Source organism: Tritonibacter mobilis (assembly GCF_001681715.1).
In the GTDB taxonomy this organism is placed as follows: domain Bacteria; phylum Pseudomonadota; class Alphaproteobacteria; order Rhodobacterales; family Rhodobacteraceae; genus Epibacterium; species Epibacterium mobile.
Genome location: NZ_LNWY01000016.1, coordinates 1 through 57671 on the forward strand (window position 1 = coordinate 1; position 57671 = coordinate 57671).

Annotated in this window: 54 protein-coding genes (1 of these 54 running past the window's edge); 27 read left to right on the plus strand and 27 right to left on the minus strand. The window is 61.2% G+C overall.

Annotation, left to right across the window (positions count from 1 at the left end; genetic code table 11):
• The first annotated feature begins 44 nt into the window (after positions 1-44).
• The 3 genes from UB90_RS23270 (at position 45) to UB90_RS15490 (ending at position 4085) form a co-directional block, all read left to right on the plus strand.
• Positions 45-653: a calcium-binding protein gene (locus tag UB90_RS23270; RefSeq protein ID WP_065326362.1), complete on the plus strand. Its 609-nt coding sequence runs from the start codon at positions 45-47 to the stop codon at positions 651-653.
• Entirely contained in the window at positions 544-2886 is a 2343-nt protein-coding gene (locus UB90_RS23275) for a Hint domain-containing protein (RefSeq protein WP_074712517.1), read from the plus strand. The genes UB90_RS23270 and UB90_RS23275 overlap by 110 nt, the downstream gene beginning before the upstream one ends.
• 137 nt (positions 2887-3023) lie before the next feature.
• Positions 3024-4085: a bifunctional transcriptional activator/DNA repair enzyme AdaA gene (locus UB90_RS15490; RefSeq protein WP_065326369.1), complete on the plus strand. Its 1062-nt coding sequence runs from the start codon at positions 3024-3026 to the stop codon at positions 4083-4085.
• A 148-nt stretch (positions 4086-4233) separates the two neighbouring features.
• On the opposite strand, the gene UB90_RS15495 is transcribed toward UB90_RS15490, so the two are convergent.
• The 3 genes from UB90_RS15495 to UB90_RS15505 all read right to left on the minus strand — a co-directional run bounded on the left by UB90_RS15495 (position 4234) and on the right by UB90_RS15505 (position 6367).
• On the minus strand, positions 4234-4611 hold the full coding sequence (locus tag UB90_RS15495) for a hypothetical protein (RefSeq protein ID WP_065326360.1): 378 nt from the start codon (positions 4609-4611) through the stop codon (positions 4234-4236).
• A 47-nt stretch (positions 4612-4658) separates the two neighbouring features.
• Positions 4659-5420, minus strand: coding sequence for a DUF6478 family protein (locus UB90_RS15500; RefSeq protein WP_065321169.1), 762 nt, complete (start codon positions 5418-5420; stop codon positions 4659-4661).
• Positions 5421-5566: 146 nt separating this feature from the next.
• Positions 5567-6367, minus strand: coding sequence for a hypothetical protein (locus tag UB90_RS15505; protein WP_065326359.1), 801 nt, complete (start codon positions 6365-6367; stop codon positions 5567-5569).
• Positions 6368-6675: 308 nt separating this feature from the next.
• Between UB90_RS15505 and UB90_RS15510 the strand changes: the two genes are divergently transcribed.
• From UB90_RS15510 to UB90_RS15525, 4 genes are all read left to right on the plus strand, one after another.
• Positions 6676-9729, plus strand: a complete 3054-nt coding sequence (locus tag UB90_RS15510; protein ID WP_065326358.1) for an ABC transporter transmembrane domain-containing protein — start codon at positions 6676-6678, stop codon at positions 9727-9729.
• A 66-nt stretch (positions 9730-9795) separates the two neighbouring features.
• Complete coding sequence (locus tag UB90_RS15515; RefSeq protein ID WP_065326357.1) at positions 9796-10677, plus strand: CPBP family intramembrane glutamic endopeptidase; 882 nt, start codon at positions 9796-9798, stop codon at positions 10675-10677.
• A 62-nt stretch (positions 10678-10739) separates the two neighbouring features.
• Positions 10740-11702 (plus strand): acetyl-CoA carboxylase, carboxyltransferase subunit beta, encoded by a 963-nt coding sequence (accD, locus tag UB90_RS15520; RefSeq protein WP_009178105.1) that lies wholly within the window; start codon positions 10740-10742, stop codon positions 11700-11702.
• A 149-nt stretch (positions 11703-11851) separates the two neighbouring features.
• Positions 11852-13123 (plus strand): bifunctional folylpolyglutamate synthase/dihydrofolate synthase, encoded by a 1272-nt coding sequence (locus UB90_RS15525; RefSeq protein ID WP_065326356.1) that lies wholly within the window; start codon positions 11852-11854, stop codon positions 13121-13123.
• A 6-nt stretch (positions 13124-13129) separates the two neighbouring features.
• Here UB90_RS15525 and UB90_RS15530 read toward each other — a convergent pair whose 3' ends face one another.
• Positions 13130-13882, minus strand: coding sequence for a DeoR/GlpR family DNA-binding transcription regulator (locus UB90_RS15530; RefSeq protein ID WP_065326355.1), 753 nt, complete (start codon positions 13880-13882; stop codon positions 13130-13132).
• Between the two features lie 128 nt (positions 13883-14010).
• A complete protein-coding gene (zapE, locus tag UB90_RS15535) occupies positions 14011-15084 on the minus strand; it encodes a cell division protein ZapE (RefSeq protein ID WP_065332040.1) in 1074 nt (357 codons plus the stop codon).
• A gap of 159 nt (positions 15085-15243) precedes the next feature.
• Here zapE and UB90_RS15540 point away from each other — a divergent pair, with 159 nt between their 5' ends.
• Positions 15244-16482, plus strand: coding sequence for an MFS transporter (locus tag UB90_RS15540; protein WP_005620102.1), 1239 nt, complete (start codon positions 15244-15246; stop codon positions 16480-16482).
• A gap of 2 nt (positions 16483-16484) precedes the next feature.
• On the opposite strand, the gene UB90_RS15545 is transcribed toward UB90_RS15540, so the two are convergent.
• The 11 genes from UB90_RS15545 to UB90_RS15600 form a co-directional block, all read right to left on the minus strand.
• Complete coding sequence (locus UB90_RS15545) at positions 16485-17417, minus strand: alpha/beta fold hydrolase (RefSeq protein WP_065326354.1); 933 nt, start codon at positions 17415-17417, stop codon at positions 16485-16487.
• Positions 17414-18331 (minus strand): ornithine cyclodeaminase family protein, encoded by a 918-nt coding sequence (locus UB90_RS15550; RefSeq protein ID WP_065326353.1) that lies wholly within the window; start codon positions 18329-18331, stop codon positions 17414-17416. Before UB90_RS15550 ends, UB90_RS15545 begins: the two co-directional genes overlap by 4 nt.
• Entirely contained in the window at positions 18328-18948 is a 621-nt protein-coding gene (locus tag UB90_RS15555) for an HAD family hydrolase (protein WP_065326352.1), read from the minus strand. The genes UB90_RS15550 and UB90_RS15555 overlap by 4 nt, the downstream gene beginning before the upstream one ends.
• A 15-nt stretch (positions 18949-18963) precedes the next feature.
• Entirely contained in the window at positions 18964-19929 is a 966-nt protein-coding gene (locus UB90_RS15560; RefSeq protein WP_204161380.1) for a DMT family transporter, read from the minus strand.
• 480 nt (positions 19930-20409) lie between these two features.
• Positions 20410-21432 carry a P1 family peptidase gene (locus UB90_RS15570; protein WP_065326351.1) on the minus strand — a complete coding sequence of 341 codons (1023 nt, stop codon included), beginning with the start codon at positions 21430-21432 and terminating at the stop codon, positions 20410-20412.
• 141 nt (positions 21433-21573) lie between these two features.
• Positions 21574-21993: an alternative ribosome rescue aminoacyl-tRNA hydrolase ArfB gene (arfB, locus tag UB90_RS15575; protein ID WP_039983379.1), complete on the minus strand. Its 420-nt coding sequence runs from the start codon at positions 21991-21993 to the stop codon at positions 21574-21576.
• A gap of 503 nt (positions 21994-22496) precedes the next feature.
• Entirely contained in the window at positions 22497-23129 is a 633-nt protein-coding gene (locus UB90_RS15580) for a queuosine precursor transporter (RefSeq protein ID WP_065326350.1), read from the minus strand.
• 132 nt (positions 23130-23261) lie between these two features.
• Positions 23262-24191, minus strand: coding sequence for an esterase-like activity of phytase family protein (locus UB90_RS15585; protein WP_065326349.1), 930 nt, complete (start codon positions 24189-24191; stop codon positions 23262-23264).
• On the minus strand, positions 24164-25087 hold the full coding sequence (mepA, locus tag UB90_RS15590) for a penicillin-insensitive murein endopeptidase (RefSeq protein WP_065332039.1): 924 nt from the start codon (positions 25085-25087) through the stop codon (positions 24164-24166). The genes UB90_RS15585 and mepA overlap by 28 nt, the downstream gene beginning before the upstream one ends.
• On the minus strand, positions 25084-26469 hold the full coding sequence (locus UB90_RS15595) for an MFS transporter (protein ID WP_065326347.1): 1386 nt from the start codon (positions 26467-26469) through the stop codon (positions 25084-25086). Before UB90_RS15595 ends, mepA begins: the two co-directional genes overlap by 4 nt.
• A gap of 50 nt (positions 26470-26519) precedes the next feature.
• The gene (locus UB90_RS15600; protein ID WP_065326346.1) at positions 26520-27098 is read right to left on the minus strand and encodes an acyl-CoA thioesterase; all 579 of its coding nucleotides are present in this window, start codon (positions 27096-27098) and stop codon (positions 26520-26522) included.
• Between the two features lie 133 nt (positions 27099-27231).
• Here UB90_RS15600 and UB90_RS15605 point away from each other — a divergent pair, with 133 nt between their 5' ends.
• The 6 genes from UB90_RS15605 (at position 27232) to amaB (ending at position 33711) form a co-directional block, all read left to right on the plus strand.
• A complete protein-coding gene (locus UB90_RS15605; RefSeq protein ID WP_005653999.1) occupies positions 27232-27519 on the plus strand; it encodes a YggT family protein in 288 nt (95 codons plus the stop codon).
• 106 nt (positions 27520-27625) lie between these two features.
• The gene (recQ, locus tag UB90_RS15610) at positions 27626-29665 is read left to right on the plus strand and encodes a DNA helicase RecQ (protein WP_065326345.1); all 2040 of its coding nucleotides are present in this window, start codon (positions 27626-27628) and stop codon (positions 29663-29665) included.
• A 102-nt stretch (positions 29666-29767) separates the two neighbouring features.
• On the plus strand, positions 29768-30523 hold the full coding sequence (locus tag UB90_RS15615; protein ID WP_065326344.1) for a YaaA family protein: 756 nt from the start codon (positions 29768-29770) through the stop codon (positions 30521-30523).
• A 3-nt stretch (positions 30524-30526) separates the two neighbouring features.
• A complete protein-coding gene (locus UB90_RS15620) occupies positions 30527-30955 on the plus strand; it encodes an Lrp/AsnC family transcriptional regulator (RefSeq protein WP_065326343.1) in 429 nt (142 codons plus the stop codon).
• A 117-nt stretch (positions 30956-31072) separates the two neighbouring features.
• Complete coding sequence (locus UB90_RS15625; protein ID WP_065326342.1) at positions 31073-32194, plus strand: saccharopine dehydrogenase family protein; 1122 nt, start codon at positions 31073-31075, stop codon at positions 32192-32194.
• 8 nt (positions 32195-32202) lie between these two features.
• Positions 32203-33711, plus strand: a complete 1509-nt coding sequence (gene amaB / locus UB90_RS15630; RefSeq protein ID WP_065326366.1) for an L-piperidine-6-carboxylate dehydrogenase — start codon at positions 32203-32205, stop codon at positions 33709-33711.
• Between the two features lie 106 nt (positions 33712-33817).
• Here the strand turns inward: amaB and UB90_RS15635 are convergent, their stop codons facing one another.
• The 3 genes from UB90_RS15635 to UB90_RS15645 all read right to left on the minus strand — a co-directional run bounded on the left by UB90_RS15635 (position 33818) and on the right by UB90_RS15645 (position 36570).
• Positions 33818-35371: a DUF427 domain-containing protein gene (locus tag UB90_RS15635; protein ID WP_065326341.1), complete on the minus strand. Its 1554-nt coding sequence runs from the start codon at positions 35369-35371 to the stop codon at positions 33818-33820.
• 232 nt (positions 35372-35603) lie between these two features.
• Positions 35604-36305, minus strand: coding sequence for a winged helix-turn-helix domain-containing protein (locus tag UB90_RS15640; RefSeq protein ID WP_005624316.1), 702 nt, complete (start codon positions 36303-36305; stop codon positions 35604-35606).
• Positions 36277-36570 (minus strand): hypothetical protein, encoded by a 294-nt coding sequence (locus tag UB90_RS15645; RefSeq protein WP_005624313.1) that lies wholly within the window; start codon positions 36568-36570, stop codon positions 36277-36279. The genes UB90_RS15640 and UB90_RS15645 overlap by 29 nt, the downstream gene beginning before the upstream one ends.
• A gap of 167 nt (positions 36571-36737) precedes the next feature.
• Here UB90_RS15645 and UB90_RS15650 point away from each other — a divergent pair, with 167 nt between their 5' ends.
• The 5 genes from UB90_RS15650 to UB90_RS15670 all read left to right on the plus strand — a co-directional run bounded on the left by UB90_RS15650 (position 36738) and on the right by UB90_RS15670 (position 42264).
• On the plus strand, positions 36738-37205 hold the full coding sequence (locus UB90_RS15650; RefSeq protein ID WP_065321151.1) for a hypothetical protein: 468 nt from the start codon (positions 36738-36740) through the stop codon (positions 37203-37205).
• Between the two features lie 104 nt (positions 37206-37309).
• Positions 37310-37927 carry a ribonuclease HII gene (locus UB90_RS15655; protein WP_065326340.1) on the plus strand — a complete coding sequence of 206 codons (618 nt, stop codon included), beginning with the start codon at positions 37310-37312 and terminating at the stop codon, positions 37925-37927.
• A 108-nt stretch (positions 37928-38035) separates the two neighbouring features.
• Positions 38036-39142, plus strand: coding sequence for a site-specific DNA-methyltransferase (locus tag UB90_RS15660; protein WP_039983375.1), 1107 nt, complete (start codon positions 38036-38038; stop codon positions 39140-39142).
• A 199-nt stretch (positions 39143-39341) separates the two neighbouring features.
• Entirely contained in the window at positions 39342-40736 is a 1395-nt protein-coding gene (locus tag UB90_RS15665) for an adenylate/guanylate cyclase domain-containing protein (protein ID WP_065326339.1), read from the plus strand.
• Between the two features lie 61 nt (positions 40737-40797).
• Positions 40798-42264, plus strand: a complete 1467-nt coding sequence (locus tag UB90_RS15670) for a globin-coupled sensor protein (RefSeq protein ID WP_065326338.1) — start codon at positions 40798-40800, stop codon at positions 42262-42264.
• Positions 42265-42296: 32 nt separating this feature from the next.
• Here UB90_RS15670 and UB90_RS15675 read toward each other — a convergent pair whose 3' ends face one another.
• Together UB90_RS15675 and mutY are read right to left on the minus strand one after the other, a co-directional pair.
• Positions 42297-43439 carry an alkane 1-monooxygenase gene (locus tag UB90_RS15675; protein ID WP_065326337.1) on the minus strand — a complete coding sequence of 381 codons (1143 nt, stop codon included), beginning with the start codon at positions 43437-43439 and terminating at the stop codon, positions 42297-42299.
• A gap of 80 nt (positions 43440-43519) precedes the next feature.
• Entirely contained in the window at positions 43520-44581 is a 1062-nt protein-coding gene (gene mutY, locus UB90_RS15680; protein WP_065326336.1) for an A/G-specific adenine glycosylase, read from the minus strand.
• A gap of 84 nt (positions 44582-44665) precedes the next feature.
• Between mutY and UB90_RS15685 the strand changes: the two genes are divergently transcribed.
• Together UB90_RS15685 and UB90_RS15690 are read left to right on the plus strand one after the other, a co-directional pair.
• On the plus strand, positions 44666-45193 hold the full coding sequence (locus UB90_RS15685; protein ID WP_065326335.1) for a DUF721 domain-containing protein: 528 nt from the start codon (positions 44666-44668) through the stop codon (positions 45191-45193).
• Positions 45190-45882: a DsbA family protein gene (locus UB90_RS15690; RefSeq protein WP_005675137.1), complete on the plus strand. Its 693-nt coding sequence runs from the start codon at positions 45190-45192 to the stop codon at positions 45880-45882. Before UB90_RS15685 ends, UB90_RS15690 begins: the two co-directional genes overlap by 4 nt.
• 36 nt (positions 45883-45918) lie before the next feature.
• On the opposite strand, the gene lpxK is transcribed toward UB90_RS15690, so the two are convergent.
• The 5 genes from lpxK to UB90_RS15715 form a co-directional block, all read right to left on the minus strand.
• Complete coding sequence (lpxK, locus tag UB90_RS15695; protein ID WP_065326334.1) at positions 45919-46920, minus strand: tetraacyldisaccharide 4'-kinase; 1002 nt, start codon at positions 46918-46920, stop codon at positions 45919-45921.
• Entirely contained in the window at positions 46907-48103 is a 1197-nt protein-coding gene (locus UB90_RS15700) for a 3-deoxy-D-manno-octulosonic acid transferase (protein ID WP_065326333.1), read from the minus strand. Before UB90_RS15700 ends, lpxK begins: the two co-directional genes overlap by 14 nt.
• Entirely contained in the window at positions 48103-48903 is an 801-nt protein-coding gene (locus UB90_RS15705) for a 3'(2'),5'-bisphosphate nucleotidase CysQ (RefSeq protein ID WP_065326332.1), read from the minus strand. The genes UB90_RS15700 and UB90_RS15705 overlap by 1 nt, the downstream gene beginning before the upstream one ends.
• Positions 48890-50236, minus strand: a complete 1347-nt coding sequence (locus tag UB90_RS15710; RefSeq protein ID WP_065326331.1) for a TldD/PmbA family protein — start codon at positions 50234-50236, stop codon at positions 48890-48892. Before UB90_RS15710 ends, UB90_RS15705 begins: the two co-directional genes overlap by 14 nt.
• A gap of 141 nt (positions 50237-50377) precedes the next feature.
• On the minus strand, positions 50378-51892 hold the full coding sequence (locus tag UB90_RS15715) for a DUF2125 domain-containing protein (RefSeq protein WP_065326330.1): 1515 nt from the start codon (positions 51890-51892) through the stop codon (positions 50378-50380).
• Between the two features lie 134 nt (positions 51893-52026).
• On the opposite strand from UB90_RS15715, the gene UB90_RS15720 reads away from it, so the two are divergent.
• Together UB90_RS15720 and UB90_RS15725 are read left to right on the plus strand one after the other, a co-directional pair.
• On the plus strand, positions 52027-52776 hold the full coding sequence (locus tag UB90_RS15720) for an SDR family oxidoreductase (RefSeq protein WP_065326329.1): 750 nt from the start codon (positions 52027-52029) through the stop codon (positions 52774-52776).
• A complete protein-coding gene (locus UB90_RS15725) occupies positions 52773-53402 on the plus strand; it encodes an enoyl-CoA hydratase/isomerase family protein (protein ID WP_065326328.1) in 630 nt (209 codons plus the stop codon). The genes UB90_RS15720 and UB90_RS15725 overlap by 4 nt, the downstream gene beginning before the upstream one ends.
• On the opposite strand, the gene UB90_RS15730 is transcribed toward UB90_RS15725, so the two are convergent.
• On the minus strand, positions 53390-54268 hold the full coding sequence (locus UB90_RS15730) for a MurR/RpiR family transcriptional regulator (RefSeq protein ID WP_065326327.1): 879 nt from the start codon (positions 54266-54268) through the stop codon (positions 53390-53392). The genes UB90_RS15725 and UB90_RS15730 overlap by 13 nt on opposite strands.
• 134 nt (positions 54269-54402) lie before the next feature.
• Here UB90_RS15730 and UB90_RS15735 point away from each other — a divergent pair, with 134 nt between their 5' ends.
• The 4 genes in view from UB90_RS15735 to UB90_RS15750 are tightly spaced (at most 56 nt apart) and all read left to right on the plus strand, a layout consistent with a single transcriptional unit that may run on beyond the window.
• Positions 54403-55434, plus strand: a complete 1032-nt coding sequence (locus UB90_RS15735) for a polyamine ABC transporter substrate-binding protein (RefSeq protein WP_065326326.1) — start codon at positions 54403-54405, stop codon at positions 55432-55434.
• 56 nt (positions 55435-55490) lie between these two features.
• Entirely contained in the window at positions 55491-56576 is a 1086-nt protein-coding gene (locus UB90_RS15740) for an ABC transporter ATP-binding protein (RefSeq protein WP_065326325.1), read from the plus strand.
• Entirely contained in the window at positions 56576-57466 is an 891-nt protein-coding gene (locus UB90_RS15745; protein ID WP_065326324.1) for an ABC transporter permease, read from the plus strand. The genes UB90_RS15740 and UB90_RS15745 overlap by 1 nt, the downstream gene beginning before the upstream one ends.
• Positions 57466-57671, plus strand: partial view of an ABC transporter permease gene (locus UB90_RS15750; protein WP_009177829.1) — the 5' end (the start) only. The gene runs 646 nt beyond the window's last position; 206 of the gene's 852 nt are visible here — the first part of the coding sequence; the start codon lies at positions 57466-57468; the stop codon falls past the right edge of the window. Before UB90_RS15745 ends, UB90_RS15750 begins: the two co-directional genes overlap by 1 nt.

Here is a 57671-nt window from a genome sequence, read left to right on the forward strand (position 1 = left end):
ATTTGTCAACATGACCTAGACTGGGCCGGGGGTCGGACACCCTTGTGCTCGCAGATGGTTCCGGCGCGGATGCGGTGCAGGGCTTTGACATGACCGATAGCGGCGACGGCACGACGGTCGACCAGCTTGATGTCTCTGATCTCACCGATGCTGATGGCAATCCTGTCAATGTGTTTGATGTGACGGTCGCCGACACCAATGGCGATGGCACCGGTGATGCGATCCTGCAATTCCCCAATGGCGAGAGCCTCACGCTCGCAGGGGTGAGCCCGAGTTCGGTGAACAATCAGGCCGCGCTGATGTCGATGGGCATTCCGGGCCCTGACTACATCGTTGAGGGCACCAGCGGCGATGATCTGATCGATGTGAACTACACGGGCGACCCTGGTGGTGACATGGTCGATGCGGATGACAATGCCGAGGGCGATGATGACGATTCCATCGTCGCAGGGGACGGCCACGACACCATCATGTCAGGCAGCGGGGTGGATACTGTCGATGCCGGCGAAGGCGACGACGTCGTCGACGGTGGTTCTGGCAACGATGTCATCAGCGGTGGCGCGGGTAACGACTCCCTTATGGGGGGGCAGCGGATACGACACCATTCATGGTGGCGATGGCAACGACACGCTCGATGGCGGAGGAAACAATGATTTCCTCTATGGCGATGCCGGAGACGATCTCATCCGTACGGGGTCGGGGAACGGCTCTGTCTATGGGGGTGACGGCAACGACACCCTAGAAGGTAATGACAATGGTCAAGCCATGTCAGGCGGCGCCGGGAATGATTTTATCGATGGCGGCGGCGGTGTGGATCACCTCTATGGCGACGATGGTGACGACACGATCCATGGCGGTGACGGTGGCGATTCACTTTACGGTGGTGCTGGCAGTGACGTGATTGTTGGTGGCGAAGGCGCAGATCGGATTATTGGTCTGGAAGGCGATGACAATATCGAAGCCGGCGCTGGTGATTACATTGATGCGGGTCATGGCGATGATGTCATCACCATCGACAGCTCGCTCTCCTCCAATGGAACGATCACTGTCATTGGCGGCGAGTATGTAGAAGAAGACGTCAATGACGCCACCAATAACCCGAATGGCCGGATCGGAGACGTTCTGGACCTGCGCGGGCTGTCGGGTGTCACGATCACCTATGACGAGACCGACTCCACCTGGAATGGCGTCACCTCCGAGAGCGGAACCGCGACCTATGAAAATGACGCAGGCGAGACGGTTACCATCAACTTCTCGCAAATCGAGACAGTCTATTCGGACAACGATATCGTCGAAGGCACCGGCGGCAACGATATGATCAACGCCGTCTACACCGGCGATCCGGACGGCGACATGGTCGACGCAAGCGATAATGCGGCTGGAAACGATGACGATTCCATCCGCGCCGGGGATGGCGATGATACCGTTTGGGCTGGCGCTGGCAGTGACACGGTTGATGGCGGATCTGGCAAGGATTCCATTCTTGGTCAGGATGGAGATGACACACTCAGTGGCGGTGCCGGGCAGGATACCCTTGATGGGGGCAGCGGTGACGATGTGCTCAGCGGTGGCGATGACGCGGATTATATGTCTGGCGGGATCGGCAATGACACGCTGTCGGGAGATGCCGGTAATGACACGCTCTATGGGCAGAGCGGAAATGACAGCCTCAGCGGCGGCGATGATGACGACAGGCTGGATGGGGGCGTTGGAGAAGACACTCTTTACGGGGATTCCGGCCACGACAGCTTGCTTGGGCAGGGCGATGACGATGCGCTCTTTGGTGGGGATGGCAATGACACCCTCTCCGGGGGCGACGGCAATGATGCGCTGTTTGGTGGGGCCGGGAATGACCTGATGATCGGCGGCAGCGGGGACGACCAGTTCTCCGCAGGTACCGGCAATGACACGATTTATGACTTTGGCACTGGCAACAGTGGCTCGATCAATGATGGTGACAACACCAACAATGATTTTGTCGATCTGACGCATATTTACAATCAGACCACCTATGATCAGGCCGTTGCCGATGGGTTGATCGACCCGACAGTGATCCGAAACCCCTTGCAATGGATGCGCGCGGATCAGGCCGACGATGGTGTGCTGAATTCCTCCCATATGGGTGGCGATACGCTGACCATTCGAAATGGCGGAACTGCGGTTTCGGCAGATAAGCTCAACGCGGAAACCACCGGCGTTATCTGCTTTACCAAGGGTACGATGATCATGACGATCACTGGCGAGCGCCCTATTGAGGAGCTAAAAACTGGTGATCTGGTGCTCACCTCTGATGCAGGGTTTCAGCCGCTCAGATGGATTGGCAACCGTCGCCTCTCAGCGGCGCAGCTGGCAGAAAGCCCTAATCTGCGCCCCATCCGTATCCGTCGCGGTGCTCTTGGCTCGGATCTGCCAACGCGCGATCTGATCCTGTCGCCACAACATCGCGTGCTGATTGCAACCCCGGCGGTTGAACGGATGTTTGGCACCTCGGAAATTCTGGTGGCGGTCAAACACCTGACGGAACTCGAAGGCATCGACGTGATCGACGACGCCCCCGGCGTGGATTACTGGCATTTCCTGATGGACCGCCATCAGGTGGTGTTCTCCAACGGGGCCAGGACAGAAACGCTTTATACGGGCAGCGAGGCGCTAAAGGCCGTCGGGCCAGACGGGCGGCTGGAAATCCTGGCGTTGTTCCCGGAACTGCGCACCGAGACGGCCATCGACCCCTCGGCCGGGTTCTCGCCAGCGCGCATGATCGCAAGTGCGGCGCGGGGTCGTCGTCTGGCGCAGCGCATCGCTCAGAACAAACAGTTCCACGGTGCTGAATCCGCTCAGTCGCAAATCTGGGATTATGAGGAGACGCAGGTGACGCGGGCCGGTTGATATCAGGAGTGAGGTGCATGGTCCGGCCTTGCTGGAGCAGGCGCGGACAGTGCATCTTTTGCGAGGGTGCGGGAATTTTATATAAACGCCCGAATTTCGGCGGCAGGCTCTCGGGGCGGCGTTAAAGTAGCGCCATGATGATGTTTGACCTGCCTGATTCCCAGACCCTCTACGCCGCGCTTGTCGCGCGTGATGCCTCCTATGATGGGCGTGCCTATGTGGGGGTGTCGTCAACAGGGATTTTTTGTCGCCTGACCTGCCCCGCGCGCAAGCCGAAGTTTGAGAACTGCCAGTTCTTTCCCACACCCGGGGCCTGCATCGAGGCAGGCTTTCGCGCCTGCAAACGCTGCCACCCTCTGAGTGCGGCAGCGGGCAACGACCCGATGGTGCGCCGCCTGTTGGAGGCCCTGGAGGCACGTCCCACCTACCGCTGGCGGGAAGAGGACGTCGCGCGCATGGGAGCGGACCCTTCAACCATACGCCGCGCGTTCAAACGTCAGTTTGGCATGACCTTCCTTGAAATGGCGCGGCAACGCCGCCTGCGCGAGGGCTTTACCACGCTCCGTGCTGGCGAGGCCGTCATCTCGGCGCAACTGGAGGCAGGGTTTGACAGCCCCAGCGCATTTCGTGCGGCTTTCGCTCGGCTGGTGGGGATCGCCCCCGGCGCATTTCGCAAAGATGCGCAGCTTTTGGCGGATTGGATCGATACGCCGCTCGGTGCCATGGTGGCGGTGGCGTGCCAGCATAAACTGCATCTTCTGGAGTTTGCCGACCGAAAGGCCCTGCCGCGCGAGGTGGCAAAACTGCAAAAACGCCAGCCCGGCGGCATCGGTTTTGGCAGGCCAGCGGTGATCGATCAGGCCGCAGAGGAGCTTCAGGCCTATTTCGCGGGAAAGGCCGCGCGGTTTGAGACGCCACTGGCCTATCACGGCACCGCATTTGAGAGCGAAGTCTGGCACGCGCTGCGCGAAATCCCGGCAGGTGAGACCCGCAGCTACGGCGAATTGGCCCGCAGTCTGGGCCGTCCCGGCTCCAGCCGTGCGGTGGCGCGCGCCAATGGATCAAATCAGATCGCTGTGATGATCCCCTGTCACCGGGTGCTTGGTGCCGATGGGACGTTGACGGGATATGGTGGCGGGTTGTGGCGCAAACAGCGGCTGATTGAGATCGAGCGCGAACTAAGCGTGGCTTCGGCCTGACGGCGCATTTTCCCGACATCAGAGGTGTTTCCGGCCTGATCGGCCGGACCCGCGCGCGCCGGGCCTTTGGCCCGGCGCGCGCCCCTCGGCGGGCCCGTCAGGGCCCGCAAACCCTCATAAAAAGACGCAAGCCTTTTGCGGGATGCGCTCAGGTGGTCTCCAGACAGTGGCGGCGAAAGGCGCGTTTGAGCATATCAAGCTCGGCCCGCAGCAGTTCCACTTCCGCCCGCAGATCATCTGCCAGCGGCTCACCTGCGATCAGGGTAAAATCACCCAGTTTCACATTGGCGTCTGCGTCAATGATCACAAAGCTCTGCACCCCTTCGCTCACCGCTTCGATGGGGACAGGTATTGTCAGCGCCCAACAGCCCGGCGCCTCTGCTTCCTTGAGCGTGACCCCGGTTACTTTGCGGTCCAGATAGCGCACGATGATCTGAGGGCGCGCGCCCGAGGTCGGTGCGTTTTCAATCCGGCCTTCCCATGTGCCGGAGCGAAAACGGATTTTCTGGAGGGTCAGGGCGCTCATGCAGGGTCTCCCATAGGTGATCGCGGGCGATGTCGTCACAGGTGTCGTCAGAGGTTGGCGCGGCGGAATCGCGCAAAGGTCAGATCACGCAGCACCACTTGGTTCATATCGGGCGCTTCAAAGATCAGATCGATCCATGCTTTTTCGATACGTTTTTCATTCAGCCGCGAATAGGCCAGATCATATTCCACCGAAAACCGCGTCTCGCCCGGCGGCAGCTCACGGACCAATTGCTCGGTGTTGGGGCCATGTTTGATGTTGAGGCGGGCAAAGATCTCGATCGGCTTTTCGCTCTCAACGATGCAGTCGAGCCGCACCAGATGTTGTCGGGTCAACCCAATGGCGGCCTCTGTGGGCAGGTCGATCACCAATGACAGAAAAGAACCGTCGAATTTGAACACATCCATCCGCAGGCCATAGGGCGCAAGATCCTCTTCGCGCGCGTTGCGCAGTTGGCGCAGGGTCAGCTCAGAGATGGCACAGTCGTGAAACATCTGGATTTCACTGCCAAGGCGGGTTTTGCTCGGCACCGAGGATACACCCGCAACCGGCAGCGGGCCACGCCATAGCTCCGGGCGCCATGACCAGTCGGTGCCATGGGGGCGCGGAAAATAGGAGGATCCGATCATCGGCAAGGCCAGACGACTGTCCGCCGTATGGATCAGCTGGTCGAGGTGCATACGCAGCTTGCGGGCGTCATTGCGCTGCTGACGCAGACGGGCCAGCGGTGTTGTCGCAGCAGCACGGGCCGCAGCGCGCCAGCGCCGCATCGCTCCCGTGTTCAGCACTCGTTCCAGAAGTTTGCCCATCCTGCCCTCGGGTCGCGCGGTTTCGCCTGTTCTGCCGGGGCGTTCTGCCCGGATTTGTCCCTCATATTAACGAATTAGACGGCGGGGACAAAGGTGTTTCTCGGCGCAAATGCCACGCCGCCTCGAACCTCTCTGGCCCATAGGTCTTATTGTTGTCGGGCAGGTGTTGCACGCGCCAAGGCAGTGCCGCCACGGGTGCGCGGGCGGGCGGTTTCCTGCGGTGCGGCCGCGCCGGGAGCCGCCGGAGGGGTGGTGGTTTCGGCCAGCAATGTGGCGTTGCGGGTGGCGCGCATGAACTCACGGATCAGCCGCGCACCACGTTCGCCAAGATAGCCACTGCCCTCAGGGGCATAAAGCGCAACCGACACCATATGACCATGCACAAGGAAGGCACCGCGCCAATGGGTGCCACTGGCGCCCTCGGCAGAGTGACCATCCATATATAGTTTGATCAGCGGCATGTCGTCGTCGCCGCGAATTTCCAGCACGCGTGCGGGATTGCGCGCGGCGGTAAAGGCCGTGCGCAGCGCATCCGCCGATGGGGCAGGGGTATCGGCTGTGACCGCGCCAACCGTGGCCGTCAGCATCGCACCATCGCCAGAGCGGAACCGGCCAAAGCTGCTCATCCGTTCACACCGCGCCAAAAGCGCAAAGCCCCCGCTGCCGGTGTGCTGTTCCATCTGCGCGTCAAAGCAAAATCCGCTGGGGGCGGCCAAAATCAACTGACCATCGCCAAACACAGCCGTCAGCGCCCGGCCCCGGCTGCTACTGGGGCGCGACAGATCCTCACCCGGCGGTGCAAATGCGAGCCGGTTGCCTTCCATGCATCCCGCCAACAACAGCGGTGCGAGCATCATCAGACCCAATTGGCGCAATGATGGCCCGCGCGTCACCCTGCGACGCAAACGTCCAAGAGAAGGTGTGATATCGGTCGGTGTTCGGGTCAATCTCTGCTCTCGCCCACAGGTTGCCTGTGTTCTCGGCACCTCATTGAGCGCCGAATTTTCCTATCCAAAAGGTGTAGACGCAGCCATCTGTCGGAACAAGGCCTAACAAAGAGTGAATGCGCCTGCCTTGAACTGTGGCGAATTCACGCTTACCTGACGCCCCTTCGCGGGGTGCAGCGGCAGATTGGGCAGGGTGTGACGTTATAAAAGTGGCCTGCCTGCCAGCATGGGCAGTCTGCTCCTGAGTTTAACCCCGTGTGGTCCGTTCGCCGATATGCAGCGCCCGCACCCCGAGTAAGGACAAGGCGGTGGAGCCGAGCCTGTTTTCCTTTATCTGGCGCCATTCAAAACGGCAGCAGCTTGGCTTGCTGGTGCTGACCTTGCTGACGTTTCCGTTCCTCTATGCCACGCTGGAGCTGCCCAAACGGATCGTCAACGACGCCATCGGCTCGCCCAGCGAATGGATCGACCTCTGGGGCTGGCGGCTCACGTCAGAGCATTACCTCCTCGTGCTGTGCTTTGCCTTCCTCGGCGCGGTGCTGGCGTCCGGCATGATGAAAATGCGGCTCAACACGCTCAAAGGTATCCTGTCCGAACGTCTCCTGCGCCGCCTGCGCTTTCAGATGATCGCGCGGATGATGCGCTTTCCGTCGAGCCATTTTCGCACCACCAGTCAGGGCGAGATGGTCTCGCTCATCACCTCCGAGTCAGAGCCGATGGGCGGTCTGATGGGCGATGCGGTGGCGCAGCCGGTGTTTCAGGCAGGGCAGATGCTGACGATCGTGTCCTTCCTGTTCATCCAGAGCGTCTGGTTCGGGCTCGCGTCGGTGGCGCTCATTCCGCTACAGGCATGGCTCATCCCGATGCTGCAACGGCAGATCAACCTGTTGAACAAGGACCGCATTGCCGAGGTGCGCGCGCTTTCGGCAGAGATCGGCGAGACCGCAGCGGGCCTGCAGGATCTGCGCAGCAACGGGGGCTGGCGCTATCGTCTTGCGCAGGTCTCTGACCGTCTCGGGCGGCTCTTTGAAATTCGTCGCCGGATCTACATGAAAAAATTCTTCATGAAGTTCCTCAACAACCTGATCGGCCATCTGACTCCATTTTTCTTTTATTCCGTGGGCGGTGTGCTGGCGATCCGAGGTGAGATCACCGTAGGGGCCTTGGTGGCGGCCCTCGCGGCCTACAAAGACCTCTCCGCCCCGTGGAAAGAACTGCTGACCTATTACAATCAGGTGCAGGATATGTCGCTGCGCTGGCAGATCATGGTGGAGAAATTCGCACCTCCCGGCATGATCGACGAGACCCTGTTTGAAGGCGTGCCGCATCAGGTGCCACATCTGCGCGGCGATATCGAACTGCGCGATGTCACCGTGCGCGACGCTGAGGGCAAGCCGGTGCTCGATGGGCTGACGCTCACCATTCCCGCAGGCGCGCAGGTCGCGATCCAAAGCAGCTCTGCCGCCGAACGCGAGGCGCTGGCGCAGCTTTTGACCCGCGAGGTGCTGCCCACCCGTGGCGAGGTGATTGTCGCGGGTTATTCGCTGTCCAAACTGCATCAGGGCGTGATTGCCAGCCGCATCGGCTATGCGTTCAACGCGCCCTATCTCTTTGACGGCACCCTTGGGGACAACGTGCTGATGCCGCTGCGCAATCAGCCCCGCGCCACTGCGGCGGAACGGCAATTGTTGCAACGGGCCGAGGCGCTGCGGGCGGGCAACAGTGCCGATCCAGTGGACGCGGATTGGGTCAATCCCGACCTCGCGGGCCTGCGCTCGGAACATGATCTGCGCGACTGGTGGTTCCAGCTCGTCGAGGCCATGGGCATCGACGGGCAGCTTTTTCACCGCACGTTGCATGCCCGCCTGCAGGATCACCACCGCGCGCTAGAGGCGCAGATTACTGCGCTCAGACCCCGCATTGAGGCCCGGCTAGAGGAACAGGGCCTGCGCGATGTGGTCTATCGTTTCCTGCCCGATAGCTACAATCCGGCGCTGCCGCTGGCGGAAAACATGATGTTCGCCTTTCCGGTCGAACCGGTGCCTACGACGCTCTTTACCGATCCCGATGGCCCCTTCCAGCGGGTCTTGCGTGCCGAAGGGCTGGAGTCGCAGACCCGTGACATCAGCCTTGCGCTGCTCGACACGTTGCAGCGCACCTTTGGGCGTGGCCAGACCTCGCACCCGCTGTTTCGCCGCCTCAATCTCGACGAGGATCTCTACGCCGAGATTGTCAAAGCCGCCGATCGCTACCGCGAGGGGCGCGGCGTGGATCAAAAAGACCGCGCGCTTCTGTGTACCCTGCCGTTCCTGCTGACCGAAGAACAGATCGGCGCGGGGCTGCCGCGCGACTACAAGCTGCGCATGATCGGCATTCGCAACCGGCGCGGTGATCTGTTGCTGTCGGATTGTGGCGGGGTGTATCGCAGGCTTCGGGCCGGAGAATATGCGCGCAAGCTCACGGTGCTGGAAAACGCGCTCTTTGGCCGGATCTCGCTGCATGCGGGCGGCAAGGCACAAGCGGTCGAGGATGTGGTGGCCGATGTGATGGCCGATCACGACCTGAAGGCCCGGCTGGCACTGATGATCTACGATCTGCCCACTGGCCTTGGCGGGGCGCTGCTGGAGCCGGTGTTTCGTGAACGCGCGGCCTTTACCCGCGCGGCGATCAAACGGCCCGATATTCTGATCCTCGATCATGTGCTGGCTAGCCATGATTCCGACAACCGCCTCAAAACCCGCAACCGGCTGCAGGCGCTCCTGCCCAAGACCACGATGATCCATCTGGAGGATCACTTTGAACACCCCTCCCGCTATGACCTCCACCTGAGCCTCAAGGACGGGCGCATCGACGGTCAGAGCGGTGTCGCGACCGCACTTCTGGATCAAGAAGAGCAGAGCGAGGATGATTTTGACCGCAAGCTGTCCCAGATCGGCGCGGTGGATCTGTTTGCCCGCCTTGATGCCCGGCACCGTCGCCTTTTGGCGTTTTCGGCCTCATGGGTGCGGGTGCCCACCGGGGCTGCCGTGTTTCGCGCGGGCGAAGAGGGCGATGCGGTCTATCTGTGCCTATCCGGCCAGGCGGCGCTGCAGTTCCCCGAGGACGGCAGCCATCTGGACATGATCGACCCCGGACGGCTGATTGGCGATCTTGCGGTCATCACCCGCGAGCCGCGCCAACTGGATCTGGTGGCGGTCGAGGACTGCGTGTTCCTGCGCATCGGGGCTGAGGAATACCGCACTGTGATCGAAAGCGACGTCACCGTGGCGCTGCAACTGCTGCAAACCGTCTCCGGGCATCTCTCCAGTGCGGCGGTTGCCCTGCAAGAAGCCAGAGCAGGCAAACCCAACCCCGAGGCGTGATCCCGCACTGGCCAGAGCGCGCTGCGGCGCATAAAACGCCACCGAAGCGAACAAGGAACGCCCCACATGAGCTACCAGCCGCATGAGATCCTCCTGCATCAGGCCCGCCCCAAAGCGGAGCTTTGGCGGCTGGCGCTGGGTGTGGTGCTGGTGGTGGTGACATGGTTCGCGCTCGGGCTGATCTCGGATATGTTCCTGCTGCCCGGTGTGTTGGCATTGACCGGCGGGGCTGATCTTTATTCCGGCAGCGATCCTGCGGGCATGGCGATCTTGCTGGGCAATTTCATCTTTGCCACCATCGCCGTCGGGCTGGTGCTGCAGATGCTGCATGGCCGCAGTCTTGACACGCTTGTTGGGCCACGGGCGCTTTTGCTGCCACAAGGGCTGCAGGTGGGGCGGATCTTGCTCCTCGTGCTGGTCGTGCTGCTGGTGCTGCCGCCTTATGATATGGGCGCGCCGCTGGTTGCAAATCTCGCATTTGGGCAGTGGGTCGCACTCTTGCCCCTGTCGCTGGTGTTGGTGCTGATTCAGGTCAGCGCCGAGGAAATCCTGTTTCGCGGCTACCTTCAGCAAGGTCTCGCCGCCCGATTCAAAAGTCCCCTCGTGTGGCTGGTTTTGCCCTCGCTCCTGTTCGGCATGGGCCATTACATGCCGCAGGAGGCCGGGGATAACGCATGGCTCATTGTCGCGGGCGCGACGCTTTACGGGATGTTGATGGCGGATCTGACCGCACGTTCCGGCAGCCTTGGCCCCGCAATTGCGGTACATTTCGTCAATAACGTCTGGGCGCTTCTGATCGTGTCCTCCCCCTCGAGCCTCAATGGCCTCGCGCTTTATCTGCATCCTTTTGCCATGGATGATGTCGCGGCCCTGCGCCCGTGGCTCTGGGTGGATGTGATGGTGATGCTGGTCTCATGGCTTGCGGCACGGGTCGCGATCAGGGCCTGATTGCAATTAATGGAAACTGCCCTTATCTGGGGACGCAACGCCAATCAGGCAGAGGCCATTTGATGAACTGGATCACCAACTACGTCCGCCCCACGATCAACTCGATCTTTTCGCGCCGCGAAGTGCCCGAGAATCTGTGGAAGAAATGTGACGAATGCGGCACCATGCTGTTTCACCGCGAGTTGAGCGACAATCAGAACGTCTGCACCAACTGCGGCCACCACATGCACATCACGCCGCGCGACCGCTTCAAGGCGATGTTTGACGGGGGTGTATTTGCCGAGGTCAAAGTACCCGAACCGGTGGTTGACCCGCTGAAATTCCGCGACCAGAAACGCTATCCTGATCGCCTCAAGGCGGCGCAGAAAAACACCGGCGAAAAAGAGGCGATGCTGGTCGCTACCGGTGAAATCGGGCGCACGCCGATTGTGGCTGCGGCGCAGGATTTCTCCTTTATGGCAGGCTCCATGGGCATGTATGTCGGCAACGCCATCATCGCCGCCGCCGAAGAGGCCGTGAAACTGGGCCGCCCGCTGGTGCTGTTCTCCGCCGCAGGTGGCGCACGCATGCAAGAGGGCATCCTGTCCCTGATGCAGATGCCGCGCACCACCGTCGCGGTCGAGATGCTCAAAGAAGCGGGCCTGCCCTATATCGTTGTGCTGACCCATCCGACCACCGGCGGTGTGACCGCATCCTATGCGATGCTGGGCGATGTGCATATCTCCGAACCCAACGCGCTCATTTGTTTTGCCGGTCCCCGCGTGATCGAGCAGACCATCCGCGAAAAACTGCCCGAGGGTTTCCAGCGCGCCGAATACCTGCTGGACCATGGCATGCTGGACCGGGTGACCCCGCGCACTGAGATGCGCGATGAGCTGATCACCATCATCCGCATGATGATGAAACTGCCGCCGCAGGTGCATGGCGATCTGCCCGCACCAGAGCCTGAGCCGCAGGTCGAAGGGGCCGAAAAAGACGAAAAAGCGCCCGAGGATGGCGCATCGGGCGAAGACAAAAAAGCCTGAGTCCCTTCATTATGAGTTTTGCCTGACCGAAGGTCGGGCAGCGCCCGCCCCAATCGAGGCGGGCGCTTCGCTTCCACCCCGACGGGACGGGCGCTGCCCTCATCGCATGTGGCACCGCCTGGCTCCGTGATCAGACTGGATCACGTCCGATGACCGAACAGACCTCCGACGCCATTCTCGCCCGTATGATGGCGCTGCATCCCAAGATCATCGACCTGACGCTGGATCGGGTCTGGCGTCTCTTGGCGGCGCTGGACAACCCGCAGGACAAACTGCCCCCGGTGATCCATATCGCGGGCACCAATGGCAAAGGCTCCACCCAGGCGATGATCCGCGCCGGGCTTGAGGGCTGGGGCAAATCGGTGCACGCCTATACCTCGCCGCATCTGGCCCGTTTTCACGAACGTATCCTTCTGGCGGGCGATCTGATCACTGAGGATCACCTGACGCAGGTGCTGGACGAGTGCTACAGCGCCAATGGCGGTGAGAGCATCACCTATTTCGAGATCACCACCGTGGCGGGGCTGCTGGCGTTTTCGCGCACCTCTGCGGATTACACTCTGCTGGAGGTTGGCCTTGGCGGGCGTCTGGACGCCACCAATGTCATCACCCCCGAGGTCTCGGTGATTACGCCGATTTCCATCGACCATGAACAATTCCTCGGCAACACGCTGGCCAAGATCGCAGGCGAGAAGGCCGGCATCATTAAACGCGGCGTGCCCGTGGTGGTCGGCCCGCAACCTGACGAGGCGATGGAGGTGATCGAGGACACCGCGATGCGCCTTGGCGCGCCGGTGATCGCCTATGGTCAGCACTGGCACGTCCACGAGGAACGCGGCCGTCTGGTCTATCAGGACGAACGCGGCCTGCTGGACCTGCCGCTGCCCAACCTGATGGGCGCGCATCAGATCCAGAACGCAGGCGCCGCCCTTGCGGTACTGCGTCACCTCGGCGCGGATGAGGCCGCCTGCGAGGCGGCTGTTGTGGGGGCACAGTGGCCCGCCCGCATGCAACGCCTCAAAACCGGCCCGCTGGTGGAAATCGCAGGCGCGGCAGAACTGTGGCTCGATGGCGGTCACAACGCCGCCGCAGGTATTGCGCTCGCCGATGTGCTGGCCAACCTGCCCAAACGCCCGACGCATCTGATCTGCGGCATGCTCAACACCAAGGATGTCACAGGCTACCTGCGCCCGCTGGCGGCAGAGGCAACCAGCCTCACGGCGGTGTCGATCCCCGGCGAGGCGGCAACCCTCTCAGCCGAGGAAACAGAGGCCGCCGCAAAATCGGTAGACCTTCAGGCCTATACGGCAGAGAACGTCACAGAGGCGCTCAAGGCGATCCTTGCGCGCGATCCAAACAGCCGGGTGCTGATCTGTGGATCGCTCTATCTGGCGGGCGCGATCCTGCGCGAAAACGGCTAAGAACGGCTAGGGCGCAAGCACCAAGGCCCCCTCGCGCAATGCAGCCGTCAGCCCTTCGGGCGGCGGCGCGTTGCTCACCACATAGTCGGGATCACTCAGCCAGCCGCCCCGTGCCGGCGCGCGGCGCAGGAATTTGACCTGATCGAGCACCAACACCGAGTGCCGCGCATGGGTTTGCATCGCGGCCCGCGCGCGGGCCTCTTCTGTGCGAAAATCCAAGAGTGCCCCGTCCTCATCAACGCCCGCGACGCCAAAGACCGCAAAATCCACGCGGTAGGCGGCAAAGAACTCCGCCGCGGCGCTGCCCGATACGCTGCGGTCGCGCACAGAGCCGCCACAGATCGACAGGTTGATCTCTTCACAGGCCCATAGATGGCTCGCCGCCACGAGGTTGTTGGTGATCACGTCCCGCGCCCCGGCCCCTGCCAACAGCCGCGCAACCTCTGCCGGGGTGCTGCCAAGGCCAATGGAAACCGACGCCCCCGCCGGAATGAGCCGCAGCACCTCGCGCGCCAATGCGGCTTTCTCGTTTTGCTGTTCCACCGCCCGCGACGCATAGGGCCGCGCGCCATCATTGGGACGCACCCCACGATGCACCCGCATCAACAGCGCCCGGTCGCGCAGGTCGTTGACATCGCGGCGAATGGTCTGGGTGGTGACCTCGAACCGCTCCGCCAGATCCTCGATGGTGGCAAAGCCGCTTTGCTCCAGCAGACGCAGAATATCGCGCTGTCGGTCGCTCAGGTCGGTGGCATTCATCAGCGCGCTCCCCTGTTCATACGAACATCACCTTTGTAGGGGAGGCGGGATACTATGCAAGAAAACTCTGATCCTGAGGGGGTATTAGGCTCATTTGAGGTCTTGATGCGCACTCATATGAGCACGCCTTACCCCTCAATGCGGCCCCAGTCCTTGTCCTGCATCTCCCGCAGGCGCGAGGCGGTGCGCTCAAATTCAAAGGCCCCGTCGCCCTCCATATAGAGGAACTCCGGCTCTGCCGCCGCCGAGCAGATCAATCGCACCCGCGCCTCATAAAGCGCGTCGATCAATGTCACAAAGCGCTTGGCCTCGTTGAAGTTGTTGCGCCCCAGCGCCGGGATGTTTTCCAGCACCAGCACTTTGACCGCATCGGCCACCGCGAGATAATCGCCCGGCCCCAGCATGGTGCCGCAGAGGTCGTAAAACGTCGCCCGTGCCACCCCGTTGCGATAGGCGGGCAGGGTGACTTCGCGCCCTTTCACCGTCAGCACCAGCGGTTCTGCCGCACCGCCCGTGAGATCGCGCCAGATCTCTTCCATCTCGGCGCGCACCTCAGCGTTGAGGGGCGTGAAATAGACCCGAGAGCCGGTCAGGCGGTCCTGCCGGTAGTCCTTTGGGCTCACCATCTCATGCACCTGCATCTTGTCTTTGATGAGGTCGATAAACGGCAAAAACAGCTGCCGGTTCAGCCCGTTTTTATAAAGGTCATCCGGCACCCGGTTCGATGTGGTGACCACCACCACACCCGCCTCAAACAGCGCCTCAAACAGACGGCCCACGATCATTGCATCGGTGATATCGGTGATCTGCATCTCGTCAAACGCCAAGAGCCGCACCGAGGCCACCACATCCGCCACCACCGGCGCCAGTGCATCCTCGGTGCCCGCCTCGCGGGCGCGGTGCATCTTGGCGTGGATTTCCTGCATGAAGGCGTGAAAATGCACCCGACGGCTGGGGATGTCATCAAGGCTCTCGACAAAGAGATCCATCAGCATCGACTTGCCGCGCCCGACACCGCCCCACAGATAAAGCCCCTTGACCTCCGGTCGCACTGCCTTGCGAAACAGGCCACGTTTCACCGGCTCCGCGCGCAAGCCATCGGCAATCCGGTCAAACTCCGGCAACACCGCCTGCTGCGCGGGGTCCGGCTGGATGTGCCCGCTGTCTACACGGGCCTGATAGAGGTCAGTTATATGTGTCATGCCCCCAGCCATAGCCGGATGATTTTGCAAAGGAAAGCGTGGCATGCCCTGCCTCTGAACCTGATGGTTCAATTTTGCTTATGTGTGCATTCAAAACTCCTGAATTGACGCATCGGTTGCGATGGTCAAACTGGCCTTTCACCTTAGCGGAGCACCTCCATGGATCGTCCCACCCCTCTGTTTACCCCCGTCCTGATGGTGGGCTGTCTGATTATCATGGTGAGCTTTGCGGTGCGCGCCTCGTTTGGGGTGTTCCAGATCCCGATTGCCGAGGATTTTGGCTGGCTCCGGAGCGAATTTTCCCTCGCCATCGCCATCCAGAACCTCGCGTGGGGCATTGGTCAGCCGATCTTTGGTGCCATCGCCGAGAAGATTGGCGACCGTAAGGCGATCATTATCGGCGCGGTGATCTATGCGGCGGGCCTTGTGCTAAGCGCGGGCGCGACGACCCCAACGGAAATGCAGGCCTATGAATGGCTGGTGGGCTTTGGGGTTGCGGGCACGGGCTTTGGCGTGGTGCTGGCCGTGGTGGGGCGTGCCAGCTCGGACGAGAACCGCTCCATGTCGCTGGCGATTGTCACCGCAGCCGGGTCGGCAGGGCAGATCTTTGGCGCGCCCACGGCGGAATATATGCTGGGGCTGATGTCGTGGCAGACGGTGTTTTTGGTCTTTGCTGGCGTCGTTCTGGCGCTGATCCTGTCGCTGCCCCTGATGCGCGCGCCGGTCTCTGCGGGCAAGGCAGAGCTGGAGGAAAGCCTTGGCTCAATCCTCAAGAAAGCCTTTCGCGATCCGTCTTACACGCTGATTTTCCTCGGGTTTTTCTCCTGCGGCTATCAGCTGGCCTTTGTCACCGCGCATTTTCCGGCCTTTGTCACAGAGATGTGCGGGCCGATCATGCCGGGGGGCGTTCTGCATGGTATCGGGATCACCACCACCTCGGCGCTTGGGGCGGTGTCGATCTCGCTCATTGGTCTGGCGAATGTGGCGGGCACATTGCTCGCGGGCTGGGCGGGCAAGCATTATTCCAAGAAATACCTGCTCGCAGGCATCTACACTGCGCGTACCATCGTGGCGGGAGCTTTTATCTTGCTGCCGATCACGCCGCTTTCGGTGATCCTGTTCTCGGTGGCGATGGGCTCGCTGTGGCTGGCCACCGTGCCGCTCACCTCGGGGCTGGTCGCCCATATCTACGGCTTGCGTTACATGGGGACGCTTTATGGTATCGTGTTTCTCAGCCACCAGATCGGCGGGTTTCTGGGCGTGTGGCTTGGCGGGCGGATGTATGACATCTATGGCGACTACACGATGGTCTGGTGGATCGGCGTCGGCGTCGGTGCCTTCAGCGCCATTGTCCATCTGCCGGTGCGCGAGCGCCCCCTGCAGGCGGCAGCGGCCTGACCCTAAAGACCAAGCCGCTGATTTTCGTAGATAATGCGCGCAACTTCCTTGGGGTGGGTATAGACCACCTCATGGCCTGCGCCCTCAATCACATCCTGTTTGGCAGAACGGTTGATCTCTGCCAGCCGTCCGATGGTGTCGCAGGGGACGATCATGTCGTCCCGTCCCCAGATCGCCAGAACCGGCAGGCCTTGTTGGTTGAATGTCTTCTGCTCGGGCGCAAAATCCTCGCGTAGGATACCCTGCATCGCTGCCAGATTTGAGGGTGCATGCCCCTGCCTGCGGCTCTGCGCGCGTTGGGCCTTTTGCACCTCTTCCGGTGTGCGCGGATCGGCCAGCACCCGGTTCACATAGCGGCGGGCAACGATTGGATAAGACCAACGCAGCATCAGATTCTTGACCCCATGCGGACGCTTTCTGAACTGCGCCATTGGCCCACGCGGCTCGTGCAGGCCCACAGGGGTAATCAGGATCAAGCTGCGGATCCGCCAGACATTGGCGGCGGCATAGGCGGTCGCAATCGCGCCCCCCGCAGAATGCCCCACGAGGACAAAATCCTCCACGATCCCTTCAAAGGCGAGCAGATCATTCAACTGCTGCAGGAAAAACTCCCGGTCCTGAACGCCGGGCACGTAATCGGAATACCCCCGCCCATAGAGATCATAGAGCAGCACCCGATACCCCATCTCCGCCAATTGCTTGGCCAGCGGCAGGAAACTCTCTGATGGGGTGGTGATCCCATGCACGCAGACCACCACCGGTCCGCGCAACGGCCCAATCCAGCGGTAATGCGTCTGCCCTTGCGACAGTTCGGCAAAATCGCCCGGCGCATCCGATCGCATCGCCTCATTCAGCGGCCGCCGCAACGCTTCTTGCAATGCAGGCAGAAACAGCAGGGCGATCACAAGCAGGGCAGCGCAGAGGAACCAAATCATGTATTACGGGTCCAAAGATCCAGAATATGACGGCTGGTCATCAGGTCCAGATGAGCGCCCCCACCGTTTTTAAACAAGGTTATCGCCTCAGGGTTGTAGCCCGTAAATCTATCGATATTGTAAAAATCCGCCAAGACCTCCTCGCGGCGCAATGCCCCCGAGGCCAGCGGGATTTTAAACTCGCCGATATGGTCCAGCGTGGTGTCGAAACTGTCGCAATAGATCTGCGCGCGGTGGAGTGCGGCGTCATCGGCCTCGCGCATGTCCGGACGATACGCGCCAATCATATTAAGGTGCTGCCCCGGGCGCAGCCATTCCCCCCGGATTACCGGTTCGGTCGACATGGTGCAGGTCAGGATGATGTCCGCAGCCCCGACCGCCTGCGCCAAATCGGTGGCAACAGCAACCCCTGCATACTCCTGCGCCAGCGCCTCGGCCTTGGCGGTGGTGCGGTTCCAGATCCGGATCTGAGCGTCTGGCCACACCGCGGAGAACGCCTCGATCAGGCTGGCCGCCACGGTGCCTGCCCCCACGATCAGGATTTCCTTGGCGTTTGGGTTGGCCAGACGGCGCGCCCCCAAGAGGCTGTCGCCTGCGGTCTTCCACTTGGTCACCAGATGGAAATCCACCAGCGCCTCAGGCTGACCGGTTGCATCGTCAAAGAGGCTCACTGCGCCGTTGATCATCGGCACCTCTCGGGCGGGATTGTCCGGAAAGATCATCGCCGTTTTCACCGCGATCCCCAGCCCATCAATCCAGGCCGAACGCGACAGCAGCGTATCCTTGCCGCGATAGAGGAAGGTATCGCCCACCTCGGCCTTGGGGCGGCTGTGCCCCTCGGCCAGCGCATCCGTGAGCGCTACCCAATCGAGCAGCGCCTCGCCTTCGTCAAAACCGATCTGAGGCAGGCTCATCGGGCGTCCTCTTCGCTCAGCAGCCCTTCCTCCACCAGCCGCGCGGCCCATGTTTCCGGGTGGTCAAACAGATGGGTTTTCCAGCCCCGCACCGCCGCTGCGGTGATGTTTTCGGGGCGATCATCTGTAAACAACAGCTCCTCGGGGCGGCGTCCGGTGCCCTGTTCCAGATGCGCATAAATCTCCGCATCCGGTTTGATGCAGCGCAGATGCGCCGACACAAAGGCCTGATCGAACTCGCGCAGGAACGGATAATGGGTCTGCGCAATCACAAAGGTCTCTGCCCCGAAATTCGTCAGCGCATAGACCGGCACCCCCTTGGCCTTTAGCGCGCGCAGCAGCCGCACCGAATGGGGGATCTCGGGGCTGGCCATTTTGATCCAGCTGTCATGCCAATGGCGGATTTCCTCCGCCCACTCCGGGTGTTTTTCCGCCAGCCCATAGATCGTCTCGCGAAACGGATGGCCACGATCCACATCAAGGTTCGCCCCGTGCAGATCCACCTCCTTAAAGAGCGCATGGCGACGCGGCTCTCCAATCAACGTGTCAAAGAAGCGCTCAGGCTCCCATTCAATCAGAACACGACCAATATCAAAGACGACGGCGGTAACGGGCATAAGTTCAGGGCCTTTCTAGCCGGAGGAACGGGGACGCGGGCGCGGCGGTGGGCCGGGCGTGCGGGTCTCACGCCAAAGAGAAACAAGCCCCGCGCCGATAATCAAGGCCGAGCCAAGCCAAACCGAAGGTTCTGGCCATTCCGCAAAAACCAGTACCCCCCAAACCACAGCCAGCGGCATGGCGACATATTCAAACGGCGCCACCAGCCCGGCCTCGCACATGCGGTAGGCCTGACCGACCAGATAGCCCCCGATGGCACCGGACACGCCGGCAACGGCAAAAATCGCCCACTCGATGCCTTCGGGCCAGGCCCAGGGTTTTAGTACCACATCCAGCACCGGCGTGCCCGTGGCCCAGCCACCATGGCCAAACACCACTCCCGCCAGCGCGCTGATCACCAAAAACGCAAATGTTGGATAAAACGACAGCGTCGCGGCCTTGTCCGACCCGCCCGCCCGCCGCGTCAGGATGTGCAGCGTCGCATAGCCGCAAGAGCCAAAAAACGGCAGCAAAGCATAGGGCTGAAAGGCATCCAACCCCGGCTTCACAATCACCAAAATGCCGCTGAACCCCACCATGACCGCCCCCCAGCGCCACGGTCCGACGCGCTCCTTCAAAAACAGCACCGAAAGCAACGTCACGATCAGCGGTGTCGCAAAAGAGATCGCTATCGCCTCCGCCAGTGGCAAAACCGCAAGGCCCGAGAAAAAGCTGATATTGGCAAAAAGCACCGCAAGGCTGCGCATCAGATGCAGGCGGATGTTCTGTGTGCGCAGGATCTTATAGCCCCCCTCTAGGGGGATAATGATCACAAAGAGCAGCGACAACGCCACCACAGAGCGGATGAACACCATCTGATAGAGCGGATAGCCTTGGGAGAGGAACTTGAACGTGACATCAATGATGGAAAAGGACACCGCCGCACCGACAGCGGCAAGGATACCTAAAACATTGGAATTTATCAGTGATATACGCATCATGTGCACTCCCCGGAATGTTCTCGCGCAGGACTGCATTTGGGGCAATCAGAATGACACTGGGGTACAATTTTTACCCGATGTACCAATCCTGATTTCAGGCCCCCTCTTCTAACGCCAAATATCCCGGAGCGCGAGGCAGAGCCTCGCATCCCCGTTGCGCCCCAAGCGCACGCTTGGCTTATGAAATCCTAAACCCGCAAGGCTATTCTGGCCTGGATCGCGATCATCCGCCGGACTTAAAACCTTCGGCATCAGGAACCGGCTTCCCTTTCAGGGGGAGCAGTGCAGAGATAACGTTGAGCACGCGGGGGGATATCCCCGGCCACCTCCGCCTTTGTGGCGGCGCCGCCATCTTTATCCAGACCCTTTCGCCTGACGATCCGGGCAGACTTCGAAAGATCATATGCCCAGAGCGAGCAAATCAGCACAAGCGCACCGGATGCCATGGGGCAGGCCGGATATGTGTCGTGCCGTCTTTAGTCAGACCTCAGACCAGCACGGCAGAATGTCGCCCTCTGCCGGGGTCGCCTTGTAAACCGCGCGCGCAATCGCCCGTGCAAGACACAGCGAGCCTGCATGACACAGCGCCAGCATATCCGCCGCGGGATCATTGAACGGCTGCGCCCCGGTGGCCGCGGCAAAGACCAGATCCCCGTCATGTGGCCCGTGCGAGGGCAGAATGGCGCGCGCCATCCCGTCGTGGGCTGTGGTCGCCAAACGCTTAGCCTCAGCCTTTGTCAGCACCGCATCGGTGGCGACAATTGCAATGGTGGTGTTGGACCCCTCAGACGAGACCGCCTCGCCTGCAAGTGCGGCCATCGCCTCCATTTTGCGACTGCGCAGGCTGCGCCCGAGGCCCGCGCGGGGATCGGGGCCAAGCCCGCCAAACTCACCGTCGATCTCAAAAGGCGCTGCCCAGAAATGGCGCTCGCCCGGTGTGGTCACCGACCCGATCGGATTGACCACCACCAGCGCGCCGACCGTGTGGCCGCTCTCCAGCACCAGCGAGGCAGACCCAAGCCCGCCTTTCTGCATGCCCGTCAGCGCACCGGTGCCTGCGCCAATGCTGCCGAGGGCAAACTCCACGCCCGCATTGTCCAATGCCGCGCGTCCCAACGCCGGATAGGGGTTTTGCGTCCAGCCCTTATCGCCACCATTCAGCAGGTCAAAAATGATGGCCCCGGGCGAGATTGGCACAATCGCTGGACCCAGGCGGAAACCGCGCCCCATGGCACGCAGCCCGTCTACCACGCCCGAGCAGGCATCCAGCCCAAAGGCAGAGCCGCCGGATAAAACCAGCGCATCCACCGCCTGCACGGTTTTGTCGGGCGCGAGCAAATCGGTTTCACGCGTGCCGGGCGCCCCCCCCATCACATGCACCGCCGCTGTAAAGGGCTGATCCGCCGTCAGCACCGTGGTGCCGGACCTCAGCCGTGCATCCTGGGCATTGCCGACCTTCAGGCCAGCGACATCGGTGATCAGATTACGGGGACCGGGTTTCATGAGGGGCGTCCTGTCGTGATGAACGGTTATCAAGCGGAGCGCCCGTTCCGGGCGCGCAGGTTCAGCGCTGGCGCGCCGTTTGGCGTTTGGGGCAACTGTCCGCAGGTTGGCCCGCTAAACGCCCAGACGCAATTGCAAAATTCAGTCGCCGTCCACCCGCCCACGCATGGATTTCACCTCGGCGCGGGTTTTCTTGGCCTTGAGGCGGCGTTCAACACTGCCTCGGGTGGGTTTGGTGGCGATGCGGCGCTTGGGCTTTATCAAGGCGCGGCGGATCAGCTCGGCGAGGCGTTCGCGGATGATCTCGCGGTTGCGCGCCTGTGAGCGGGTCTCGTCACATTGCAGGATCAGCGCGCCGTCGTTGGTCCAGCGCCGCCCGGCAATGCGGCGCAGGCGGGTTTTGACCGGGCCGGGCAGATGCGGCGAGCGTTCTGCCTCAAAGCGCAGCTCGACAGCCGATGAAACCTTGTTGACGTTCTGCCCACCGGGGCCAGAAGCGCGCATGAAGCTTTCGGTCAGTTCCCAATCTTGCAGGGTAATATCGTCGTTTATGCGTAGCATGGGCGGACCATAGAGCATGTCGCGCAAAAGTGGGAACCGGTTTTGCGCAATCAGACATGCGTCATCCAGAAGAGCATGTCGTGCAAAAGTGGGAACCGGTTTTGCACCCCCCCCGGATTAGCGCTATCAGGGAAAGTGCATCTGACGCGGGACTGTGACCCCACTCTGTCAGCACCGCATCGCTCCAGAGCGCGGGGGCACTCACAATACACTGACCACGCACGGACCAGACACGGAAAAGGGCCGCTCCAGATGGCGCGGCCCTTCCGAAAGTCTATGAGAGCAAAGGCAGGTTAGGGTGCTGTCAGCGCTGTATCAGCCTGTGCAGACCCAGCCGGTTGGCTGCTGCCAGAGAGGGCTGCCTCAGTGGCGGACCGCTCCGGTGGTTGCTGCTCCTTGCTCCAATCCCTTTCTTGACACTGGATCACCTCCTTTTCTCACTGTTTCTGTTGCCGTCAGGTTGGCACGGAAAAGGCAGATCACCAAATGAAATCCGCGCGAAATCACGCCTCGGTGAGGTGAGATTGCGTCAAACGCGCAACAATCAGGCGGAAGGGGATCAGCGCGATCAGCGCCAGCGACAGCTTTACCAACCAGTCGGCCACGGCCAGAGATACCCAAAGTGGTGCAACCGGGCCTGCGCCCAAAAGCGGCAGCATCTCACCGGCCCAAGAGACGTCATTTGCTGGCTCGATGAAGGTCAGCGCGCCGGAAAAGGCGATGGTGAAGAAGATCGCGGTGTCGAGCGACGAACCGATCAGCGTGGAGGCCAGCGGCGCACGCCACCATTTGCCACCGCGCAGGCTGGCAAAGATCGCCACGTCCGAAAGCTGCGCCAGCAGGAACGCCAGACCGGAGGCAATGGCGATCCGCAGGGTCACCAGCGGGCCAAACTCGCCCATGATCTGCGTGCCAATGAGCGAACAGATCACGCCGACAACAAAACCGGCCAGCACGACCTTGCGCGCGGGGCCTGCGCCATAGACGCGGTTGGTCACGTCGGTGACGAGGAAGGCGATGGGATAGGTAAACGCGCCCCAGGTCAGCCAGTTGCCGAACAGGAATTGCACGAGGATGTTGGAGGCCACCACGACGGCAGCCATGGCGATAACGCCAGGAAGATAGGTGCGGGTCATGTATATTACCGTTTTTTAGACAAGGTCGCGGAGACTTGTGCGCCCCGGTCCGGAGCGCGAAAGATCGCTTCGTTTATGCAGATCCTAAGGCGAATGCAAGCGATTCCCCCTGTTTTTATGGGGCGATCCGCATCAGGGGCGGTCCGGCAGGTCGTATTCGACCAGTTCCGTGCGCTGCACCCAAAAGAAATTGTCATCCGAAATCATGGTCGCCCGCAGCGTGCCGGATGCGGTGCGCCAGACACTGACGCCTTCGAGATTGTCGTGCATGGCGAGGGGCGTATTCAGCAACACCTCTCCACCGCTCAGACCCTGATCCGACAGATCGAAACGGCGCAGGCGGCTGCGGAACCCGATGGTGATGAATTTGCGCTCCAGCACATATAGCGCGCCATCCGGGCCGAAATCAGCGCCAACCGGCAAAAACCCATCGCCTTCGGGATAGGCGCCAAGGGCCTGCCAGCCGGAGGGGGCGGACCAGCGCCAGACGCGCGAGGTATCCGGGTCTCTGGGCGCACTTTCAGAGATGACAATCAGCCCGTCATCGTCGCGATAGGCCAGTGCCTCGAGAGAGGAGTTGATATAGAAATGTTTGAAATCGCGCGGTGTTTCAAGCTGGCGCACCTGCGCGCCGCGATACTCCAGCACCCGATGCGGGCTTTCGAACGACACGAAATACCTGTCGCCACCGGTCAGCGCGAGGCCCTCGCTGTCCTCGACCTTATCGGCAATCGGCGCCCCATCCGCATCGCGCAGCCGGACATCTTCGGTCATCCGAACGCCCGTTATCGCTCCGTCAATGCGGGTGATCTCGCCTTTGACCATATGCGCGCGGTCGGTAATCGCGGTAAAGCGCTGGCCATCGTCACTCAGATCAATCCCCGAAAGCCCGCCAAACCATGCGGCGTCCTCCTGCCAGCGATAGCTGGAGACATAGGTCGCGCTATTGCTTTCGGCGTGGGTCACTTTCCAGACGGTGGATGCCGCCCATGCCGCCGCGCAGAGCGCGACGATCAGGGCAGCAGAAAGCGAGGCTAGTCGGACGAGAGAACGGCGGCGCATTGTTGTGGAAGATCCGATAGGGTGTAGTCCCTGCGCGGTCTAGGCTTTGGCGCGTTCGGGTCAACCGGTTTTGGCGGCGGAGGGTTAAGGATGTTGGCCACCCACTCGCGGGCGTCATCACAGCCATCGCCGCGGGGAGGCGGATCCTGCTCGACGCACCCACGGGTGCCTTTGGGGCAATTGAGCCGCACATGGAAGTGATAGTGATGCCCCCACCATGGCCGAATTTTGCGCAGATAGCTGCGGTCCCCTTTCTCCGTGTCGCACAATTTGACCTTGGCGCCGGGGAAGACAAAGATCCGCGCGACACGCGGGTCCGATGCAGCGGCTTTCAGAATGGCGTGGTGCTGGGCGCTCCAATTGGAGTTCACATAGGCCCCGCTGGCGCGCCGCAAGGAAATAGACGAGATGTTTTCGCGGGCCTCGCGGCTCAGATCGAGCCGATCCGGCGGCAGCATCCAGATATCGGCATCCAGACCGATCTGGTGGCTGCGGTGCCCGGACAGCATCGGCCCACCGCGCGGCTGGCTGATGTCACCGACATAGAGCCCCTTCCAGCCCGGCTGACGCGCGGCAAAACGGCTTAGATCCTGAATGAAATCAATGACCTCAGGATGCCCCCAATTGCGATTGCGGCTGAGGCGCATGGCCTGCCACGTGGGGCCGGTCTCGGGCAATTGCGCAGCACCGGCGACGCAGCCTTTGGAATACGATCCATAAGGCGCCGGGCGCTGGGCAGAGGCGGAGCGTTTCGCACCGAACAATTGCTTGGCAAGCGCGGTGGAGTTCACCGCCTTATTGGCGAATGTGGAAACCGATGTGGGCTGGCTTTTTTGTTCCGGGGCACATGCACCCAGCACAAAAGCCGCCAATGCTATCTGTATGAAAAACCTCAAACCTGATCTCCTTCACCATCGACCCGAGACAATAACAACAGACCAAGGGCAAAGAGCGCAATCACCGGTGTAATGCCAAGGCGCGCACTGCCCGTAAGTGTTGTCATAAGGCCGATCAACGCAGGCGCTAAAAACGCTGTGGCTCGGCCGGAAAGCCCATAAAGACCAAAGGCTTCGGTGGCGGTTTCCGGGGTTGTGTGACGCACCATCAGGGTGCGGCTGGTGGCCTGCAAGATTCCGCCGAAACCACCGATCAGCACGCCGCACGCAAAAAAGACCTGATCCGGCAGGCTCGATCCTTCTGCCAAAGCGACGCCAAAGATCTGCGTGCGCGACATATTGACGACGATCAGGCAGACGAGGCTCAGCACCAGAATGGCCGTGATAATCACCGGTTTGGGGCCAAAGCGTTTGTCGGCAAGCCCACCCGCCCAGCTGAACAGCGCGGCAGAGATCGCGGCGATAATGCCGAAGATGCCGATCTGGGTGATCGACCAATCGAGCACCAACCCAGCATAGACGCCGCCAAACCCATAAAGCCCATTCAGCGCATCGCGATACAGCATCGAGGACACCAGATAGCTGGTGAGGCTCTTGCGATGTTTCAGCCCCTTGACGGAGGCGACCACCATCGACACCGCCCGACCAAGGCTTGCGCTGCCGCGTCGGGGACCGCGTGGGTCGCGTACCCATGCAAAATAGGGGATCATAAAGAGCGCAAACCAGATCGCCACAAAGGGCCCCACCGCGCGGGTGCCCTCGCGGGCGCTGGCGTCGAGGCCGAGAATGGGGTCAAGGCCGATCAGCGTCTTGCCGCTGTCCTGTTCGACGAACAACAACAGCATGATAAACAGCGCAATCACCCCGCCGAGGTAGCCAAAGGCGAACCCCGAGCCTGACACCTGTCCGACCTCTTCTTTGCTTCCGAGCGAGGGCAGCTGCGCATTGACAAAGATCAGCGCAAACTCCGCGCCGATAAAGCCCACGCCGAAACTAATGAGCATCCACCACAGGTTGCTGCCCGCCGGGTCCATGAACCACAGCCCCGCCGAGCCCGCCACATAGGCCACGGAAAATCCGATGATCCACGGCAGTTTGCGCCCGGCAATATCGGCCAGCGCCCCAAGGAAGGGCGCCGAGAGACCGATAATCAGCCCGGTGATCGTAAGGCAGAGCGACCAGCTCGATTGCGCCTGTGCGCGGGCGGCCTCGCCGCTCAGGCCCGAGGCAAGGAAATATTCGGTCGCGGTTGCCGCAAAGAACGGGCCAAAGACGAATGTCACCAGCAGCGTGTGATACGGCTGGCTGGCCCAGTCGAAAAACCACCAGCCCCAGATGCGTTTTCGCAGGGAAATGCCCTGTGCTGCCGAAAGGTCTGCCATAACTGCCCTCAAATGCCTCAATGCACTGTTTGGTCTAGCTATGGCAGGGGTCAGGAGGCGCTTGCAAGCCTCACGTCGTCTCTCCCGGCATCTTCATCCGCCATCGGCGGCCAGGGGCGTTTGTCTTCCGCATCGCACCACGCCTGCACCCAATCGGGCAGGGTGGGGCTATTGATGTCCTGTTTCCATGCCTTGATGACACGTTCGGGTGGCACGATGCCGTTATTGTCGGTCACCACCGTGCGCAAGAGTGCGTGGTTGGCGCAGTCGCCGTTCGCCTTCCACATACCCTGTTCCACGTAGATAAAGCGCGCGTCCCAGCCGATGGCGCGGCTTTTCATCTCAAACCGTTCAAAGGCTTTGATGCGGCGGCGATAGCGGATCGAGGTGCCCGCCACAGCCACGGCCCAGCCTTCACGTTTCAACACTCCGGCAAGCCCGGTGCGCAGGGTCAGCATTGTGCGCCCCAAATCATAAAGCGTCAGCGTGCGGCCATTGTTCAGCTCCATCCAGATGTCGATATCCCACGGCCAGCAGTGATGGCGCGACACATGGGTGTCGAGCGGTGCAAGGCGCGGCTGGCGGCTGGCTATCACGGCATCTTTTAACAGGCGGACTATCGGGTACATCTGAACGCTCCGGTTTACATCACCCCTACATGCCACCTGTTCACCACACGTCAACCTAAGACCTTGCGGAAGGGTTGCGAAATCTGCGCGTCACGCCTACCTGTTGTGCGGTTCGAAAGAGGAAAGTTCAAAGATGCAGTCGCTGTTTCAAATTCTGATGCTGGTTCTGGACATTGTCTGGTTCTTCATCATTGCCCATGTGATCATGAGCTGGCTGATCAATTTCCAGGTGCTGAACCTGAACCAACAGTTCGTGGCGCAGATCTGGTATGGCTTGAACCGTATTCTTGAGCCGATCTACGCGCCGGTGCGCCGCATTCTGCCTAATATGCAGGGGTTGGATCTGGCCCCGCTGGTGGTGCTGATCGGTGTCTATGCGCTGCGCATCATTTTGGTGAACAACGCGGCGATCTTCTACTAGTGCCTGCGCCAATTGACCGCTGCAGCCCGCGGCGGGTCTTGCCCCCCGATTCCAGCTGTGGGATTGTGCCGCTCATAACCTGAGCAGACCAACCCACAGGCCCCCTATGCACGACGCAATCCCCCTGTTGCGCGATATCTTTGGATTCGACGGCTTTCGCCCCGGACAGGAAGAGATCGTCGACGCCGTGAGCGCAGGCGAAAACGTGCTGGCGATCATGCCCACGGGGGGCGGCAAATCCCTGTGTTTCCAACTGCCTGCGCTCAGGCGGCAGGGCATCACAGTGGTGATTTCGCCGCTCATTGCGTTGATGCGCGATCAGGTCCGCGCCTTGCAGGAGGCCGGGGTCTGTGCCGGGGCGCTCACCTCTGGTAATACCGAGGAAGAGACCGAGGCGGTCTGGAACGCGATCGAGGCGGGCCAGCTGAAGCTGTTGTACATGGCGCCCGAGCGGCTGGCCGCAGGCAGCGCCATGGGGATGCTGCGCCGCATTGGCGTGTCGTTGATCGCGGTGGACGAGGCGCATTGCGTCAGCCAATGGGGCCATGATTTCCGCCCGGACTACCTGCGCATCGGCGAGCTGCGTCGCGCGCTGGGCGTGCCGCTGGCGGCCTTTACCGCGACGGCGGATCAGGAAACCCAGCAAGAGATCATCCAGAAGCTCTTTGATGGTGAGGCCCCGCGCGCCTTTTTGCGCGGTTTTGACCGGCCTAACATTCACCTCGCCTTTGCCGCCAAGGACAGCCCGCGCAAACAGATTTTGGAGTTTGCCGACGCGCGGCGTGGCCAGTCGGGCATTGTCTATTGCGGCACCCGCGCCAAGACCGAGGACATCGCCCGCGCGCTGGAGGCCTCGGGCCATGTGGCGTGTCACTATCACGGCGGTATGGAGGCCGAGGACCGCCGCATCGTGGAAACCCGCTTTGCGCGCGAGGACGGGCTGATCGTGGTGGCCACGGTGGCCTTTGGCATGGGGATCGACAAGCCCGACATTCGCTGGGTGGCCCATGCGGATCTGCCCAAAAGCATCGAGGCCTATTATCAGGAAATTGGCCGCGCCGGGCGGGATGGGGCACCGGCCGAGACGATGACGCTGTTTGGTCCCGAAGACATCCGCCTGCGCCGCAACCAGATTGACGAAGGCCTTGCACCTGCGGAGCGGCGCGGCGCGGATCATGCACGGCTCAACGCATTGCTGGGACTGGCGGAGGCGATGACCTGTCGCCGCCAGACCTTGCTGGGGTATTTCGGCGAAGAGGCGCAGCCCTGCGGCAATTGCGATCTCTGTGATGTGCCGGTCGAGACGTTTGACGGCACCACCGCCGTGCGAAAGGCGCTCTCGGCCATTCTGCGCACCGAGGAGACTTATGGCGCGGGGCATCTCATTGATATTCTGATCGGCAACGCCAATGACCGCGTGCGCCAGAAGGGGCATGACGATCTGTCGGTCTTTGCCTGCGGACGCGAGCATTCAAAGCCCGAGTGGCAGGCGATTTTCCGGCAGATGATGGGGCGCGATCTGGTGCGGCCGGACCCGGAGCGCCACGGGGCCCTGCGCATGACCGAACCGGCGCTGCCGATCCTGCGCGGCGAGGACAGCATCACCCTGCGCAAGGACACCATCAAATCCGCCACCCGCCGCCCAGCGGTCAAGGCGCTGGTCTCGGATGAGGATGCGCCCCTCTTGTCGGCGCTGAAGGCCAAGCGGCGTGCCCTCGCCGAGGCGCAAAAAGTCCCGGCCTATGTGATCTTTCCCGACCGCACATTGATCGAGATGGCGGAAAAACGCCCGCAAAGCCTAGATGAGATGGCGCGCATTTCCGGCGTTGGGGCAAAGAAACTGGACCGCTACGGCGATGAATTCCTCGGGGTGATTACCGGCGAGGCCGAAGCGCTGCACCCGGCGCGGCGCAAGCTCGCTGGGCGGGCGCAGGGGTCAATTTACGATACACTTCTGGAGGTGCAGGCGCGGCTGCAACGCGGCGAATGCGGCACCCAGAAGCCGCTGACCTGTTCGGCCTCGCAACTGGCCAAGGTGGCGCAGATGCGCAGTGACGATGAGACGGGGCTGGAGCGGCTGCTGGGGGAGCGCCGCGCGCAACGCTTCGCCTCGGCGTTTCTGGATGTCTTGCGCGGCGCGGGATAGGGCGTCGCCCAGAATTGACAGGGGCCTGCCGCAGCAGTGCTTGGCACCCGTGCGAATTGCGTTACAACTCTGTGCAAAAGCGATCCCGAAGGAGTGCAGCCGTTGATCATTATCGTGTCCCCCGCAAAGAAACTGAACGAAGAGCGTGCGCGTGGTCATGCGCAAACGGTGCCGCGTTTCCTTGATGAGGCGGCAGAACTGGCCGCAGTGGCCCGTGAGTGGTCCGAGGATGAGATCGCCAAATTGATGGGGATCAGTGCGACGCTTGCCAAGCTCAATAAAGAACGGTTTCAGGCGTGGAATGGCGACGGGACCTGCGCGGCGGGGCTGATGTTTGACGGTGACGTTTACAAGGAACTGGAGCCAGCCACATTTGACGATGTGACCAAGGACGCCGCACAGCGGCGGCTGCGCATTCTTTCGGGGCTATACGGGCTGTTGCGTCCCACGGATGCTATCGAGGCCTATCGCCTTGAAATGGGGCGCAAAACACCGGGACACTCGGCCGGGACGCTCTATGGGTTCTGGGGCGATAAGATTGCTGCCGCCATCGTGGAGGATACCCGCGAACTGGGCGCGGACAGCGTTCTCAATCTCGCTTCAGAGGAATATGCCAAGGCGGTGCCTCCCAAAGCGCTGGGCGATCTGACGCTGATCAGCCCGCGCTTTGAGGAGGAGCGCGGCGGCAGCCGTAAAGTGATCGGCATTGCCGCCAAACGGGCGCGTGGCGCAATGGCGCGCTGGGTGCTGGAGAATGGCATCACTGAGGCCGATGATCTGAAGGGGTTCACGGTTGGGGGCTATGCGTTTGATGCGGATGTCTCGCAGCCGCAGCGCCCGATTTTTGTGCGGAGCTGATCCGTGGACGATCTCGACCGCCGGATCATCGCGGCCTTGCAGCACAACGCGCGTGAATCCACCACCAAACTGGCGGCAAAGCTGGGGGTGGCGCGCACCACAGTGCATGAGCGGATCACCCGGCTGGAGGAGCGCGGCATCATCGCGGGCTATACCGTGGTGCTGCGCGATCCCGACGAGGGCAACCGGGTCATGGTGGTGGTGCTGTTGGAAGTGCAGCAAAAGGAAACCGGCCGCATTATCAAGCGGCTGGAGGCCTACCCGGAAATTCGCCAGTGCCTGTCGATCAATGGCGAATACGATCTGATGGTCTCGGCCGAGGCGCCACGGATCGAGGATCTGGACATTCTGGTCGATGAGGTGGGCCGCATTCCGGGCGTGCAGCGTACCAATACGCTGGTGGTCTTTGGCCGCCGTATTGATCGCGTTTGAACGATATGACGATTGATCCGTCATTTTGGCGCGATTTTACGTCATTCCGACAATCCTGACCCTACAAAACGGACAATTGAACCTGCACGCTGGTCTCAAAGAGGAGGTGCAGGTCACATGCAATGGAACATCTGTGTCGTGGGCGCGGGCAAGATCGGTCAGGCGATTGCCACGTTTCTGAAAACATCCGCCAATTATCAGGTCACGCTTGCGGATCATGATCTGAACGCGCTGAGCGCGGTTGCGGATCTGGGCGTGCCGACCCGGCAGATCGACGCCAAAGATCCGGTGGATCTGGCTAAGGGGCTTCAGGGCTTTGACGCGGTGATTTCTGCCGCGCCGTTCTTTTTGACGCCAATGATAGCTGAGGCCGCCAAAACGGCGGGCGCGCATTATTTCGACCTCACCGAGGATGTGGCCGCAACCGATGCGGTGCGCAAACTGGCCGAAGGCAGCAAGACGGTGTTCATGCCCCAAAGCGGCCTTGCGCCCGGCTTTGTGGGCATCGCGGGCGCGTCACTGGCGGCAGAATTCGACGAGCTGGACAGCCTGCACATGCGGGTGGGCGCGCTGCCGAAGTTTCCGACCAACGCGTTGAAATATAACCTCACATGGTCCACCGACGGGCTGATCAATGAGTATTGCAACCCCTGCGATGCCATTGTGAATGGCGCGCGCACCAAGACCGCGCCGCTCGAAGATTACGAGCGTCTGAGCCTGGATGGGGTGGAGTATGAGTGCTTCAACACCTCGGGCGGGCTTGGCACCTTGCCGGAGACGCTCGACGGGAAGGCGCGGGCGGTCTCTTATCGGTCGATCCGCTATCCCGGCCACTGCGACATCCTGAAAATGCTGCTGCATGATCTGGGGCTGGAGCGCCGCCGCGACCTGATGAAAGAGATTTTCGAGAGCGCATTGCCGCGCACCGATCAGGACGTGGTGCTGGTCTATTGCACCGCGCGGGGCCGCATCAATGGCGAGCTGCGTGAAAAGAGCCTGATCAACAAGAGCTATTCCCGTCAGATCGGCGGCAAGACATGGAGCGCGATCCAGGTGACCACCACCGCAGGCGTTCTGGGTGTGGTGGATCTGGTGCGGCGCGGCGAGCTGCCCACCAGCGGCTTTGTGCGTCAGGAGCAGGTGAACCTTCAGGCGTTCCTTGAGACCGAATTCGGCCAGCTCTACCGGGCGGGCGACATTGATCACATGACAGATACAACAAAATTGGCAGCTGAGTGATGAAAGACATGGCACGAACAGCAGACGATATCCTGAAGAACCTCGACCTGACGGCAGCAGAGTTGAGCGGTGGCAGCCGCGCGGTGCGCTCGCCCATTGATGGCAGCACGCTGGCCGAGGTCCACGACACCCCCGCAGGCGAGATGCCCGCCATTCTGGAACGCGCGCAGTCCGCGTTTAAGGCATGGCGCGTGGTGCCAGCCCCGCGTCGTGGTGAACTGATCCGACTGCTCGGTGAAGAGCTGCGCGCGGCCAAGGATGACCTTGGCGCGCTGGTCAGCTGGGAAGCGGGCAAGATCACTTCTGAGGGCCTCGGTGAGGTGCAGGAGATGATCGACATCTGTGATTTTGCCGTGGGTCTGTCGCGCCAGCTTTATGGTCTGACGATTGCCTCGGAACGTCCCGGTCACAGCATGCGCGAGACATGGCATCCCTCGGGGCCGGTGGGCGTGATCTCGGCGTTCAACTTCCCGGTTGCGGTCTGGTCGTGGAATGCGGCGCTGGCGATTGTCTGTGGCGATCCGGTGATCTGGAAACCGTCGGAGAAAACACCGCTGACGGCGCTGGCCTGCACCAAGATCTTTGAACGCGCGGTGAAACGCTTTGGCGAGGATGCGCCCGAGGGCCTGCTGCAGACCCTGATCGGCGATGCGGAACTGGGCAAGGTGCTGGTCGCCAGCCCATCCGTGCCGGTGATTTCCGCCACGGGCTCGACCCGCATGGGCCGCGCGGTGGCACCTGTGGTGGCGGAGCGGTTCGGCAAGTGCATTCTCGAACTTGGCGGCAACAACGCGATGATCGTGGCGCCATCGGCGGATCTGGAAATGGCGGTGCGGGCGATTGTGTTCTCTGCCGTGGGCACCGCCGGTCAGCGCTGCACTTCGCTGCGCCGCCTGATCGTGCATAACTCCATCCGCGAGGATCTGGTGAAACGCCTGAAGGCCGCCTACGCCGGTCTGCCGATTGGTGACCCGCAGGCCGAGGGCACGCTGGTTGGCCCTCTGGTGGACGAGGCCGCAGGGGACGCGATGACCTCGGCGCTGAAGGCGGCCGAGAGCGAGGGCGGCACCGTGCATGGTGGCGCGCGCGTCACCGAGGGCGTGCCCGCAGGTGGTGTCTATATGGCGCCCGCCATCGTTGAGATGCCCGGTCAGAGCGCGTCGGTCAAAGAAGAGACCTTTGCGCCGATCCTGTATGTCATGGGCTATGACGATTTTGAGGACGCGGTGGAGATGCAAAACGATGTGCCGCAGGGGCTGAGCTCCTGTGTGTTCACGCTCAATATGCGCGAGGCGGAGAGCTTCCTCACGGCTGCCGGGTCCGATTGCGGCATTGCCAACGTCAACATCGGGCCTTCGGGTGCGGAAATCGGTGGTGCCTTTGGCGGTGAGAAGGAAACTGGCGGTGGGCGCGAGAGCGGCTCTGACGCGTGGAAATCCTACATGCGCCGCCAGACCAACACCGTGAATTATTCGGCGGAATTGCCGCTGGCGCAGGGTGTGAAGTTCGACATCTAAGGTCGGGCCAGTCCTGATTTGGCTGTCGCGCAAGCGGCAGCCGCGCGCCCGTCCCGGTTTTACCTCGGGGCGGGCGTATGTCGTTCAGGGCGATGGGGAGTGCGGCTCAGGATGATGCCGCGATGGCAAAGCTCTCGACTGGCTGAGAGACATTGTGCAGCTTCACATGTCCCAGCGGTTTCGCTTCGGCCGTCTCCGTCAGGATGTCGCGCGACACCACGATGCGGTGGCCAATGGTCTTGCCGTAATCGCCCAGACGTGCGGCGATATTGGCGGCCTGACCGATCACGGTGAAATCCAGCCGCTCCTGCGAGCCGATATTGCCATAGAGCACCGACCCCGAGGCAATCCCGATGGCGCAGTCCAGATTGGGCAGCGACGGGCAAGGGGTGATTTCTGCCAGCGCCGCGACAATGGCCCGTGCGGCAGCGAGCGCCTGCGCGCGGGCTTCGGCCGGGTTCTGGCCTGCCGGGAAGACCGCCAGCACCGCGTCCCCGATGAATTTCAGCACCTCGCCGCCGTTTTCATGCACGAGGCCTGAAGTGGTCTCAAAAAACCTGTTCAGCAGGTTGATGTATTTGTCGCGCGGCAGGGTTTCTTCGAGCAGGGTGGAGCCGCGCAGATCGCAGAACATGATCGCAGCGTCGATCTCATCGCCCTCACCCCGGCGGATGTTGCCTCCAAGCACCCGCGCACCGGAGCGTTTGCCCACGTAGGTTTCCAGTACGGCCTGCGCGTTTTCACGCTGCATAAAGACCTCGTAATAGCGCGCAATCACCGCAGAGCATTCAAAGATCAACCCCAGATCGGCAGTGCTGAAGCCATCGGGGGCGTCCGAGGCGACGGTCAGCACGTTGATCCGCCCGTCCGAGAACGGCAGCGGCATGGCGACATAGTCGGTCATGCCGCGGTCGCGCAGATCGCGCAGGATCGGGAAGTCCTCGGGCGGGGTCGCCCCGGTCAATCGGTAGCGCAGCCCGCCAAGCCCCTTGGACACATGGCGCAGCGGAGAGTTTTTGAACTCCGGCTTTTCGTGGATCTCGTAGGAGGGCGAAAACGTCTCCACCCCCGGTACGCCTTTTTCCCACAGGTAATGGTGGCCCGCGATCCGGGGATGCAGGGCCCAAGCGAGGATGGTCAGGCGGCTGACGGGCAGGCCTTGTTCGTGCAGTTTGGCGACGAAGGCCTGGGTGAAATCCTCGGGCGACGGCAGGAAGGCCGCCTCGCGCAGGAGCCAGTCCACCAATGGGCCGGAGATATTGCCATCATCGGGCGCTTGCAGGCGGTTTGGACCCAGATCCAGCCGGTCGAGCGCCTCGGGGATGAAGCCGATATGGCCCTTGATCTGGCGCGCCTCGGGCAGGGTTTCGTCATAGCTCCAGACCGCGCTGCACAGCTCCTTCTTGCCGGGCAGGATCAGGTCGCGGTAATGGGCGGTGCCCTTAAAGGGGCAGAAGGTGGTCTTGCTGCAGGCCTTGTCCATATCCACCAGCAGGTCTTCCTTGGGGAAATAGACCACGGGGGAGAGGCGGGTTTCATACATCACCTTGGCGCGGCTGCTCTGCGCGAGCAGCGTGTCGCCGTGATAGGCAGCAACCGGGCCGTCCAGTTGCTCCACAAGGATACCGTAACCGCTGCGCGGTGAGACCTGAATGTTCATGGGGTGTATCTGTCCAAAGCTAGCCTTCCTAATATGGGAAGGTTTGCGGCAGATTTCCAGCCCCTTCGCCCGCAGCGGGGATCACATTTGAGGGATTGCGCCGTGCGCTGCGCGTCGGCGCGGCCTGCCGGGCCCAACGGGCGGATGGGAATTTTCAATTCACAGACGACGGGCGGGAGCCCCCCCGGCCTTTTGGCGTATCCGGGGTGACGGAGGTGGACCGGGGCGGGTGTCACACCATACGGATCACATCCTTGTTGATCGCCAGCACATAGCCGCGTTTGGCGATGTTCTTGACCAACAGCTCGCTGATCATCTGATTGCCCAGCGTGTCGCGCAGGCGTTTGATCCGCGTGGCCCCGGCGGCCTCTTCGCAGTCACTGCTGGATTTGCCGGAAATCACCGCCTCGATTTCAGCGCCCGAGAGCACATCATCATCGAGCCGCGCCTCGGCCAGCACCGACAGCGTTTCCATCGCGGCCTTGGTGAGTTTGAAGCCCATATTGTTGAGATAGACGGTGTTTTCCTCGCGGCTGATCAGCAGCTCGGTCACCTGAATCCCGGCGCGTTCGATCTGCGCCATGCGCCGGTTCAGCATCACCAGCATCGCCAGCACCACCAGAGCCGCAATCATCATCGCGGTGGCAAAGACCAGAAGCACAAAGATCACCATGCGGTAGCTTGCCAGCGTGTCGGCAAAGGCGGTGCCGCTCTGGGCGAGGATCTCCAGCAGTTTGACCTCGGCCTGGGTGGTGAGGTCGTTTTCCACAAAGAGCCGTTCGATCCGGGCGTTGAACGCGTTTCCATCGGGCAGGGTCAGAAGCAGCACCGTACCCGCGACCACCAAAAGCGCCACGATGGCGCAGATCCCGAGGGCGATCACCCGGGACCCGGCGTTGCGGACCTCAGAAACGGAGAAAGTTGGATCCGGCATCCGCTTTCCTTTTGTCGAGCCCCTCGGGGCCAAAAACGGACAGGACGTTCAGAAGCGTCCAGCCTGCGCGTTGCAGACGGGCGGCCACCTCATCGCGGGCGGCGGATTTGGAGCAGGCCCCAGAGAGTTCCATCACACCGTAATGGAGCTTGAGCGGCTGGTCCTGTTTTGCCTTGTAATCGGCATAGCACCCAGCCGCATGCGCGGGCTGCGCGAGGGCTGCGAGGAGCAGCAGAAGGGCGGGGATTTTGCGAATGTGTGTCATGTCATCATCATGCAGCCGGGGTCGCTGATATTCAATGACAACAGGGTGTTGCGGCGCTGATATTTGATAACAAGCGGGCGTTATTGCCTGTCTGAAGCGCTCGGGGCGAGGCTTGGAGCATCCGGTTGATTGCCAACCGCCACATGCATCCACATAGGAAAAACGATATGACCCGCCTCGCGTCTTCTTCCCGTAATCTCCACCGTAAATTCATTGCCGCCGTGATTGCCACGGCCATGGCGATCACTGGATTCTCTGCCGCGCCAGCCCGCGCCGACAGTGATGATATTGCCAAGTTCATCGCAGGGGCTGCGATTCTCGGCATCATTGGCGCTGCGATCAATGACAGCAAGAAAGACCGCCGCCGCCCGCCCCATGTTGACCCGACACCACGTCCAAAGCCGTTGCCGCCGCGCGTGCGTCGCTATGACCTGCCAGCGCAATGTCTGACCAGCATCCGGGTGCGCGGTAAGGACCGCAACCTCCTCGGCATGCGCTGCCTGCGTCGCAACTACGACTATGTGCGCGAGCTGCCGAACCGCTGCTATGCGGAGTTCGACAACCGCAACCAGAGCCGCCGTGGCTACCGTCCGGGCTGCCTGCGCAAACACGGATACCGTCTGGTGCGCCGATAAGCGCCAGTGGTGAGGTTCGAGAGCAGTCAACTGGGGCGCATCCTGCGCCCCTTTTTTGTGCCGAAACCCTTGCGCGGCACGGTGAAACGGGGGCAGTGAAGGGCATGGATACTCCGGATTTATCATTAGAGCAGGTCGCCTTGTCGCGCGGCTATACGCGGATTGCAGGTGTCGATGAGGTCGGGCGTGGCCCATTGGCGGGGCCAGTGACGGCGGCGGCTGTGGTGCTGGACCTTGCGGCGCTGCCAGAGGGGCTCAACGATTCCAAGAAGCTGACGCCCCGCAGGCGTGCAGCACTTGAACCAGAAATCATGGCGCGGGCGAGTTACGCGGTGGCGCATGCCTCGGTGGAAGAGATCGATCACCACAATATCTTGCGTGCGTCGCATCTGGCGATGGAACGCGCGGTGGCCGCCCTCGATCCACAGCCGGATTACCTGTTGATCGACGGAAATCTGATCCCGCGCAATTTGCGCATTCCGGCCGAAGCGGTGGTCAAAGGGGACGGTCGATCCTTGTCAATTGCTGCGGCGTCAATTCTGGCCAAAGAAGCACGCGATCGCATCATGGTGGATTTAGCGCAACAGTTTCCGGGATATGGTTGGGAGCGAAATGCGGGCTATCCGTCGAAACAACACCGCGAGGCGCTCATAAAAATAGGGGTTACCCCTCACCATAGAAGGTCGTTTAAGCCGGTCCACAATATCTTGTATCAAGAGTGAACCGTAGTCCGCTGATTCAAAAAACAAATTGACCTCGAATCCGGGATGAATCATCCTGTGGACAACCAGAATGAGCGCAAAAGCGCCGTGGTTATCGAGGCAGAGCAAATGAACAAAACCATCGCGAAGGGCGCCGCTACGGCGCTCCCTTTAAACACGATTCTTGATGGCGACTGTATCGAGAGGATGGCAAGCCTGCCCTCCAATTCGATCGACATGATCTTCGCGGATCCGCCCTATAATCTCCAGCTCAAAGGGCAGTTGCACCGCCCTGATAACTCCCGCGTTGATGCGGTCGACGACGAATGGGACCAGTTTTCCAGTTTCGGCGTTTACGACCAGTTCACGCGTGCGTGGCTGAAAGAGGCCCGCCGCATCCTGAAGCCCAATGGTGCGCTTTGGGTGATCGGGTCCTACCACAACATCTTCCGCGTGGGCTCTGCCTTGCAGGACGAGGGTTTTTGGATCCTGAACGATGTGGTGTGGCGCAAGTCGAACCCGATGCCGAACTTCCGTGGCAAACGCTACACCAACGCCCATGAGACGATGATCTGGGCGTCGAAATCCGAGGGTGCCAAATATACCTTCAACTATGAGGCGCTGAAGGCGCTGAACGAGGGCATCCAGATGCGCTCGGACTGGGTGATGCCGATCTGTACCGGCCATGAGCGTCTGAAGGATGCAAATGGCGACAAGGCGCATCCGACCCAGAAGCCCGAAGCACTGTTGCACCGTATTCTGGTGGGTTCCACCAACCCCGGTGATGTGGTTCTGGACCCGTTCTTTGGCACCGGCACCACTGGCGCGGTGGCCAAGATGCTCGGGCGTGAGTTCATCGGTATTGAGCGCGAAGAGAGCTACCGCAAGGTTGCCGAAGAGCGCATCAAGAACGTACGCAAATTCGACCGTGAGGCGCTGCAGGTCTCGGCCTCCAAACGGGCAGAGCCGCGGGTTCCGTTTGGCCAGCTGGTCGAGCGCGGTATGCTGCGTCCGGGCGAGGAGCTTTATTCGATGAACCGTCGCCACAAGGCGAAGGTGCGCGCGGATGGCACCTTGATCGGCGACAATATCAAGGGCTCGATCCATCAGGTGGGCGCGCATCTTGAGAACGCGCCGTCCTGCAATGGCTGGACCTACTGGTGCTTTAAGAAGGACGGGAAAACCGTTCCGATCGATGTGCTGCGCCAGCAGATCCGGGCTGAAATGCAGGCCTGATCGGCACTTTAGCCAAATTCCGAATTTATTCGAACGCCGACAGTGCGCTGCCTCAGGGTTCAGCGCGCTGCACCTTGCCCCGCCGATTTGGCGGGGTTTTTTGCATGTTTTGCGACAATTGGCGCGTGTAACCTGCCCGCCATATCCCTATTTAGGGGCAAGCCGTTTCATACAATAAAAACCCCCAAGGGAGGGCCGGATGGCTGAAGCCACCACCACCGCACCCGTTGCTTCTGCGCGCGCATCCAGTGATCCGATATTGCAAGATGACGCGCTGGAGACAAAACACATCCGCGAGGCGCTGGAGGAACACAAAAGGCGCGGCGTGGAGATGGCGGTTCTGGCGCGCTGGATCATTATGCCCATCGTCGCGGTCTTTCTGTTTTCGGTCTATCCGCATCCCTCGCAGCTTTATTATGTCGCGCTTCTCGGGGTGCTGTGCATCAACGGGTTTTTTATCCGCCGATTTGCGCGGGTGGGGCGGTCGAATGCGGAGGTCGGGTTGATCATGTTCGACCTTGTGCTGATGACATTCGGCATGGTGTTTCCCAATCCCTTCAGCCCCAACGAAATGCCGGTTCCGATCCTCTATCAGTATGATAACTTTATGTATTTCTTTATCATTCTGGCAGCGGGCACATTGGCCTATAGCTGGCGCACGGTGCTGGGGATGGGGATTTGGGCCAGTGTGATCTGGCTCGGCGGATCAGGGCTGATGTGGCTGTTTGGCACCCCAAATGAAGAGATCGCGCAGCGTCTTTCGGTGGCGCTGGCGGAGTGGCCGGAGTTGCTTGAGCTTTATGATCCCAATGACGTCGGGTTTAAGTTCCGCATCCAAGAAGCGATGGTGTTCTTGATGGTGGCGGCGATCCTTGCCCAGTCTACCCGGCGGTTTTATCTGATGCTGGATCAAAACGCCGATCTGGCGCGGGAACGGGCCAATCTGTCGCGGTATTTCTCGCCCAATGTCGTGGAGCAGCTGTCGCAAAATGACGACGCATTGAGCCAGGTGCGGACCTCGCGCATTGCGGTGCTGTTTATCGATATTATCGGCTTTACCCGACTGGCAGAGCAGAAAGACGCGGTCGAGGTGATTGAACTGTTGCGTGGGTTTCACGGGCGTATGGAGCAGGAGGTGTTTCGCCACGGCGGCACGTTGGACAAATATCTGGGCGATGGCTTGATGGCGACCTTTGGCACGCCTGTTGTCGGAGAGCGGGATGCCTCGGACGCGCTGGCCTGCGCGCGGGCGATGTGTGTGGTGCTGGATCAGTGGAATGCGGAACGTCGCCAAGCGGGCGAGCCGGAGATCCACGCCGGGATTGGCATTCATTTTGGTGAGGCAGTTCAAGGCGATATCGGTGCAAACCGGCTGGAATATGCGGTGATCGGCACGGCGGTGAACATCGCCTCCAGACTGGAGGCAATGACCCGTGTGATGCAGGCACGGATCGTGATGAGCGACGCGCTGTGCAGGCAAGTGCATCAGGAGGGCGGCGCTGAGGCGCTGGTCCAGGGCTTTACCCGCGCGGATGAGCAAAGCATTCGCGGCCTGCAGGAACCGATGACGGTCTGGGCCTTGCGCGCGCTTTGATAAGCTATTCCTTAAGGGTCTGAGGCTATGGTCGCGACAGCATCTTTAAAAGGCTATTGTAATGTCGCAGACCCATCGGGACGAACTCTTCGTCTGGTTCGGACTGGGCGAGGAAGCTCGCTCTACCATTGTCGACATGGCGTCCCTCGTGGAGCGCCATATCGATCAAGTGCTTGATGAGTTCTATGAGCTGTGCCTCGCGCGCGCGGAAACCAAAGGGTATTTTCCCACCGAACACATTGTTGCCCATGCCAAGGCGGCGCAACGCGCCCATTGGATAAAGCTGTTTTCCGGTCGGTTTGACGAAAGCTATATGGCCTCCGCCGATAAGGTCGGGCGGGTGCATTTTGAGGTCGATCTGCCGTTTCACCTGTTTCTCGGGGGCTATGCCACCGTGGGGGACCGCATTCTGGATGTGGTGCAGTCGCAGAAAAACGGCTGGCGCGGTGCAAAGGCGCGCAACAGTCAGGCCCGCGTGTTGCAGCGGCTGATCCTGTTTGATTGCGAACGGGTGATTGCGGGTTTTATCAATGCGCAGATGCAGGAGCGTGAAAAGGCGCTCACGATCATGACGCAGGGCATTCAGCGGCTTGAGACAGGCGATTTGACCACTCAGATGCCGGGCGTCGAAGAGAACGGGCTGCCGGAGCGGTTCGACAATGTGCGCCTGTCCTATAACCACCTCTTGGATCATTGGTCGGGGATCTTGTCCGACGCAACCCGGCGGGCACATTCGGTGGATGCCAAGATGGCAGAAACCGCGCAGATGACCCGTGATATGGCGCATCGCTCTGGCGAGCAGGCCAGCACCTTTAATGAGACCGTGACCTCTGTGAATAGTGTGACCAGCAGCACCCGGCTGACCAGCGAGAAGGTCGCGGATGCGGCCAAACAGATCGAGGCCAACCGCGTGGTGGCGGAAGAAGGCGGCGCGGTGGTTCGGGATGCGATCCTTGCGGTCGAACGGATCGAGCAATCCTCCAGCCAGATCAACAAGATCGTCGATGTGATCGACGAGATCAGCTTTCAAACCACATTGCTTGCGCTCAATGCGGGCGTCGAGGCTGCGCGCGCGGGCGAAGCGGGCAGGGGCTTTGCGGTGGTCGCATCAGAGGTGCGCGCGCTTGCCAGCCGGGCCACGGATGCGGCGGATGACATTAAGAAGCTGATTGCCGGCAGTTCCGATCAGGTGCGGGAAGGGTGCGAGCTGGTGCATCAGACCGGCGAGCGGCTCAATAGTATCTGCGCGAGCGCGGACAGTGTCGCGCGGATCATGCAAGAGGTCGATGGCGTGATTTTTGAACAATCCGGCCAGCTTGAAAACATCAGCGAGCGGATGGAGCGGCTGGACCAATATATTCAAAATAGCGCCGGGCAGGCAGGCACGGTGTCCAGCACCACCGATGCATTGGCGCAGGATTCGGCGGCACTGAAGGCCAGCATGGATGGGTTCAGGACGCGCAGCAATATCGCGTTGCGCGAGGCGACGCAGGATCAGGAGTATGAGCGTCTGGCCAACCGGCGCTAAGGGCTGGACAGACCTTAGCGCGGCATCCGATGCTATCGCGGCATCGGGTTTTGGTGCCGGTTATAAGGTTTCCAGTCGGTGATCTCCGGGTAGTACTGCTTGCGCCAGCGCCGGACCTTTGGGTTCATCATGCGCCGCCACAGGGGCGGGATCATCGCCGCAATGGACATCACCGGATAGCCGTAGGGCAGTTGCGGGGCGTCCGTCTCGGAATAGTTCTGCAACAGCGGAAACCGCCGGTCGGGTTTATAGTGATGATCCGAATGGCGCTGCAGATTGATCAGCAGCCAGTTTGAGGCCTTATGCGCGGCGTTCCATGAGTGATGCGGCTTGACGTGTTCATATTTGCCGTCGCCCAGATGTTTGCGCGTAAGCCCATAGTGTTCGATGTAATTGACCAGTTCCAACTGCCAGATCGCAACGCCGGCCTGCACCAAAAACAGCAATACGCCGGACACACCGCCAATCAGGAACGCCAAGAGCAGCATCACCGCCTGCAGCGCCCAGTAGCGCAGAAACGGGTTGCTGCGGTGATACCAAGGCAGACCCTTGCGCATCAGGCGATCCGCCTCGGCGCGAAAGGCCGAATGCCAGCATTGCCAAAGCACCCTTGGGTAAAAGCGGTGAAACCCCTCGTTATAGCGCGCTGTCACCGGGTCACGGGGGGTGGCAACATAGCGGTGATGCACCAGCAGATGTTCCGAGCGAAAATGCGAGTAAAGCACCATGGCCAGGAGGATATCTGCCATCCAGCGCTCAAACCGGTTGGTCTGATGCATCAGCTCATGGCTGTAGTTGATGCCGATGGTGCCCGACACCACCCCCATGCCAAAGAACACGCCCACTTTTTCAATGCTTCTGAGGTGGTCCGCGTCGCTCACATAGGCGATGAGGCCAAAGAGGCAGAGCACCTGCAAGGGCACCCAAGCGGTGGTGAGGCGAATGTACCATTTGAGGTCAGCCTCGGACGATTGCGGGTCGGCGTTCGCAAGCTCCAGCCCCAGAACCCCGTCGAGCGCTGCAAAGAGGTACCACGTGGCGAGTGGCGGGATCAGCACCCACCAGCTGCCATAGACGGCCCCGATCCAGACCATCGGCAGCAGTGCCAGCGAGAGCCAGAATGGCAGCGCGCGACGCCAATCGCGCAACTGGGCGGCCGGAATGAACTGGGTCATATGTTTCTCCACAGAGCAGGCGCGTCTGACTGAGGAGCTTAATGCTGTTGTGACTGTAGCCCAAGAGGGAAGTCGTTGATTTAACGGTGCAGTAGATCAAAGGCTTTGCGCATGACCGTTGGCAGGTCCGAGGGGCGAAAGTCATGGCGTTTGATGATTTCCTGCCCGTCAGAGAGGTTGAAACCCGCGGGCAGCTCCGCCATGCGCACCTGCAAGATCAGGTGGAAATGGGTGAAGGTATGACGCACCTCTGCGCCAAGATCCTGCCAGTTGGCCTCAAAGGGCGGTGCCTCGGTGGGGGCCTCGTTCCAGTCTGAGCCGGGCCAGCCGAGCATACCGCCCAACAGCCCCTTATCGGGGCGCCGCTCCATCAGCCAGTCGCCCTCGTGGTTGCGGGCGATATAGACAAAGCCATGCCGGGTCGGTTTGGGCTTCTTTGGGGTTTTCTTGGGCAGCTCGGCGGCGGTGCCATTGAGGCGGGCGCGGCAGGGCGTGCGCCACGGACAGATGCCGCAGGCGGGGGATTTGGGGGTGCAGATGGTGGCACCGAGGTCCATCACCGCCTGCGCATAATCACCGGGGCGCAGGGCGGGGGTCAGATGGGCGGCGTGGTCCTTGAGCACAGGTTTGACACCGGGAAGGGGGGCGTGTTCGTCGTGAAGCCGCGCCATCACCCGTTCGACATTGCCATCCAGCACGGTCTCGGGACGGTCAAAGGCAATGGCCGAGATCGCCGCCGCTGTATATGGCCCGATACCGGGGAGCGCGATCAGCCCCTCATAGGTGTCTGGAAACACGCCGCTCAGGTCATCGGCCACCACGCGGGCACATTTCAGCAAATTGCGGGCGCGGGCGTAATATCCAAGCCCGGCCCATTCAGCCATAACATCGGCGTCGGCAGCGGCGGCGAGGTCGCTCACCGTGGGCCAGCGCCGGGTGAAGCGTTCAAAATAGTCTTTGACGGCGGCCACGGTGGTTTGTTGCAGCATCACCTCGCTGAGCCAGATCCGGTAGGGATCGGGCCGCACGCCAGCGGCGCGCGCCTCTGGACCAACGCGCCATGGCATTTGGCGGGCGTGTCTGTCATACCATTCCAGCAGATCCTGGCTGAGTATCTCGGGATACACGGCGTGGTCACGCATTCTTTATCCTTTGCCCTATGGTTTGGCTGGTCTCTTGCTTCCGGCCCTTTACAATAGGGCGAACACACACGCAAAACCACCGGCATGGCATATAGGCATTCTTCCACACGCGGTTTTAAACGCACAGGCTCGTTGCTGAACGACCAGATCCGTAAGGCGGGCGAAAGCCGTGGCTTTGCGGTGTCGCGGCTGCTCACCCATTGGGAAGAGATCGTCGGCCCGGAGCTGGCGGCGATGGCGCGGCCCGTCAAGGTCGGCTATGGGCGCGGCGGCTTTGGCGCGACGCTGACGGTGCTGACCACCGGTGCGATGGCCCCGATGCTGGAGATGCAGAAGGCAGCCCTGCGTGAGAAAGTGAACGCAGTTTACGGATATAACGCGATCTCCAAACTGCATATCACGCAGACCGCACCCATTGGTTTTGCGGATGGCCAGGTTGATTTTCGCTATGCGCCCAAGGTGCGCAAGGCGGCGGAACCCGCGCCGGAGGATGTGGCATCCGCCAAGGAGACAGCCACCGGCGTTGAGAATGACGAATTGCGCGCAGCACTCGAGCGGCTTGGGCGCAATGTACTGACACGACAAAAATCATTGAGAAAGGGGTATAAATGACCCGCATCATGACAGGTATCTGCGCGGCTGTTGCCGTGGCAGCGGGCGTATATGCGATCGACAACTTCACAGGCCGTCAGGGTGACACCAGCCTGCTGGACATTCAGTTGATCGGAAGCGCAAGCGCACAGGAAAGCGCCGAGGCCGCAGAGGTCGATACCTCCACGATCATCGAGATGGTGCAAGGGGCCGAGGATGCGCCGGTCACTTTGATCGAATACGCGTCTTATACCTGCCCGCATTGCGCGAACTTCCATGAAGGTGCCTATAAGAAGCTGAAGGCAGAATATATCGACACCGGCAAAGTGAAGTTCATCTACCGCGAGGTCTATTTCGACCGCTTTGGTCTGTGGGCGTCGATGGTGGCGCGCTGTGGCGGTGAAGAGAAATTCTTTGGCATCACCGATCTGATCTTTAAGCAGCAGTCCGAGTGGACCCGCGCAGGCGGTCCCGCCGAGATGGTGGACGCGCTGAAGAAAATCGGTCGTGTGGCCGGGATCGACAACGAGCAGTTGGAAGCCTGCATGCAGGATGCCACCAAAGCGCAGACGCTGGTGACTTGGTATCAGGAAAACGCCACCAAGGATGAGGTGGAATCGACCCCGTCGTTCATCCTGAATGGCACCAAGGTTTCAAACCAGCCGTATGAAGATCTAAAAGCCCTGATCGACGCAGAGCTTGAAGAATAAGCCCCCGCGTCAGTGACGTTTAAACGCGCCGCTTCCTTATGCAGGGGGCGGCGCGATGTCTTTGAGGCGGGCGAGAAATGCCTCATGTTGCGACACCTGCAAGCGCACGGGCAGGGTGATGACCTTGTGGCGAAAGCTGAGCGGCAGGCGCACCGCATCCTTTTCGGTGGTCACAAGCTGCGCCCCCAAGAGCCGGGATTCCTGTTCCAGCCGGGTGAGGAGTGCAGGCGCGAGCGATTGGTGATCTTCCAGCGCTTCGGCGCGGCGGATGTCAGCGCCAAGACCACGCAGGGTGGCAAAGAATTTCTCCGGATGACCGATACCGGCAAAGGCCAGAACCTTGGTGCCCTGCCATGGCATGCCGGTGGGCAGCGGGGCCACATGGCCGGTCAAGTGAGGGATCGTGATCTGCGGCCCCCATGTGGATTGAAACGCGTCCTGCGCGGCCTCATCGCCCAGCGACAGCACCAGATCGGCGCGGCTGAGGCCGGTGTCGACGGGTTCGCGCAACGGCCCGGCGGGCAGGCAGCGGCCATTGCCAAAGCCACGTTTGGCGTCCACCACGATGATAGAGAAATCCTTGGCCACCGAAGGGTTCTGAAACCCGTCGTCCATCAAAATAACGCTGGCCCCGGCTGCGGCGGCCTGCGTAACCCCCTTGCCACGATCCTTGGCGACCCAGACCTCGCCAAAGGCGGCCATCAGCAGAGGCTCATCGCCGACGTCCTGGGCGCTGTGGCTGCGCGGGTCGACCTGAACCGGGCCCTGAAGCTGACCACCGTAGCCGCGTGACACCACATGCACCCGGTGCCCGGCTGCGCCCAGTTGTTCCATCAGCCAGATCACGGTGGGGGTTTTGCCGGTGCCACCTGCGTTGAGGTTGCCGACACAGATCACCGGCACCGATGCTTTGACTGGGGTGCCCTTTTTCAGCCGTGCAGCCGTGCCACGGGCATAGAGCGCGCCGAGCGGCGACAGCAGGCAGGCGCGCAGATCAAAGGCGGCGGGAGGTTTGTTCCAGAACTCAGGCGGGCGCATGATTGATTTCGCTTTGATCCAGCAAATCCTGAATCCGGTCGAGGAGATTGTCTGTCATGACCGCACCTTCTGTTACCACCTGCCAGCCTGCAAGGGCCATCTCTGCCGCGCGGTCCGGTGACGAGAGGCGATAGACCGCATCCGAAAGCTCTTCTTCGCCGTGGATGCGCTCTGCCGCGCCGAGGGCTGCAAGCCGCTGATAGGCCTGCGCATGGGCGACCACGCCGGGGCCATGCAGGATCGCAGAGCCAAGCGCTGCGGCATCCAGCGGATTGGTGCCTTGCGCGCCCCGAATGAGGCTGTTGCCCAGAAAACAAAGCGGGCAGAGCCGATACCAAAGGCCAAGGTTCTCGGTCAGGCCAATCGCCACCTGCGTGTGGTCTTCGGGGTCTTCGCCCATGTCCCAATCGGCAAAGGCCAGCCCCTCTTTTTTCAAAAGACTGCGCGCGGCGTCCAGATCCTCAAAGGTTTCAACCGTGAGCACCAAAAGCAGCCGGTGCAGCGAGCGCAGGGCGGTCCGATGTGCTTTTACCACCGCTTGCAACTCCGAGAGGGAGACATGCGCGGCGAGCCAGATCGGGCGGCTGCCAAATTGCTTTTGCATCTGCGTCAATTCATCGTCGTTGCAGCTGGGCGGGGTGCTGGATTGAAACAGACGCCCGGAGGGGCGGATGCGTTCAGGGGGCACGCCTGCGCGTTTCAGCCGCTCGGACACCTCTGTGCCGGGTACGAGAATTTCGGCAAAACCATTGAGCAGCCGGTGGCGCTGATCCGGCAGCCAACGCGAGGCACGGCCGGGGAGTTCTTCGGCGTCGATATCGCACAAAAGCGCGGGCATGTTGCGTTCGCGGATCTGCCGCATCAACAGACGACGCAGCCGGCCCCCGGCCCAGACGCAGAGATCGGGGGACCAGTTCTCAAGAAAGCTGCGAATGTCATTGGGCTGCTCGACCGTCAGCGGCCCCAGTGCGATGTCGCAGCCATCGGGCAGCAGCGAGGGGCGCATGTCCTCTTCCCATGTGAGCATCATCGACAGATCCGGGCGCATCATCTTGAGCCGGTTGCCCACGTCACACAGGCCCAAGAGCCGCTCTTGGGTGGTCGCATGCGCCCAGACCAACTCACCTTCGGGGCGGGTCAGTCGGGCGGCGTCAGCGATATGTCCACCGCCGGGGCCAAACATCAGGTTTTGCGACCCTTAGACGTGTAGATCAGCCGTGACAGCAGCGCGCGGTGCATCTTGCGCCCCCCCGCCACAACGCCGTTTTGCAAGGCATCTGGGCGATTGAACGTGAGCGCAGCGCCGCTGCGGTCAGTGGCGAGGCCGCCGGATTCCTGCACGATCAACACCCCTGCGGCGATGTCCCATTCCCACGTGGGGCGCAGGGTGAGCATGGCGTCATAGGTGCCATCCGCAACCCGCGACATGCGATAGGCCAGCGAGGGGCGGTGGCTGCGCCGAAAGGCGGGCGGGGTGCCCGCGTGCCAGTGTTTGGCGTCCAGTGTCGGCTTGGCGCTCAGGATATGGGCGGTGTCGACGTTTTGCGCGGTGCTGGCCGCAATGGGGACGGCATTGCAGGTCGCGCCCTCGCCTGCGGCGGCGGCAAAGAGCAGGTCGCGCTGCGGCAGGTAGACCACTGCGGCGACGGGTTTTCCCGCCTCCACGATGGCCAGCGAATGCGCCCATGTGCGTGAGCCATCCGCAAAGCTGCGGGTGCCATCGATTGGGTCGATCACAAAGACGCGCTCGCAGGATTGGCGCAACGGGTCATTTTCGCTTTCCTCAGAGAGCCAGCCATAGTCGGGGCGTGCACCGCGCAGGTGGTCCTCCAGATAGCTGTTCACCGCAAGGTCGGCCTCGGTTACCGGGCCTGCGCCGTCGGGTTTGTCCCATTTCTGCGCCTCGGTGCCAGTGAACTGCCCCGCGATCTCGCCTGCCTTTTGGGCGGCGGTGATGAGGAGGGACAGGTCATTCTCCGGCAAGGGTCATTCCCTCAACAAGGAGCGAGGGCACCACCCGCGACAGATGCCCGCGTGCGTCATTGGCGGGCACCAGCGTTTTCAGCATATCAAGGAGGTTTCCAGCGATGGTGACCTCATTCACAGGATACTGGATTTCGCCGTTTTCCACCCAGAAGCCGGACGCGCCACGCGAATAATCCCCGGTGTTGGGGTTGATGGTGGAGCCGATCATCGACGTCACCAGCAGCCCGGTGCCCATGTCGCGCAACAGGTCCGCGCGGGTTTTGTCACCCTCAGTCAGCGCAATATTCCAGTTCGACGGCGAGGGCACCGACCCGATGCCGCGCGCGGCGTTGCCGGTGCTGTGCAGGCCCAGCTTGCGGGCGGAGGCAAGGTCCATGGTCCAGCCGGTGAGCACGCCGTTTTCCACAATCGCGCGCTTCTGGGTGGGCAGGCCCTCGCCATCAAAGGGGCGCGAGCCGGACACACGGGGGCGGAAGGGGTCCTCGATGACCGAGAGGGTTTCGGGCAGGATCTGCGCGCCCAAGCGATCCTTGAGCCACGAAGAGCCGCGCGCCACCGCCGCGCCATTGGCGGCACCCAGAAGATGGCCGATCAGCGAGGAGGAGATGCGTTCGTCAAAGAGAACCGGATAGGCTCCGGTCTTGGGGCGACGGGCGTTCAGGCGCTCGATCGCGCGGGTGCCTGCGGTGTGACCGATTTCATCGGCACTGCGCAGATCGCTTTGATAGGTGCGGGTGTCGCCATCATAATCGCGTTCCATCCCGGTGCCGGTGCCCGCGATCCCCACGCAGGAAATCGAACGGCTGGTGCGGGCGTAGCCGCCGGAAAATCCGTTGCTGGCGGCCATGTGGATGTCATGACGCCCATAGCCTGCGGCGGCGGATTGGACCTGCGTGATGCCCTCAATGGCGGCGCAGGCCGCCTCGGCGGCGAGGGCGTCCTGTTGCAGCTGGTCGGGGGCAGGCTCGGCGCTTGGGTCGGCCATCTGAAGCGCGGCCAGATCCCAGTTCTGCGCCAGCTGATCCGCATCTGCCAGCCCGGCATAAGGGTCTTCGGGTGCTTCTTTGGCCATGGCGACGGCGCGTTCTGCCATGGCGGTCAGCGTCTCGGCGCGGGTGTCAGACGAGGAAACCTGCGCCTGTCGTTGCCCGACAAAGACCCGAAGCCCGATGTCGACCCCTTCTGAGCGTTCCGCATGTTCCAACGTGCCGTCGCGCACCTCGATAGAGAGGGAGCTGCCCTCGGCAGCCATGGCATCGGCAGAATCGGCCCCGGCCTTTCGGGCGGCGTCGAGCAGGGCGTGGCAGAGCGTTTCAGGAGTGTGTGTCATGGGCACCTTCGCAAATGGGTGGCATTGCTACAGAGCTAGCCAGACCGCCGCCCTACCGCAAGGCCTGTGCGCCATAAAAACGGGCCGCCCCCGGAAAAGGAGCGGCCCCATCACATACCGGGCGTGGCCCGGAATTGGATATTACTTCAGGCGCTGGCCGTTGGCGAGCACGTGACCTTCGTCGTTCACTTCGATCTTCGAGGTCACGGTATCGTCACCCGCAGAAACCGTGAACATGCCCATCATCATGCGCGCGCCCATGGCGTCATCCTCGGACACAAGACCCATGCCGATCAGCTTGTCGATCAGGGCGTTTGCGCCGACCAGTTTCAGGTTTGCTTCGCCTTCGGGGGCGGGCATACCGTCAAAGCTCTCCAGATCGGTGTTGTCGAAGGTGAAAGCACCGTCACCGGTCAGTTCCGCACCCGCAACGGAGAGCAGGATCTGGTTGATGCTGAGGGAGTTCACCTCACCCGGTGCTTCGTCGCCTTTTTCTACGGCTGCCATTTGTTCCTCGTCCACGAGGTCAAAGAACAGCTTGCCCTTGCCGGAGAGGTCGACAACGAGGTTTGCAGGATCGCGCGGCAGCTCTTCGTTCGGGTCGATCAGACCCCAGAGCATGTCCGGAACCGCAAATTCACGCAGCGACACGCCGAGAGCGAAGTCCTGCTCTTCATCGGATTTGGTCAGCGGCATCGCGAAGTTGGTGCCCATCTCTTTCATGCTGAGAGAGATCGGGAACGGGATGTCGGAGCCCATCATGTTCAGGGTGGTGTCAACCTGCGTCACATCATAGGTCAGCCCCTCTGGGCTCAGGCCGATGTTGAATTCGCCGCCCTTGGAAGAGGTCTGAACCTCAAAGGTGTCGGAGCCGTCGGCGCCCTTGATGTTGGTGTTGCCGGACTCGAAGGTGAATTTGCCGACATAGGCCATGCCCGCCTTGAGCATCGCCGCCACATCAGAGGGATCTTCGACCTTTGGCACGGTCATGTCGCCGGAGAAGTCGAGGCCCTGAAGGGTGCCGTTAAAGGCCGCGTTGTCGCTGCCTTCTGGCTCATTGAACATGAAGTCATAGGCCATGGTGGCGACAGTCATGCTCTGGGTGTAGGAGCGGACATCACCGATTTTCATCAGGGTGTTGCTGGCCAGATCGGTCATGTTGACGGTGAGGGCCGCAACATCCGTCGGCACCGCTTCGCCTTCGATTTCGAGATCCTTCAGGGTGAGGCCTGCGGTCGCGGCGGAGTAGCTGTACTCCATCTCGGAGGTGTCACCGCTGACAACCATCGGGCTGCCGTCATGGGTGTAGATCAGGCTGCCGGAGATGGCGTCGCCGTCGGCATTGAAGTCAAAGGCCATCGGGTATTCGGCAGGCATCACCATGTTCACGGTGCCATCGCCGTTTTCGATGAATTCCAGCGTGCCCATGGTCATGGAGAAGGCGTCGCCTTCGATGTCCATCGACATGGTGATGTCGGAGACGGTGAGCTTGCCGCTGCTTTCGGTTTCGGAAGCGGTGACCTCGTAACCGGTGCTGGACATATAGTCCTTCCAGTCGGACCAGACATCCTGTGCGCTGAGATCAGCGTGCGCGGCCTGAGCAATCAGCAAAATCGGGGCGACAGCACCCATGCCACGAAAAAAAGAAACAGACATAAGAAGAACCTTTCCTAGCGAAGAGTTGGGGCGAACCTCTCCGCTTGTGCGGGCATGGTCAAGGGAGCCAATGACTGGACCGTTCCCCCCAAGTCAGATTAACACATATGAACACGTCGGTTGGGAGACAAGTTATGAAATTCGCGAATAAAACGATCGTCATTTCCGGTGCAAGCCGTGGCATCGGGGCCAGCGCTGCAAGGGAATTCGCGAGTCAGGGGGCCAATGTCGTGCTGTTGGCGCGCAGTACAGAGGCGCTGGAGACGCTTGCGGATGAGATCGGCGAAAAAGCGCTGGCACTGGCCTGTGATGTGGCTGATTACGCGGCAGTCGAGGCTGCATTTCAGCGCGCCAGCACGCATTTTGGCAGTCTCGATGTGCTGATTTGCAACGCGGGTATGATTGAACCCATCGCGCGGCTGGAACATGCCAAGCCTGCCGATTGGGCGCAGCTGATCAATGTGAATATCACTGGCGTTTTCAATATGATGCGCGCGGGCCTGCCACATCTGAAGGCCGCAGGCGGTGGCGCGGTTCTGACCATCGGGTCGGGGGCCTCGCAGCGCCCGCTGGAAGGCTGGAGCGCCTATTGCACCTCAAAGGCGGGGGCCGCGATGCTGACACAGGCGCTGCATCTTGAAGAGGGCGAGAACGGCATCCGCGTGATGGGGCTGTCACCGGGTACGGTGGCCACGCAGATGCAGCGTGAGATCAAGGTCAGCGGCATCAACCCGGTGAGCCAGCTTGCATGGGAAGATCACATCCCCGCCGAGTGGCCCGCCCGCACGCTTTTGTGGATGCTCAGCGCGGATGCGGATGAATTTATCGGCACTGAGGTGTCCTTGCGCGATGAAAATATCCGCAAACGGGTGGGGCTGATATGATCGAACATCATCAGGATTCGCGGGGGCTGCTGACCCTGCGGCTGAACCGTCCGGACAAGGCCAATGCGCTGACGCCCGAGATGCTGGAACAGCTGATCGAGATTGTGCAGGGTGCCCGTGCGGCGCGGGCGCTGATCCTGACGGGCACCGGCAAAGTGTTCAGCGCCGGTGCGGATCTGGATGCGGCGAAGGCGGGGCTTGCGACGTCGCCCCTGTGGGAAGAGCTCTCCGCTGCCTTGGCGGGATTGCCGTGCCTGAAGGTTGCTGCGCTCAATGGAACATTGGCGGGAGGGGCAAACGGCATGGCGCTGGCCTGCGATATCCGCATCGCGGTGCCCACGGCCAAGGTGTTTTATCCGGTGATGCAGCTTGGCTATTTGCCGCAGCCCTCTGATGCGGCGCGGATGCGCGCGCTTATTGGCCCTGCCCGTACCAAGATGATCTTGGTGGCGGGCCAGAAAATCACAGCGCAACAGGCCTATGAATTCGGATTGATCGACAGGATCGTCGCGCCGGAGGACCTGATGGCGGAGGCCGAGGCGCTGGTTGGCCCGTCGCTTGCGGCCCAGCCTGATATTGCGCGGGCAATCCTTCGGGCCGCTGCCGGGGACCCTCAGGAGAAATAGAGCTTGAGTTCCGAAAGGTAGCTTTGCCATTCGGCGCGACGGTGCTGGGTGCGCCCGGGGTCTTTTTGCGCCACCGCATGTACAATGAAGTTCTGCAACGTCACCAAGGGCGCGGTTGTTTCCAGAAACAGCCCGGTCTTGGTGCGCCCGTGAAAGACATAGTCGGTGTAGTCATAGGCCCAGTTGTTGAACTCATCGGTGATGACCACAACCGTCATGCCGGTTTTCTGGGCGAGGCGGGAAATCTGGATCGCCTCGCGCGCGAAGGGCACAATGTCGACGACGATCAGCACGTCCTGACTGTAGTCATCGCGGCCTGCGTCCACCCATTCCACCAGACCGCCGGAGTTTGCTGAAACGAAGTGCACGGAACTGCGCACGATATTGAGCCGTTTTGCAAAATCTTCTGCCACGCCGCTAACGGTCTGAAATCCCGTGACATAGACCCGGCGCGCCTGATCGAGTGTGGCGATCATCCGGGTCCAGTTCTCCGTCTCCATCTGTTGTGCAAGCGCCAGAAGCGACTCCGCCTCTGAGGTCAAAAAGCCGCTGAGAGAGCCTTCTTTCAGGCGTTCGCTGCGCAGGGAGGGTTCCAGCAAGGCGCTGGTCATTTCGGTGCGCAATGCTTCCTTGAGGCCGGAGATTCCCTTGTAGCCGAGTCGCTTGAGAAAGCGGGAGACGGTGATCTCGCTCACGCCCGCTTTGGCCGCGACAGAGGCGCCCGTTTCCAATCCGAGCTGTGCTTCGTTGAGCAACAGGTAGCGGGCAATCTTTGCCTCAGATTTGGTCAGCTCAGGCAATATCTTTTGAATTTTCAAAGACATCTCGCTTTCGGTTCCGGCTTGGGTCTTCTCGCTCAACGGCATCCTCCTTAGATGTGCAATGCATCATTTTTAAAAAATGATAGACTTATGTCATTTCACCTACCATGATCCAGACAGGAATACAGAGTTCGCATCAAAAATCGAACCTAACAAATCTGATCCACAGGGAGATCATCATGAATATGCTAGCCAAATTCGGGTGCGCCGGTGTCATGGCCGTTTCTTTTGCCGGTGCTGTGCAGGCTGAGGGGGGGCTGAACCTTTATAACTGGGGGGATTACATCAACCCCGGTATCCTCAAGAAATTTACCGAAGAAACCGGTATTGAGGTGAACCTCGACACCTATTCCTCCAACGAGGAAATGCTGGCCAAATTGCAGGCCGGCGCGACCGGCTATGATATCGTGTTCCCATCGGTCCACATGCAGGACATCATGTCAAAGCTCGACCTGTTGTTGCAGACCGACATCAACCAGAGCGCGGGATTTGCCAATATCGACCCGCTGTCATTGCGCGCCAAGAGCGACCCGGAGGGGGTGTTCTGCCTGCCTTATGCCTTTGGGACCGTGGGGATTTACTACAAGCCCGAGATCACCGGCGAGATCACCGGCTGGGAAGATTTCTTTGCGATCCCCGAAAAAACTGGTGGCCGCATCACCCTGCTCGATGACATGCGCGAAGTGCTGGCGATCGGGCATGTGATGAACGGCACCTCGGTAAACAGTGTCGACCCGGCAGAGATCACTGCGGCGCAGGACTATGTTCTAAAGCAGCGCCCGAATGTGTCGGCCTTTACCTATGACGTGCCGGGGCTGATCGCCACGGATGACATTGCCGCAGCACAGTATTTTATCGGTATGCATGTGCTCACCAGCAACATGGAAAATGTGAAATACGTGATCCCGAAAGAGGGCGGCACGCTTTATCAGGAAAACATGTGCGTGCTGAAATCCGCGCCGAATGCCGAAAATGCCAAGGCGTTCATGGAGTTCTACCTGCGCCCGGAGATCGCGGCGATGAATGTGGAACAGCAGTTCAACGGCACGCCCAATATTCCCGCGCGTGATCTGGCCTCGTATTATATCCGCAACAACACCAACATCACGCTCCCTGACGAGACTTACGAGCGGTTACAGACCTTTGAGGATCTGGGCCGGGGGCTGCGCCTTTATGACCGCGCGTGGAACACCATCCGCACCGCACAATAATCAGCTTTTGCACAGGCGGGCGGCGCACAACGTGCCGTCCGGCAGCGGAGAAACATATGACACAGATACTAGAGGTGCGCGGCGCTCGCCGTGTGTTCAAGACCCCCGAAGGCGGCACGGTGGCCGCATTGGACGGTGTGGATCTTGATGTGGGGCAGAATGAATTTGTGACCCTGCTGGGGCCGTCGGGATGTGGCAAGACCACGCTCTTGCGCTCGATCAGCGGGTTTGAGCAACTCGACAGCGGGGCGCTGATGCTGGAAGGCAAGGACATCGGCAGAATGCCCGCCTTTCGGCGTCCGGTGAACACGGTGTTTCAAAGCTATGCGCTGTTCTCGCATATGACCGTCGAGCGCAACGTGGCCTATAGTCTTGAGGTTGCGGGCGCGTCCAAGCAGGAGCAGAAAATCCTCGCGGGTGAAGCGCTGGAGATGGTGGGGTTGTCGGGGACGGGCAGCCGGATGCCGTCGCAACTGTCGGGCGGGCAGCGCCAGCGGGTGGCCTTGGCGCGGGCAATCGTTGCTCGGCCCAAGCTGTTGCTATTGGATGAGCCGCTGTCGGCGCTGGATCGGCGTCTGCGCCAGAAAATGCAGATTGAGCTGAAGGCGCTGCAATCGGAACTGGGCATCGCCTTTGTCTTTGTTACCCACGATCAGGAAGAGGCGCTGACCATGTCCGACCGGATCGTGGTGATGCGTGGCGGGCAGATCGAACAATGCGGTGCGCCGCGCGACATCTTTCGCAAGCCCCGCACAAAATTCGTGGCGGAGTTCATCGGTGATACCAACCTGTTTGAAACCACCATCGAGTGCGTGCATGGCGGGCGCATTCTGGCGCTGACCCGTGAGGGAACCAAGATCTGGCTCTCGGAAGAGACCAAGCTGGCCAAGGGCGATGCGGCGACGGTGGTCATTCGGCCCACGGATCTGCAAGTGCAAGACGCGCACAGCTCCTGCGGGTTTCGAGGCAAAATCACGCGGGTGATCTATCTGGGCACCGACCTGCATTATTATGTCCAGCCTGCGGTGGGCGGGCAGGAATTGCTGGTGGTGTCGCGCACCGATGGCAGCCGCCGCGCACCGGGGGATGAGGTCACGCTGACCTATCGGCCAGAGCGCGCCCATGTGGTGGAGGACTGCTGATGGCCACGCCACATACCCGCGAACGTCTGTTTCTATTTGGGTTGCTGACCCCTGTAACCCTGCTTCTGGGCATCTTCTTTTTGCTGCCGCTGGCGGTTATCGTCATCTACTCATGGCTGATGCCGGGCCTTTATGGCGGCGTCGAGTGGGAGTTCTATCACTGGAACTACGGACGTCTCTTTGGCTGGGCGGACGGGGTGATGGAGATCTACGAGCCGATCTATCTGAAGATCCTGCTGCGCTCGCTCAGCCTCGCGATCCTGACGGTGCTGTTGACGCTGGTGCTGTGCTACCCGGTGGCATTCTGGATTTCCCGGCTGTCGCCCCGCTGGCAGGTGGTGTTCCTGTTTCTTATTACCTTGCCGTTTTTCACCAGTCTGGTGGTGCGCCTTTATGCGTGGCTGCTGATCCTGAAGCCCTCGGGCGTGTTGAACAGCACCCTGTTGGGGATGGGTCTTATCAGCGAGCCGCTGGAGATCCTGTTCACCCGGACTGCAGTGGTGATCGGCATGGCCTATGTGATGATCCCTTTTATGTTCATGCCGCTGTTTGCGAGCATCGGAAATCTGGACCGTTCGCTGCTGGAGGCCAGCAGTGATCTGGGTGCTGGGCGGGTGCAGACCTTTTTCAAGGTGATGCTGCCGCAGACCATGCCCGGCGTGATTGGTGGATCGGTCATCGTGTTCATCCCGTCGGTTGGCAATTTCGTGGTGCCCGATGTGCTGGGCGGCGCGAAGGGGCTGATGATCGGTAATCTGGTCGAGCAGCAGTTCCTGTCGGCGCGCAACTGGCCGTTTGGCTCGGCATTGTCGGTGGTGATTATGGCCGTCGTGCTGGGGGTGATGCTGATCTATGTGACGCGACTGGTGCGCGAAGGGAGGGCGTCGTGATGAAATACCTTCGTCGTTTGCCGCTCTCGGCTATGCTGCTGACGTTTTACAGCCTGTTGTTCTTTGCCTTCATCTATGCGCCGCTGGCGTTGATCGTGACCTATTCGTTCAACGCCAACCCGGTGAACATGATGGTCTGGGACGGATTTACGCTGGATTGGTACCGGATCATCCTCGGTCTGAAAGATCGCCCGGTCGATATTGT

Coding starts and splice junctions, on each gene's coding strand:
- UB90_RS15640 (WP_005624316.1), bottom strand. CDS start 36,305: ATGCCGGATCCAACTTTCTCCGTTTCTGAGGTCCGCAACGCCGGGTCC.
- UB90_RS15720 (WP_065326329.1), top strand. CDS start 52,027: ATGAAATTCGCGAATAAAACGATCGTCATTTCCGGTGCAAGCCGTGGC.
- UB90_RS15585 (WP_065326349.1), bottom strand. CDS start 24,191: ATGCGCCGCCGTTCTCTCGTCCGACTAGCCTCGCTTTCTGCTGCCCTG.
- UB90_RS15690 (WP_005675137.1), top strand. CDS start 45,190: ATGACCCGCATCATGACAGGTATCTGCGCGGCTGTTGCCGTGGCAGCG.
- arfB (WP_039983379.1), bottom strand. CDS start 21,993: ATGCTACGCATAAACGACGATATTACCCTGCAAGATTGGGAACTGACC.
- UB90_RS15515 (WP_065326357.1), top strand. CDS start 9,796: ATGAGCTACCAGCCGCATGAGATCCTCCTGCATCAGGCCCGCCCCAAA.
- mutY (WP_065326336.1), bottom strand. CDS start 44,581: ATGCGTGACCACGCCGTGTATCCCGAGATACTCAGCCAGGATCTGCTG.
- accD (WP_009178105.1), top strand. CDS start 10,740: ATGAACTGGATCACCAACTACGTCCGCCCCACGATCAACTCGATCTTT.
- UB90_RS15660 (WP_039983375.1), top strand. CDS start 38,036: ATGAACAAAACCATCGCGAAGGGCGCCGCTACGGCGCTCCCTTTAAAC.
- UB90_RS15550 (WP_065326353.1), bottom strand. CDS start 18,331: ATGAGCCTGCCTCAGATCGGTTTTGACGAAGGCGAGGCGCTGCTCGAT.
- UB90_RS15635 (WP_065326341.1), bottom strand. CDS start 35,371: ATGAACATTCAGGTCTCACCGCGCAGCGGTTACGGTATCCTTGTGGAG.
- UB90_RS15715 (WP_065326330.1), bottom strand. CDS start 51,892: ATGTCTGTTTCTTTTTTTCGTGGCATGGGTGCTGTCGCCCCGATTTTG.
- UB90_RS15530 (WP_065326355.1), bottom strand. CDS start 13,882: ATGAATGCCACCGACCTGAGCGACCGACAGCGCGATATTCTGCGTCTG.
- UB90_RS15580 (WP_065326350.1), bottom strand. CDS start 23,129: ATGACCCGCACCTATCTTCCTGGCGTTATCGCCATGGCTGCCGTCGTG.
- zapE (WP_065332040.1), bottom strand. CDS start 15,084: ATGACACATATAACTGACCTCTATCAGGCCCGTGTAGACAGCGGGCAC.
- UB90_RS15595 (WP_065326347.1), bottom strand. CDS start 26,469: ATGGCAGACCTTTCGGCAGCACAGGGCATTTCCCTGCGAAAACGCATC.
- UB90_RS15655 (WP_065326340.1), top strand. CDS start 37,310: ATGGATACTCCGGATTTATCATTAGAGCAGGTCGCCTTGTCGCGCGGC.
- UB90_RS15675 (WP_065326337.1), bottom strand. CDS start 43,439: ATGACCCAGTTCATTCCGGCCGCCCAGTTGCGCGATTGGCGTCGCGCG.
- UB90_RS15745 (WP_065326324.1), top strand. CDS start 56,576: ATGGCCACGCCACATACCCGCGAACGTCTGTTTCTATTTGGGTTGCTG.
- UB90_RS15740 (WP_065326325.1), top strand. CDS start 55,491: ATGACACAGATACTAGAGGTGCGCGGCGCTCGCCGTGTGTTCAAGACC.
- UB90_RS15625 (WP_065326342.1), top strand. CDS start 31,073: ATGCAATGGAACATCTGTGTCGTGGGCGCGGGCAAGATCGGTCAGGCG.
- UB90_RS15600 (WP_065326346.1), bottom strand. CDS start 27,098: ATGTACCCGATAGTCCGCCTGTTAAAAGATGCCGTGATAGCCAGCCGC.
- UB90_RS15545 (WP_065326354.1), bottom strand. CDS start 17,417: ATGATTTGGTTCCTCTGCGCTGCCCTGCTTGTGATCGCCCTGCTGTTT.
- recQ (WP_065326345.1), top strand. CDS start 27,626: ATGCACGACGCAATCCCCCTGTTGCGCGATATCTTTGGATTCGACGGC.
- UB90_RS15645 (WP_005624313.1), bottom strand. CDS start 36,570: ATGACACACATTCGCAAAATCCCCGCCCTTCTGCTGCTCCTCGCAGCC.
- UB90_RS15710 (WP_065326331.1), bottom strand. CDS start 50,236: ATGACACACACTCCTGAAACGCTCTGCCACGCCCTGCTCGACGCCGCC.
- UB90_RS15725 (WP_065326328.1), top strand. CDS start 52,773: ATGATCGAACATCATCAGGATTCGCGGGGGCTGCTGACCCTGCGGCTG.
- UB90_RS15700 (WP_065326333.1), bottom strand. CDS start 48,103: ATGTTTGGCCCCGGCGGTGGACATATCGCTGACGCCGCCCGACTGACC.
- UB90_RS15650 (WP_065321151.1), top strand. CDS start 36,738: ATGACCCGCCTCGCGTCTTCTTCCCGTAATCTCCACCGTAAATTCATT.
- lpxK (WP_065326334.1), bottom strand. CDS start 46,920: ATGCGCCCGCCTGAGTTCTGGAACAAACCTCCCGCCGCCTTTGATCTG.
- UB90_RS23275 (WP_074712517.1), top strand. CDS start 544: ATGTCATCAGCGGTGGCGCGGGTAACGACTCCCTTATGGGGGGGCAGC.
- UB90_RS15670 (WP_065326338.1), top strand. CDS start 40,798: ATGTCGCAGACCCATCGGGACGAACTCTTCGTCTGGTTCGGACTGGGC.
- UB90_RS15555 (WP_065326352.1), bottom strand. CDS start 18,948: ATGCCCGTTACCGCCGTCGTCTTTGATATTGGTCGTGTTCTGATTGAA.
- UB90_RS15735 (WP_065326326.1), top strand. CDS start 54,403: ATGAATATGCTAGCCAAATTCGGGTGCGCCGGTGTCATGGCCGTTTCT.
- UB90_RS15560 (WP_204161380.1), bottom strand. CDS start 19,929: ATGATGCGTATATCACTGATAAATTCCAATGTTTTAGGTATCCTTGCC.
- UB90_RS15540 (WP_005620102.1), top strand. CDS start 15,244: ATGGATCGTCCCACCCCTCTGTTTACCCCCGTCCTGATGGTGGGCTGT.
- amaB (WP_065326366.1), top strand. CDS start 32,203: ATGGCACGAACAGCAGACGATATCCTGAAGAACCTCGACCTGACGGCA.
- UB90_RS15525 (WP_065326356.1), top strand. CDS start 11,852: ATGACCGAACAGACCTCCGACGCCATTCTCGCCCGTATGATGGCGCTG.
- UB90_RS15495 (WP_065326360.1), bottom strand. CDS start 4,611: ATGAGCGCCCTGACCCTCCAGAAAATCCGTTTTCGCTCCGGCACATGG.
- UB90_RS15685 (WP_065326335.1), top strand. CDS start 44,666: ATGGCATATAGGCATTCTTCCACACGCGGTTTTAAACGCACAGGCTCG.
- UB90_RS15605 (WP_005653999.1), top strand. CDS start 27,232: ATGCAGTCGCTGTTTCAAATTCTGATGCTGGTTCTGGACATTGTCTGG.
- UB90_RS15490 (WP_065326369.1), top strand. CDS start 3,024: ATGATGTTTGACCTGCCTGATTCCCAGACCCTCTACGCCGCGCTTGTC.
- UB90_RS15500 (WP_065321169.1), bottom strand. CDS start 5,420: ATGGGCAAACTTCTGGAACGAGTGCTGAACACGGGAGCGATGCGGCGC.
- UB90_RS15730 (WP_065326327.1), bottom strand. CDS start 54,268: ATGCCGTTGAGCGAGAAGACCCAAGCCGGAACCGAAAGCGAGATGTCT.
- UB90_RS15665 (WP_065326339.1), top strand. CDS start 39,342: ATGGCTGAAGCCACCACCACCGCACCCGTTGCTTCTGCGCGCGCATCC.
- UB90_RS15570 (WP_065326351.1), bottom strand. CDS start 21,432: ATGAAACCCGGTCCCCGTAATCTGATCACCGATGTCGCTGGCCTGAAG.